The sequence below is a fragment of the Sphingobacterium sp. CZ-UAM genome, from assembly GCF_002000245.1.
Classification (GTDB): Bacteria; Bacteroidota; Bacteroidia; order Sphingobacteriales; family Sphingobacteriaceae; genus Sphingobacterium.
In genome coordinates, this window is the sequence record NZ_MTCM01000007.1 from 57,672 (window position 1) to 115,342 (window position 57,671).

Sequence of the window (57,671 nt, forward strand, 5' to 3'; positions counted from 1 at the left end):
ACATCCAGGATGATTAGGTCCGGGTTGACCTGTTTGGCAACCTGTATTGCCTCTTCCCCATTTTGCGCTGTAGAGACCTGATAACCTTCACGATTTAAGTTGAATGCAATTAAATCCAAGATATCTTTTTCGTCATCAACAATTAAAATCTTTTGTTTCGAAGAACTCATTTGTCTTATTTTTCTGCTAAAATATGAACAAAATGATAACAATCAGTTAATCTAATGTTACCAAATCATTAAGTAATATTTCAATTAACAATAACACATTGATTACTTAATTGTTTTCTTCAAAAAATCAGCCAGCTCCTCACCACGAAGATTTTTTGCAATGATAATACCATTTGGATCCAGGATATAAGATGTAGGCAAAGCTTTCACACGGTAATCAACTACTATCGGTGAGCTCCAAGCCTTTAAATCAGACACATGTGTCCAAGTCAGCTTATCGTCTGTAATAGCTCGCATCCATGAACCGGGATTATCGTCAAATGAAACGGATAAGATATCGAAACCTTTGGCGTGATAAGCATTATATAGCTTGACAAGATTTGGATTTTCCTGACGACAAGGCATACACCAGGAAGCCCAAAAGTCAACCAGCGTATACTTTCCCTTAAAGCTTGACAACTTCACTTCCTTGTTGGAGGGAGTAAAGGAAATCAACTCCGGCGCCGGCTGCCCAATAGCCATTTTCTTCAACTTTTGAGTTTCCTCTTTAAACTGGGTCACATATCTATTTTCCGTAAATTCATTTTTAATTTTATCAGCATAAGCAATAATCTCAGCCTCTGCCACTTCTGGATCCAGTGTTGAGATCGCATAAAATCCAGCCAAATCATTATGTTTACCGGAAAAATCGACCGCTTTGCGGGTATACTCCCGAAGCTCATTCGCGAATTTAGCTTTATATTCGGCACGGAGTTTTTCTATTTCGTCAGCAGTTGAATTTGCCGTTAATTTAGAAAATACAGTCTGTAGCGAATCTTGCACATAATCACGGTGATTCCTTTCCCTGGCAAATGGTTGTATCGTTTTCGACAATTCAGACCCTTCAACAAGATAATCATTAACATCCTTATGCAAATCCGCTTTGAATGAAATGGTCTCACCCGGAGAAGCGATCAGGTCGTAGCGATTTTTACCGACACGCAGCGACAACAATCTTGATTGGCTTGCCTGACGCACAAACTGAAATTTGTTATTATCGCCAAAGAACATCGAATCAAGTTTGGTATCCCCTTCGTACAAGGAAACAACTTTTATATTACCTGGGTTCTCTATATTTCCTTCAATAGTAAACTGTTCTTTATTCTGGCAACCGAACATCAATCCAACCACGCCAACTATTAAAAAAATTGCCTTTCTCATCTGTATATCGTTTTGTGAGCGCTACAGATCCATCTATAAATAAATGTCATTGCACTCGGTTTCCTTTTAAACAGAAAAAACTATCCTATATATTCCTTTCCCTGTAATGACGCATTCATGATTTGCTCTGCAGCGAATTCTTGAAATCGTTATACCCGGTTTGAATAAATAAGATAGTTTCATATCATAGAATTTTGAGGAGACCCCTGCTCCACTTGAAGCTTATTCAACAAGCACTTAAGTCTCCGGTCTAAAAACTCAAATTTAACCTAAAAATTCCTTCGCACGTTCAATGGCCATTTTCAATCCGGCAGAATTTTTACCACCAGCTGTTGCAAAGAATGGCTGTCCGCCGCCGCCGCCTTGGATATCTTTTGCCAGATCACGAACGATATTGCTTGCGTTTAAACCTTTTTCTTTTGCTAAATCGTCTGAAATCACAACTGTCAGACTTGGCTTGCCATCGAATTCCGCCCCAATAACCAAAAACAGGTTATTAACAGCGCCTTTCAACGCATACGCTAAGGTCTTAACCGCTTCTTCATTCGGAAGATCTACCAATGTTGCCAAGAAGTTAATATCGCCAACCTGTTCGATCTTTGCTTCCAGATCAGATTTCAGAGCCAAAGATTTTTCGGTAATGCTTTTTTCAATTTCTTTTTTTAGGGCACCATTTTCGTCGATGATCTTACCCAAAGCTGACACAAAATCCTTTGGATTATTCATGAGTTCTTTTAAATGCTGTACCAATTCAAAATGCTCACGAATCACTGCAGCAGCGCGCGTACCTGTAATGGCTTCAATACGACGCACACCTGCCGCAACAGCTGATTCAGAAACAATCTTAAAGAATCCAATCTGACCTGTGGCTTTTACATGTGTTCCACCGCATAATTCTTTAGAGAACGAATCTTCAAAAGTGATCACACGCACAAAATCACCATATTTCTCTCCAAACAATGCCGTTACACCTGAATCCAACGCTTGTTGATAAGGCACATTACGTTCTTCTTTCAATGGAATATTTTCACGGATTTTAGCATTTACGATGTCTTCAACCTGCTTGATCTCATCGTCACTCATCTTCGCAAAGTGAGAAATATCAAAACGCAGGATATCAGCATTAACCAATGAACCTTTTTGATTTACATGTGCACCCAATACTTGTTTTAATGCAGCGTGCAATAAGTGCGTTGCAGAGTGATTATTCTCGGTATCCAGTCGTTTGGTAGCGTCTACCTGCGCAACAAAGGTGCCATTCAGATCCAGAGGCAATTTATTGGTAAAATGAACAAAAATTCCATTTTCCTTTTTGGTATCTGTAATATAAATCTTTTCACCTGTTTCTTCTGAGACCAGTTCTCCGGAATCACCGACCTGCCCGCCACCTTCCGCATAAAACGGACTGACGGAAAGTACCAATTGATACTGCTCTTTATTTTTTGCGACAACTTTACGGTATTTTACGATTTCTGTTTTTGCAGTCAAGGTATCATAACCAACAAATTCAAAACCCTCATCATCATTGACAAGAATCCAGTCTCCGGTGTCAATTGCTGTTGCCGCACGCGAGCGATCTTTTTGGATCTGAAGCGCCTGCTTAAAGCCCTCCATGTCAACAGACAGTCCTTTCTCACGCGCCAATAATTCCGTTAAATCGATCGGAAAGCCGTATGTATCATATAATTCAAATGCAAAATCACCATTGATAACAGGATGGTCTTCCACATAATTTTCGAAGCGCTGTACACCTGTGGACAAAGTTCTTAAAAACGAAACTTCTTCTTCTAGGATTACTTTCTGCACAAAATCCTGCTGTTGGATCAATTCATCAAACACGCCACTGAATTGGGCCGCCAAAACTGGAACAAGCTCATTAATAAACGGTGTTTTAAATCCTAAGAACGTATAAGCATAACGCACCGCACGACGCAAAATGCGACGGATGACATAGCCTGCTTTGTTATTCGATGGCAATTGTCCATCTGCAATCGCGAAGCTAACGGCACGAATATGATCCGATACCACCCGCATTGCAATATCTGTCTTCTCATCCAGACCATATTTTATCCCTGACTTTTCCGCAATAAAATCAATGGTCGGTGTAAAAACATCCGTATCATAATTTGAGGTTTTTCCTTGAATACATCTGACAAGACGCTCAAACCCCATACCTGTATCCACATGTTTAGCCGGTAAAGTTTGAAGTGAGCCGTCCTTCAGGCGATTGAATTGCATGAAGACCAAGTTCCAGATTTCAATTACCTGTGGATGGTCTTCATTGACCAAGCTTTGTCCCGAAACCTCTGCACGCTCTTCTGCACTACGCATATCAAAATGGATTTCAGAACAAGGTCCACAAGGGCCAGTCTCCCCCATTTCCCAAAAATTGTCTTTTTTATTACCAAGCAGGATACGATCTTCGGCGATCCACTGTTTCCAGAAATCAAACGCCTCCATATCCCGGTCTAAACCTTCACTTGAGTCGCCCTCAAAAATTGTCACGTATAAACGATCCTTGTCAAGTTTATACACTTCGGTCAATAGTTCCCAGGCCCAGGCAATCGCTTCTTTCTTAAAATAATCCCCAAAACTCCAATTTCCCAACATCTCAAATAAAGTATGGTGGTAGGTATCGATACCAACTTCCTCCAAATCGTTGTGCTTGCCGGAAACACGCAGACAACGCTGTGTATCTGCGACACGTGGAAATTTAATCGGCGCTTCTCCAAGGAATAAATCCTTGAACTGGTTCATCCCCGCATTGGTAAACATCAATGTAGGATCATTTTTTACAACTACTGGTGCTGAAGGTACTATCTGATGCCCTTTACTTTTAAAAAAGTCTAAAAAGGCTTGACGAATTTCTCTACTTGTCATTTAATTATCTAAAAATATGTGCAAACTTACTCAAAATTGGTCTGTTATGCAATGTGGAATACGAGATAATAAGCCCGGCACAGCGTTTTTAGTAATGCCCGATTTCGATATCTGACTGACTTTTCAAACAAAAAAATCAGGACATAAAATTCAGAAGGACAGAATTGTCTAATTTTCGGGATGACAGCGATCACAAATATGCATTAAATACAACATTTTAAAAGCATTAAATGTTAGCCACATTTGTAAGGCTCAGAGGAAAAATAATACGTTAAACAATAAAAACATTTGACTGATCGTCATTCACAATTGCATTTGTTTTATTACATTTGATAGAGATAGGAGATTCTAAACATGAAGACAAGATTGTTTAACTAAAATTCATTCAAATGACTTCCTCATGATCTATTCAAATTAAGTATAGGGATTTCAGAATACAGTCGGAAACAACTTTCACCTGAATCTCGTGCAAAGAAAGAACCCGAATCCGAAATATTTGGATGAACGCTTGGACAGCTGTAAGAAGATAAAATATGTAAAAACTAAATATGACAGCTTCATCATATCGAAACAAACAAACCGAGTGAAACGAGCTCATTTATACCGATGAGAGCAACACTTATAAATAATTTAAACAGATGAAAAAAAACATTCTACTACCGGTAGATTTTTCGGATCATTCTAACAACGCAGTAAAATACGCGGTGGATCTGGCCGCCCAAAAGGGGTATCGTATTCACCTTTATCACAACTACACATCGGCTTCTGCAGTATTTGAAGGAGAAACTGATTCCATTGGAAAGCAAAATCCCCTATTTAAAGCCGATATCCTGATTAAAAACCTTTCAGAGCAGATAAAATCAACGCATGCATCCCTTGAAGTAAGCACCCAGTGCGAACGTGGCATGATCACTGAAACCCTGCCGGACCTAGCTACTCCGGATCGTTTTGATTTTGTCATTATGGGCACAAAAGGTATTACCAATGATGATAGTCAGCTGATAGGCAGCACCACCTATGTGATCAGCAAAAAAGCCAAAATACCGGTTCTGGCCATCCCTACTGAAGCCTCATTTGAACAGATTGATAAAGTTGGCTTATTATCCAATTTCAAAGAGGAAGAAGTGCAAACGGTGCAGGATTTCGTCAATATAATGGGAAAAGAGTTTGAGTTAAAGTTGATGCATGTCCATTATGATCATTCTTCGGAAAATCGCATAGAAGATAAATTGGAAGTATGGAAATATAAAATCAAAAAATATATCGGTGTGACCAATATAGCCATAGAGGTCGATTCCATACAAGGTGACATAGAGGATCTGGACACTGTTCCCGAGGTTATCAACGAAATGATCCACACCGAAAAAATCAAGATATTGCTTGTCACGCGCTCGCGAAAATCCTTTTTTGAACGTGTTTTCACCCGATCGGTAGCAAAAGCATTGTTTAGTCATCCTTTAGTTCCTATATTTTTCACCAAAGCATAAAAGCATAATTAAAGTATATCGCTATGTCTAAATTATTAATCCCTGTAGATTTTTCCGAAAATGCACAAGTCGCCGCAAACTATGCCGCCCAGATTGCTCAGGAAACCCATGATGAAATCACACTCTTCCATTCCTTTACTTCACATAGCAACAAATTCGCAAATGCGAAGCATTTAGTAGACCCCACCGAAGAGAAGGCCCGTCATAAAATGGAGGAACTTGTCGCCGAACTTCTACAAAAATATCCTTCGTTAAAAATTTCGACCTTATTTGACAACGGAATTTTAGCTGAATCATTGGAAAAACAGGAGATAAAAGAGAAGTATCATACTGTGATTATGGGTACAAAAGGAGTCACTGGACTAGAATCCGTACTGATCGGCAGCAACACGTATGACGTCATTAAGGAATCAAAAATACCTGTATTAGCGATTCCAAAAAATGCCGTAAAATTAAAAAAAGATAATATCGCATTATTGACAAATTTTAAACCGGGAGAACTGGAAGTCCTCAAACAAGCAATCCCATTATATGGAAAAGATTTTCATCTACAGCTCATCCATATCAACAAAAACAACCTAGAAATCAGTATTTTAGGACAACAGCTTGAAAAATGGATTGAACAGATCATTGCAGAGACAGGTATTGAAGACATCTCCTATATTGTCAAAGCGCAAAGCTATTTTGCGGGCTCGCGGGAGAACATTGCGAACGGAATACATACGATTATCAGAGATGAAGATATTGATGTGATTTTGATTACGAAAAGTAGGAAAACTTTTTTCCAAAACATTTTTACAGAGAATATTGTTAAGCACATGGCTTTCGAAATTGAGGTGCCAAATTTTTTCGGTCGAGTGGATTGACCAAATAATTTTTGGCAAATTTATTGTAAGAGTAGTCAATGAGTTAATTTAACAAGAATTCTATAGTAGAAAATTTTACAAAAACACATTATGAAAATTAGCCTTAAAAAATCAGGATTACTAGTAGCGGCAGGAATTATCTCAACCGCATCCTTTGCCCAAAGCGCAAAACAGTCATCAATTGAAGGCACTACCCCATTTGGACCAGCAACACAATACAGGACTTGGTCTATTGGTGTAGGAGCAGGTGTAACGAGCTTGCAGAACATTGCGAAATTCAATAATGGAGGTTATGACAAATTGGATTGGAACTTGGGTTACAGCGCCTATATCAAAAAACAAATCTCTCCTTCATTCGGAATTAAGGCAACTTACTTTGGTGGAAAGACCTCCGGTTATGAAAACAGTGATAAACAAACAGGTTTTGAGACAAAGACACCTTGGTCAGTAGCGCTATCCGGGGAATTCATTGCAGCCAATACAAACTGGCGGTTTTTCAATAGTTTCATTAAACCATATGCATCAATTGGTGTGGGGGTAATGAATGCAGAGACAGCGGCAATTGCTGGTGGAAACACAGGGGAATATGGTGATTCGTATTCTAAGATCTATGTACCTGCAGACTTCGGTTTTAAATTTGCCGTGGCGAAAGGCATCAACTTCGAATTGGGTTACCAATTGAACTGGGCAAACCAACGGTTTGATAATAAAGTTGGACCAACTCAACAATACAAAAATGACCTCTTCACCTATGCCCATGCAGGTCTAGAATTCGCGTTGGGTAGTGGCAGCAAACCAGCATTGAACAATTCAAATCCAGTAGCAACCTTAGTGAATGATTACACTGTCAAATACGATGATTTGAAAGCACAGAATGATGCGTTGAACGCTAAAAACCAAGCTTTGCAAAGCCAGTTGGATGGATTGAACAGTGACTTGAAAGACGATGATGGTGATGGTGTAGCTAATAAATACGACAAATGTTCAGGAACACCTTCTGGCGTGCAGGTAGATGGATCAGGTTGTCCAATTACAGTGAAAAACGAAACTAAAGTTGTTGAGAAAGTTGTTGTCACAGAAGCGGACAGAAAAGTAGTTGCTGATGCGATTAAAAACTTAGAGTTCGATTTAGGTAAAGCAACCATCCGCCCGACTTCATATGCAACATTGAATAAAGTTGCGGCATTGTTGATCGAGAAAAACTTTAGCCTAAAATTAGCTGGCCATACAGATAACACGGGTTCACGCGAATTGAATATGCGTTTATCCAAAGAGCGTGCGGAGTCGGTGAAAGCTTACTTGGTATCCCAAGGTGCAAACGCTTCACGTATTGAAGCTACAGGCTACGGTCCTGACCAACCAATTGCATCCAATAAAAATGCTGCCGGTCGTCAACAAAACCGCCGCGTAGAGTTTACACTTTATTAATAGCTAATAAATTACACACAATAAAACGGTATTTTTCAATATAATACCGTTTTATTTAGTCTTTTGTCATATTTTAACTACAAACCGATTGGGAATTTAATTTTTAACCTATTACTTTTGCCTCGGTTTATACAAACAAATTCTATGAAACTAAATTTACAATTAGCACTTGCATTTGCAACTGCAGGCTTATTTGCCAATGCTGCTTTTGCACAAACTTCAAAGGTATCGTCAATCGAAGGTACTACTCCTTTTGGTTCAGCTACACAGTATAGAACATGGTCTATCGGTGTCGGTGCCGGTGTAACGAATCAAACGAATATCGCCGGTTTCAACCGTGCTGGGTACGAAGACCTAGCTTGGAACTTGGGATACAGTGCTTATATCAAAAAGCAGATTTCTCCATCTTTTGGCATCAAAGCCAGCTACTTCGGTGGTAAAACAGGTGGCGCATTTTTAGCAAAAACGGCAGATCAATCCTTCGAAGCAAAAACACCTTGGTCGGCTGCTTTATCCGGAGAATTTCAAGCTGCAAATACCAACTGGAGATTTTTTAATAGTTTCATCAAACCTTACGCTTCAATCGGTGTGGGTGTCATGAACAGCAAAACAACTTTAACGACTGGTTCTACCTCAGTAGAAGCTGATGCTATTTCCAAAATCTATGTACCATTGGATATGGGTTTCAAATTTGCTGTTGCTAAGGGCATCAACTTTGAATTGGGTTACCAATTAAACTGGGTTAACCAAAACTTTGATGGGATCCAAGGCGGTCAATACAAAAATGACCTATTCACTTATATCCATGGTGGTCTAGAATTTGCATTGGGAAGCGGTAGCAAACCAGCCTTGAACAATTCCAATCCAGTAGCCACACTTGTGAATGACTACACTGTAAAATACGATGATTTAAAAGCACAAAATGATGCTCTTAATGCAAAAAATCAAGCTTTACAAAGTCAATTGGATGGTTTAAACAATGATTTAAAAGATGACGACGGTGACGGTGTAGCAAATAAATACGACAAATGTCCAGGCACGCCTTCTGGTGTACAGGTGGATGGTGCAGGTTGTCCAATTGTCGTGAAAAACGAAACTAAAGTTGTCGAGAAAGTTGTTGTTACAGAAGCGGACAGAAAAGTTGTTGCTGATGCGATCAAAAACCTAGAGTTTGACTTGGGCAAAGCAACTATCCGTCCGACTTCATTTGCAACGCTGAACAAAGTTGCGGCATTGTTGATCGAGAAAAACTTTAGCCTGAAACTAGCCGGCCATACCGACAATACAGGTTCACGTGAATTGAATATGCGTTTATCCAAAGAGCGTGCGGAGTCAGTGAAAGCTTATTTAGTATCTCAGGGTGCGAACGCTTCACGTATCGAAGCAACAGGTTACGGTCCTGACCAACCAATTGCATCCAATAAGAATGCTGCTGGTCGTCAACAAAACCGTCGCGTAGAATTTACACTTTATTAATCGATCCTATTCGATCTATACAGGCCAAAAGGCATCACATTTAAGTGATGCCTTTTTTTCTGATAAGTATCTACCTTCTTTTAAAAGAATATGCTGACACCTGGTCGTGCATGTGAATAAATTTATTGTCCCAGCCCCAGAACATATTTCGATTCCATTAAAAATCAATTATTTAAATCCTTGGATTATTCAAATATTATTTCTACCTTTGCAACGCCTTAGGCAATAGTGCCTATTGTATATAATATTTCATGAACCCATTTTTAGAACTGGGAATCCGTGAGGAAGTTGTTAATGCCATCTCAGAATTAGGTTTCGAAAAACCTTCTGAAATTCAGGAAAAAGCCATTCCTGTTTTATTGACTGGTAACGACGATTTTGTCGGATTAGCCCAAACTGGCACAGGAAAGACCGCGGCATTTGGTCTTCCATTATTAGAGCAATTAGACTTTTCTCAAAAACACCCACAGGCATTAATCCTTTGCCCTACTCGGGAATTATGTTTACAAATCTCAAAAGATTTAGAAAAATTTGCTAAATACGTTGACAACGTACATGTTGTTGCTGTATATGGAGGTGCAAATATCTCAGACCAGCTACGTCAGATCAGACGTGGAGTGCAAATTGTAGTAGCGACCCCGGGTCGTATGTTGGATATCATTGGCAGAAATGCGATTGATTTTTCAAATGTAAAATATGTTGTATTAGATGAAGCGGATGAGATGCTCAATATGGGCTTCAAAGAAGACATCAACAGCATTTTGTCAGAAACTCCTGACGAGAAAAAAACTTGGTTATTTTCAGCGACAATGCCTTCTGAAGTGCGTCGTATCGCAAAGAATTATATGACCGATCCTGTTGAGCTTACTGTAGGTACAAAAAATACCGGTAATGCCAACATTGAACACCACTATTATTTGATCAAAGCAAAGGATAAATATGCTGCGTTCAAACGTATCGTGGATTCAAACCCTGATATCTTTGGTATCGTATTTTGTCGTACAAAAATCGAAACACAGGATATCGCTGAAGCGTTGATCAAAGATGGTTACAATGCAGATTCGCTGCACGGTGACTTGTCTCAACAACAACGTGATAAAGTAATGAAACGTTACCGTGACCGTAGTTTACAATTATTGATCGCAACAGACGTAGCCGCTCGTGGTATTGATGTAAGTGATGTAACTCACGTTATTAACTTCTCTTTACCGGATGAAACAGAAAACTATACGCACCGCTCAGGTCGTACTGCCCGTGCAGGTAAAACTGGTATTTCTCTTTCTTTGGTAAACGTAAAAGAACTTAGCAAAATCCGTCATCTTGAAAAGATTATCGGTAAACCTTTTGAGAAAAAACAAGTTCCTCAAGGTGCTGAAGTGTGTGAAAAACAATTGTTCTCTATCGTTAAAAAGATTGAAAACGTTGAGGTAAATGATGAACAAATCAGTCCATTCTTGCCTGCAATTATGGAAAATCTGGAATCTCTTTCAAAAGAAGATATCATCAAAAGATTTGCATCCCTTGAATTCAACCGTTTCTTGGACTATTACAAAAATGCTCCTGATTTAAATATCGAAGCCCGTGAAGGTTCCCGTGAAGATCGTGGTGACAGACGTGATGGTCGTTCCCGCGAAGGCTCAAAAGGTTATACACGTTTGTTTATGAACTTAGGTTCAGTAGATGAATTCTCTCGTGGAGACATGTTAGGCTTTATCTGTAACAATGCAAATATCTCCGGAAAATCCATTGGTAAGATTGACTTAAAAGGTGTGTTTACATTCTTTGAAGTACAAGATGCTGAAGTAGAGAAAGTATTCCAAGGATTCCAGGGTGTAGATTTCAACGGTCGTCAAGTTCGTATCGAAGTATCTGGTGAAGCGAGAGGTGAAGGCCGTGGTGATCGTGGCAGAAGCCGTGGTGGTGACCGTGGCGGAAGACGCGAAGGTGGATACCGTGGTGGTGATCGCAGCGGAAGACGTGAAGGTGGATACGGAGGCGGAAGACGTGAAGGCGGATTCAGCGGCGAAAGACGTGACCGTGGTGGCAATGGCGGAGGTTTCCGCGATTTCTCAGGTAAACGTAAAGAATCCAAAAGCAAATACTAAATTTAGTATTTAAATAAACGTATGAAGACCCTGATCTGGAAAGCCTCTGCTTTGTAGATCAGGGTCTTTTTCATTTATAAGACTTCCCATGGGCATACGCCCCGAATAGCCAAGCCGTCCATGTCAAAACACCTATCTAATTTCATTTTTCACAGGCTATAATCTCCTCAAAAAAGCGTAAATTAGCTTAATTACACGAACTGGATTTCCACCATGCCAACAGCAACGAGATTATTTGATTTAGCCTATTTGCAACAAGAAACTGCACCTGGCTTTCCGATGTTTTCCTACAAAGACGGAACAAACTGGGTAGCGGTAAGCAATACAGAATTTATTGAACGGACCAATCGGGTATCCAAAGGTTTAATTGCTCTCGGCATCCAGCCGGGTGAAAAGATTGCTTTAATCAGTGAAAACCGTATCGAATGGAATATTCTTGATTTTGCGATCCAACAGATTGGTGCTGTTGTCGTCGCGATTTACCCCAATATTTCTGAATCCGATTATAGCTATATATTCAACCATGCCGAGATTAAAAACTGTATCGTAAGTTCCAAAAAATTGTACGGCAAGATTACTTCGATCAAGGGATTATGTCCACTATTGGAACATATTTTCACCCTAGATAAAGAAGACGATTTACCACATTGGCAGCATTTTGTGACCATGGGCGATTCCATAACTGATGAGCAGCTTCAGCAGCTGCAAAATGCGGTCAACGCCGACTCCCTTGCCTCGATCATTTATACATCGGGCACAACCGGCAATCCAAAAGGTGTCATGCTGACTCACCGTAATCTTTTGGCCGATACCATGAGCAGTGAATATTCTTTTCCTGTAGTACGCGGAGACCGTGCGCTCTCCTTTCTACCGGTTTGCCATGCCTATGAACGCGTATTCCAATATGTTTATATGTATAAGGGATTGACCATCTTTTTCGCCCAGTCAATGGATAGTATTGGAGAAGATTTCAGATCAGTCCGCCCGCATATCTTTTCTGCTGTGCCGCGTGTACTTGAAAAAGTGTATGAAAAAATTATTGCGACAGGTGAAAAGCTCACCGGATTAAAGCGTAGGATATTCTTTTGGTCTCTTCGTGTCGGTGAACAATACACATTGGAAAACCGCTCTTGGTGGTATGCTATCAAATTAAGTATCGCACGAAAGTTAGTCTTTTCAAAATGGCGGGAAGCATTGGGTGGCGACATCAAGGGGATTGCATCTGGCAGCGCGGCTCTACAGGAAAGATTAACGCGTCTGTATATGGCAGCCGGAATACCTATTTATGAAGGCTATGGGCTGACCGAAGCGGGTCCCTGTATTGCCGTAAACTGTTTTAAAAGAGGAATGAAAATAGGCACAGTGGGCCTTCCGTTGATCAATATCGAGATCAAACTTGCCGAAGATGGGGAGATCTTAACCAAAGGCGACAACAATATGATCGGCTACTACAAAAATGAGGAGGCTACTGCGGAAGTGCTCAAAGATGGCTGGTTATATACCGGAGATATCGGCCAATGGATTGACGGTAAATTTCTCAAAATAATCGACCGCAAGAAAGAGATGTTCAAGACCTCCGGCGGGAAATATATTGTCCCACAACAGTTGGAATCCAAAATTGTGGAATCTTCCCTTATCGAGCAGGTCATGGTGATTGGCGAGTCCCGAAAATTCCCCGCAGCTTTAATCGTACCAAACTATGCCAATCTTTTGGACTGGAGCAAAAATTCCGCACCCGCATTGGCAAAACTGCCCAAAATAGAATTTTTGAAAAGCCCCGAAGTCAAACAACAGATTGAGTCCGAACTCAATCGCATCAATCAAAATTTTGGCAATTGGGAACAGATCAAAAAATTTGCGATTATTCCGAACGAAATGACGATAGAGACCGGTGAATTAACCCCTACCCTAAAAATGAAACGGAAAATTATTCTCCAGAAGTATGAAAAAGAAGTTGAGGCGATCTACACTGCTTAACGAGATAGAAAAAACAACCTATTTCTCAGGATCAAACAACAAAGCATATAAGATTTCAGTAAGTGGATCGGATACTTATGCCTGCGCATAGAAATAATAATCAATCAGCTGGCTATAAAAACCTCAGCAAGCTCTCGTGTAAATATTAAAATAAAAATCAATGAGATTAAAAAAACATAGCCTTTGTCTCTGACAAAGGCTATGTTATATTACAGATTTTCTATTCTTACGACTTCTTGGGGAGACGTTGACGAATTGCCTCATAAATCACAACAGCAGCTGATACAGACACGTTAAGGGAGCCTATTTCACCATACATTGGTATCTTGGCAAGATTATCCGCGATACGGATCAAATCATTTGATACACCTACATCTTCAGCGCCCATAATGACACATGTAGGTGCTGTATAATCCACGTCATAGATACTCGAAGTTGTTTTTTCTGTACTAACAACCAATTGTACTCCTGAATCTATCAGAAATTTACCCACTTTTGAAAGGCTATCATGACGGCAGACCGGAATCTTGTACAATGCACCAGCTGATGTTTTAATTGCATCCGGATTTACCTCTGCGGATCCTTTTTTAGGGACAATGATTGCATGTACACCTGAACACTCAGCAGTACGCGCAATAGCCCCCAGATTACGCACATCGGTCACCCCGTCTAACATCAAAAGTAAAGGTGTTTCGCCCTTTTCATAGATCTGTGGGAGGAGCTCTTCAATATTCTGATAGGTAATTGGTGAAATAACAGCAATGACCCCTTGATGGTTTTTCCGTGTGATACGGTTTAATTTCTCAATGGGCACCTGCTGAAAAGCAATGTTATGCTCTTTCAGTAAGGATTTCAGTTCTAAAATCAAACTACCGCTTAATCCGCGTTGTACAAATAACGATTCAATCTCTTTACCACTATCGATCGCTTCGATGACGGCCCGGATACCGAATACCATCTGATTTACCTCACGTCTTTCGCCCTGATCGCGATCACGTCGCTGAAAATTTCCTTGCATAATAAAACTAAATATTACCTTCCAAAATAGAAGAGATTGCAAAGGTACAAAAATTAACAGGAATTAGAATGGTCGATTTAGCTTAAACCCAAGTTAAACTCCTTACGCAAAGTATCTAAAAGCGGATTTTTACTGACCATTGCCTGGTACTTTTCCTGCGAAGTATAGGGTTTGCGTGAAACCGTAAATTCCATCATCACCCCTTGTAGATCCAGCGCAAAATTTTGCAGCTTTACCCGAAGGTAATTCAAGACATCCACTTTCGCGCTTTGCAGTACATCCATCTGCACAGCATTCTCCACATCAATCTCGATCAGGGTGCCATTCAACCGCGGTTGAGTAGCAGTCATCATCGTATACAGGTTAATTTTATTTTCGGCCTTCAACTGCTCAGCATAAGCATTCCAAATGGCTATAAATTGATTAAAGCTTACCTCGCGCTGTTCGGTCCCCCTTATTAATTCAGGTTCGTCGCCCTCTTTGGCAACCGAATTGTTGTCATAAATCGTGTTCAGATCCGGTAATGATGGAATAATTGCTGAGGCTGAGGCGCCCCATCCGCCTTTTTTTACTTTTGGAGGTACATTTGAAACAACATCATTTTTCACTTCGGGCTTGACGACCGAAGACTGAGAACTGGAAACTGGCGTTTGTGGGTTGGATGCGGGTGCTGCTGTCAATACCGTTGATGTTGGAACCGCATTTCCGGAAAGGACTGCTGTAGAAGGACTTTCTTTCGGTTGCGGGATTACTGGCTCAGGAAGTTTTTTTTTTACTCCTTCAGCAGCTGAAGGAATCTGTACAGAACCAAGCTGGCTTAACTTAATAGCACTTGCGATATGACACATTTTCAACAAAGCAAGTTCCACTTGTAAACGTTGGTTTTTGCTTGTCTTGTAGTTTATTTCACACTGATTTGAGATATTCAATGCTGACAATAAAAATCCCGAAGAGGCCTTCTGTGATTGCTGTAAATATTTCTGACGTATGCTATCACTAACTTCCAATAATTTTAATGTGGCAGGTTCCCTCGCTACCAACAAATTGCGAAAATGAGCAGACAAACCGGCAATGAAATGACTTCCATCGAAGCCATGGTTTAAAATCTCATTAAATGTCAAAAGCGTTTGCGCAGCATCCTCAGCCAGGATCGCATCCGTTAGCTTAAAATAGTAATCGTAATCCAGAATATTCAGATTATCGATAACCGCCTGATAGGTTACGTTTTTATTTGAGAAACTGACAATTTGATCAAACATGGACAAGGCGTCACGAAGACCACCGTCAGCCTTTTGCGCAATGATATGTAGACCATCCTGATCATAAGCAATCGCTTCACGATCCGCTATTCTGGCTAGATGGCCCGCCATGTCCTCCACTTTTATACGATTAAAATCAAAAATCTGACAACGTGAAAGAATCGTCGGCAGAATCTTATGTTTCTCCGTCGTTGCCAGGATAAAAATCGCATAAGAAGGTGGTTCTTCCAATGTTTTCAGAAAGGCATTGAAAGCAGCCTGCGAGAGCATGTGCACCTCATCGATGATATAGATCTTATACTTTCCGGCTTGTGGGGGTATACGGACCTGATCGATCAGGTTACGGATATCGTCTACCGAGTTGTTAGATGCAGCATCAAGTTCATGAATACTAAATGAATTTCCGTTTTGAAAAGATTTACAGCTGTCACATTCACCACATGGCTCAGTACCGGGCAAGATCTGCTCACAATTTATCGTTTTGGCCAAAATACGGGCACAAGTAGTTTTACCAACACCACGTGGCCCACAGAATAAAAATGCCTGCGCCAACTGATTGTTGTGAATTGCATTTTTTAATGTACCTGTAATGTGTTGCTGACCTACAACCGAATCAAAGGTAATCGGGCGGTATTTACGTGCAGAAACAATAAAATTATCCATTGCACGAAGATACGGATTTTAAAAAAGAAAACAGAGATTCTGAAACCTAAAAATCAAAGTCGGCACGTCCAATTCTCATCGCTCCGCTATTTGGAAGATAAACAAAGGAACGCAAATGCATCACTAATTTGCAGTAGAGTTCCGATTAAAACTGAAGTAGATACACATAAAAGGCGAATGATGTCGAGAAGACTGTAATCGCAAAAACATTTTTCTCAAATCCCTATAAAAAGCGATCATAATTTGTTAAATTTATATTACACTAATGTTATTAAATTGTTAAGAATTGAAGATCAAAGGATGCCATATTGCTTTTTTAACCATTTTATACTGGTTTACTTGCAGTCTACAAATTGCTAGGGCGCAGCACTATGATTTTGATTTTTATGATGGAAGAGTTTCGATTAACGTTCCGCCATCCTTCAATATTCCCTTCAATGACAGTTTAACAGCAGCTCGTGTACAGGAGTTCTATCAGGTTGCTGATCAGACAGAATACCATGATCTGGTAAATAGTTTGCTGGAATACAAAGATAAACAACACCTCAACGACTGGGTATATTATCAGCTTGTACGTCGCACGGCCCAACAGATTGCGCCAAAAGCAGAGAACTATGCACGCTATACACTTTACAAATGGTTTCTAATGTGCAAATCTGGATATGATGCCCGTTTGGCTGTAGGCAATAACCAAATAATCTTTTTCATTCAAAACAATGAAGATATTTCTGATATTCCCTTTTTTGAAGTTGACGGTAAAAAATATACCTGCCTGAATTTCCACGATTATGGAAAACTATTTCAACGTGCAGACACTTATATCCCCGTAAAGATTAAAGTACCGGAAGCCACACATGATTTTAGCTATAAAATCACAAAGCTGCCCGATTTTGTACCGGCCAACTACATCGAAAAACAAATTGCTTTCAAATATGGCCACAAGGCCTATCATTTTAATGTTAAGTTGAATAATGAGATCAGCGACCTTTTTAAAAACTACCCGGGTGTCGATTTCGAGACCTATTTCAATATCCCATTAAGTAAGGAAACTTATCAATCCCTGGTTCCTGCACTCAAAGAAAATCTAAAAGGGAAGAAAGAAAAAGAAGGCGTAGATTATTTAATGCGGTTTACACGCTACGCTTTTCTGTACGAAAATGATGAAGAGAATTTTGGAACGGAAAAACGGCTATCTCCAGAACAGACCTTATTAAACAAATATAGTGATTGCGATGATCGTGCAGCGCTGTTCTTTTATCTCGTCAAAGAGATTTACAATCTCCCGATGATTACGCTGCTTTACCCTACGCATATCACCATGGCCGTTCAATTCGAACAGCCCATTGGTGACGACGCTATTTTATATAATGGAAAGTACTATTCAGTCTGCGAACCTACACCACAGGCTCAAAGTCTGGCGATAGGCCAACTGTCTGATGAACTAAAAAAACAATCTTACCAGATTGTATATCACTATGAGCCAAGGTAAAATGCTGTTCCAAAAGCTACCGACAATTTTAATTTATAGCAAGAGATAAAGATTATACCTACTCTATGTTTTTAAGCTGATCAAACACGACGACTCATTTTCCCATCAATAAAGTGTACCGATAAGTTTCAATAGGTCAGCATACTTCCCATCTGTACGATGAGCGGCAATAGTAATTGTATTTTCTCTGCCTTTGTATTTTAATGTAATCACATAATCCGTTCCATCCACACAGCGCGCGCATTCCTCAATTTTAGCATCCATTAATTTATAGGCATCGATATAGTTGGACAACTGTTCAAATGTGACATCACTTGTTTTATAAACTTTATCTTTTGGGGCTTCCGGAACAATGCTTTTTGGATATCTAATTTCTGTTTTATTTTTGTCAATAATGATATTTACAACGTCGCCCCAACCAGATACCCCTTTTATTTCTACTTGAGGTCCAGCAAGTTCAGGATCAGTTTTGTCATCAGATTTCTTGCACCCTAAAAATAGGAAGATACTTAACACAAATAAATAGATCGCTTTTTTCATAATTTAAAGTTTATATTATTTGACTATATAACGAAATATTCGCATAAAATGCGACAAAAAAAATCCTGCTATAAGCAGGATTTTTCTAAAAGTTCATGGATGTTATATAATTTATTTAACTTGACCCGGAGTTGTATATGCCAAAGTTTGTGGATCATAATGAGCCCAACCTTTTGTCCAATCTTCCGCACCAAAAGCACCTCTAAAAGTTACTTTCTTAAAGAAGCTATCTGAAAGTTTAGCATGCGTAAAATCTGCTCCTGTAGCGGCTACCGAGTTATCAAGAAGTGCAAAATCAGGAGTACCGCTACTGTTCGAAATATCCTTAGCAAAAAGATAAGGAGCTTTATACAAGGCAGCTGCAAATTGTTTACCATCAAACACATTATTAGTTTTTAGAAGAGTTTCAAGCTGTGCGCTCAATGATCCGCCAACAGGGCTGATTTTAAAATCTACAAGGTTGCCGTAAAACAAATTGTTCGCAAAGACCGATTCTTTGGCAATAATATTCTTCGCTGTTGCTTCTGGCGTTTCGACTTTAGTATCATCAACGTGAATACCTGCTAGTCTGAAGCCAGTGATCACAGAGTTTAATACTGAAATAGAGGAGTTTCTACGGATATGAATACCATGTTGATTATTTTCAGCAATAGAGTTTTTCTCTGTCTGTTTTGGACCTAATATAGTGACATTTGAAAAAACACCTGATGTTTTAGGAGTAACATTCTTTCCATCTGCATTGTTATCAGATTCAAAGCCATTTGAGCCAGATACATCAGCAAGAGAAGGAACTCGTTGAGCAACTGCAAATTGAACTTTACCAGAATAGCCAAAATCAGTATCAAAATCATCATCCCAAGTACCAACTGTAACAAGGTGTGATGCATTAACTGTACCACCGAACCATTCAAAGGCATCATCACCGGAACGATAGACCTGTATATAATCTAATGTTGTCCCACTACCTACACCAGCTAATGTTAAACCATTAATTTCATTATCCGGCGAGAACATAACTCCTGGAAACTCTATACGTACATATTTCATTGTCCCAGAATTATCTGCCGCCTCTGTACCTCCATAATAGATATAATCTTTTTCATTTTTACCCGCTGGAGCATTCAAACCGCCCTCAATTTTAGCTTCGCCCGCATTTACTGGAGCTTTCCCTAAAATAATTACTCCGCCCCAATCCCCTTTATCACGGGCACCAGCAGGCAATGCTGATGTAAATACAATAGGTTTCTCAGCAGTTCCCTCAGCTTTGATTTTCGCGCCTCTGGTTATTGTTAAAGTTCCTTTTGAAGCTTTATCACCCTTAATAATAGTTCCGGGTTCAATGGTCAGAGTGGCACCATTGCTTACAAAAACAAACCCTTTTAATAAATAGATTTTATCAGCTGACCAAGTTGTATTTGATGTAATTTCTCCAGAGACAACAACGACATCTTTATCCACGGGGTTCGTTGGAGTTTCAGTATCATTACCATCATCTGTAATTTTAGTTTCTTTACAAGCTCCGGCAAATAATAAAGCTGCTAAGGAGAAAAATAAAAATCTTTTTTTCATTGGGATAATTTTTTTTATCGGCAACAGACCTACCGTCTGTTTATTTCGTGTTGTTGAATAGATGCTGTAGCCGATTTGTTAAGTTTTATTTTGTTAATCAAAGGACTTAATTTGTTTTAACTTCAAGATTAAGACTGTATTAAATATTTGTTACCTATTAAAAAGTATAATTAAATGATAATGAATAGTTTGCACCCATTTTATATTTATAAAGAGTTTCATTTGGTTTATTTTGCGCTTTATTATCAAAATAAACATTCACAGCATTGTTCAAAATATCACCAGCGTTAAATTTGATCTCACCTTTCTTATTTAATACTTTATAACCTATCTGGGCATCCAATACGTTGCGAGGTGCTTCATACGCGCTGGTGAATCGAATACTTCCAGCCTGAGCTATCCGCTTTCCGACACGATTATACAGGATATTGATACTCAATTTATTATCCAAGGCAGTATGTTGTAAACCGGCATTAATAACATAAGGAGATTGGCCTACCATTGGTCTGGTTTTCTCAATATAGTCCTGATCAGTTGGATTTTCTACTTTTGAATGAACTACAGACAAATTCAGGTAAGCGATTGTATTTTTAAAGAAGTCATTATCCACAACAAAGCTTAAGTTTTTACGTGCCTCCAGCTCGACTCCATATAAAGTTGCTTTTGGTGTGTTGAAATATGACACATCAACTGTCGAATTAACATCATAACGCAATGGTTCGATTGCATCCGTAAATTGTTTATAAAAAGCAGAAACTGACAATATTTCTCCAGCAGTAGGATAAACCTCAAATCGTAAATCCGCATTGTTAATAGAACTTCTCTTTAGATTCACGTTACCCGAAACCATTCCTAAATTTTCGTAATCATAAAACTGAAAAGGAGCTAACTCTCTCAGTTCGGGGCGTGCCAAAGTACGATAGTACGAGGCTCTCAAATTCATCTTGGAATCTATGCTATAAGTGAAATTAACGGAAGGCAATAAATCAAATTTCTTATCACTAACAACCTCTCTAATCTTATTTTGATTATCAACATCGTTTGAATTGATTTTCACATCATAATTTTCAACGCGCAATCCATAAACTACCCTAAACTTATCATCAAATTTCTGATCTAGCATTGCGTAACCAAAAGAAGTCAGTGAATTCGCATTGTATAAGTCACCGCTACCAACGATTTCATTGAATTTATAATAATTTTTATTGATCAAATCTATTGAAAACAATTGATCTGGAGGTAAAGCGGTAACTCTTCTGATCTCATCAGGATCTACAGTCAATGCATTGATCTCGGCACCAACAAAACGTGCATCAAAATTACGTTTACGATATTGCGCACCGCCGCCAAATTTCACTGTAGAAGGAGCATCTAAAAAACTCATTGGTCTTGCATAGCCTGCTTCTCCCGAAAATATATTTTCATTCATCTCTGAAAATACCCGCGCATTATTCTTTCCTATACCGGAAACATCCGCTAAGTAAGGGGTAGCTGGGTTCGTCTCATCAATATCGCGTTTGTAGTTGATCTTAGTCTGATTTGGTTGGCTATTACCTATATTACTCCAAGAAGCTGTCCATTTCAACTTATCATTTTTATCGCTTAAAACGTGCTCCCCTTCTATCGTGGATTTAAACAGTGATTTTTGCAAAATGTCATAGGCAAAGAACTTATTGTCAGATAATTTAGATGCATCCGTTCCTCGACGTTCTAGATAGTTATTGTCGTATGTACGATTATATAAGTTCTTCCATGTAATTTTATTTTTTCCGAACGAATAAGCGAAATTCGCTAACGCACCTAAGTTCGTTGAAAACTTATACACATTATCGCTAAAGTCGTATTGATACCATTCACGTTTAAGATCTAATAAGGTATTTTGGGAATTTCTATAATTCACAGAGAACAGAGCACCAAAACGGTTGTTATTTTCATATTGTTTTACCTTTCCTAAGGAAAACTGATAGGTTTGAGAAGGTAAAGCCGACTTATTCTGTACCGCATAGTCGTTAGGCAATGATTTTAAAACCAAACGATTCCATTTCCCTGATAACCCAGCCTGAATCTCCTCCCTCGCAGGGAAATTCTTAGCAAGTTTGTTAGAACCATCATCAAAACCCAGATAATTTTGAGTATTCTTTTTAGTTTGTAAGAAATCCTTGAATGTAGAAGCTGTATTGTAACCATATCCCACACCAAAGGATACGAAATCCTTGTCTGGAATATCTTTTGTTGTGATCTGAACCGCACCACCCGCAAAATCCGCTGGAAGATCTGGTGTCGCAGTTTTTGAAATTGTAATCTTATCAATTAAATTTGACGGAATAATATCAAACGAAAATGCGCGACGGTTAGCTTCTGTACTCGGCAACACTGAACCATCCATCATAGCCACATTATATCGATCACTAAGCCCCCTTACAATCACAAACTTATTGTCCTGAATAGTGGTTCCACTTACACGACGTAGAGCCTCAGAGGTATTTTTGTCCGGTGATCTTCTAATTTGCTCACTTGAGATACCATCAGAAATCAATGCGCTATTTTTTTGCTGTGCATATAATGCACCAATAGATTCCTTCTTAAAAGAACCTGTAATCACAACTTGATCTAACATCTTACCTTCCGGATTATCAAGGACAATATCCAAATTGGTCATGTCATTCGCTTTGATCTCAACTTCAGTAATTTGTTTCGTAGCGTAACCGATATAAGCGTACTCGACAGTATATTTTCCAGCAGGCAAAGCAGGAATACTATACTTACCAGAAACATCTGAGCTTCCGCCTCTAGAAGTTCCAATAACACGAATAGTTACCCCCGTAATCGTTTCTCCTGTTTTGCTATTTGTAATAGTCCCCATTAACTTCCCGCTGCTCTGTGCATAAACTGTTGTTGACGCAGCTACGACGAACGTAATGGCAGCAGCGATTCTTTTAAGTTGTAATTGTGGTTCCAATTTATTTTGTTTTTTGTTTCTGCAAAGCTATTGGCGGAATATTATATTAACATTAACAACGAATTACCATTACGTAAACCACTTGTTAATTTAATGTTACCTAGTAAATTCTAACTTAAAACCCTAGATAAAATCCCGCTTGAAGCAGTATTTTGAGCGATTATTCAATTTTTCGATGAGACGATATTAATGAAGTGTAATAAAATTATTAAGTCGAAAAGTTATTAACATATTAAGGTCAGTTTTAGGTTTTAGTACATTTACTTATGCATATCATTGTAATTCGATAAGAACAGGATATTCGTTCATACTATTGTTTAGAAGCAAGGTCGACCTTATTATTGCAATAATATTGCATATGCAAAGCAATTTCTCTAAGTTTGAATATATTTTCAATATTTGAGCATATGAGCAATCCGATCGTATCTACTGAACAGCTAACATTCCGATATACCCATGCGAAAAGCATCGAATTTCCGGACATCTATATCGAGAAAGGACAACATACCCTATTATTGGGTGATTCAGGCACAGGTAAAACGACTTTGTTGAATATGCTTGGCGGTCTATCCAGACCTGAAACAGGACATGTTAAAATCAATGATCAGGATCTTTCCCTATTATCTAACAGCAAGCTCGACAGATTCAGGTCGCAATACATTGGTTTTATCTTCCAGGAAGCTCATCTTCTCAAAAATTTAACCCTACTGGAAAACATCAAATTGGCTCAATCTCTCGCAGGAAAAAATGTAGCTGTGGATGAGATCCACCAAGTATTGAAACAGCTGCAATTGGATCATAAAACAGCAGCCTATCCAAATGAATTAAGCCGTGGTCAGTTACAACGCGCTGCTATTGCACGGAGCGTCATTAATAAACCGGCCCTGCTCATTGCAGATGAACCCACAGCAGCATTAGATGATAACAATACAAATCGTGTACTGGAACTCCTGTTGGGTATCGCAGATACCGCTGGCTCGACCCTATTGATCACAACACACGACAAACGGATCAAAGATCGGTTTTCGAAAATGTATCTCTTAAAATAATCGCTTACGGCCTCTTATTCATCACCCTCTTAGATTTAAAATTTGTTATGAACACGATACAGTTGGTTTGGAAAAATTTAAGTAGACAATTTGGTTCTGTCTTTCTGAGTATTTTACTGACAGCTTTTGGGATTTCCATTCTGGCAGTGCTTTCCATCACAGGTGAAACATTTGAAAAGCAGCTCGACAATAATAGTAAGAATATTGACCTTGTTGTCGGTGCCAAAGGTAGTCCGCTCCAATTGATCTTATCCAGTGTATACCATATCGACAATCCAACAGGAAATATACCCCTAGATGAGCTCGAACCCTTACGCCAGAATCCGCTTGTCCAATTGGCCGTACCCCTATCTCTGGGCGATAACTTTAAAGGGCATCGGATTGTGGGGACAGATTCTTCCTTTCTGGCGATTTACGATACTAAAATCCATGAGGGCCGTATCTGGCAAAAAGACTTTGAAGTCCTTATCGGTGAGCAGGTTGCTAAAAAACAGCATTTGAAAATTGGTGATCAGATCAACAGCTCACATGGCCTAAGCAAAGATGGCCATAGCCATGACGAGCACCCTTTTACGATTGTGGGCATTTTAAAGCAAAATAATAACGTAACCGACAACCTTATTTTGACCAATCTCGAGAGCGTTTGGGATGTTCATGGTATTGCCCATCATCATGCCGAACAGGAAACAGCAGCGCAAAGAGAACAACGTGAACGAGAAGAAGACCGCGAAGAAACAGTCAAAGCACACCAACATCACCATGGCGAAGACCTCGAGGAAAATTCTTCGGCTAAGGCGTTAGTTGAAGAAAAAGAACAGCACGATCACGCAGATCACGACCACGAGGAGGAAGGTGTATTTGTCAAATCTATTGGAGCAGATATGGTGAAACAAAACGGTCTGGAAATAACGGCTATCTTGATAAAATATCAGTCACCAGCCGCTATCGGCATATTGCCTAAAATGATCGACCAACAAACAGATATGCAAGCCGCCTCTCCGGCGATGGAAAGTACACGTCTGTTTTCACTCTTAGGCGTGGGAATAGATTCTTTAGCTATCCTGGCCTACATCATCATGCTCATTGCCGGGCTGAGTGTATTTATCAATCTCTACAACGCGCTGAAACAACGTAAGTATGATCTGGCCATTATGCGTACACTTGGTGCGTCCAAAAGAAAATTATTCAACATTGTTCTATTGGAAGGTTTGACTATAACGATTGTCGGTGGATTGGTGGGACTGTTATTGGCACATCTGGCATTATACTATATCAGTAACCAAACGAGCCAGAGCGCTGACTTTATCGAAGCTTTTAGGCTACATCCAAAAGAATTGGTATTTTTGCTTATCGCTTGTCTCATTGGCGTCCTCGCAGCGCTGATTCCTGCTGTGAAAGCGTACAGGACAAGTATAGCTGGTACTTTATCAAACAAATAGGACGAATGGTTAATTGGAGTAAAAAAACATAAGAATAGCGTATGCAAGATAAATCCTGGATGTGCATCGGCGAAATCTCAGCACGCAATACGTTATACTCAATACTAAAACAGATGAAACCCTTATGATTTATTCATCACCGGATAAATCTGCTAGCTTCATCACAGCTAAAAAATTAAACAGATGAAAAAAATTATCACCGCACTCCTCTTCACATTCTTCAGCATCATACAAGCACATGCGCAGATCGGTAGCAATGCCGATGTACCCGATCATACCCCCATGATGAACAAAACCTGGGATGCCATCGATAAGATGGCCTATAAAGTAACCTATAACGGCGCAAAAAAAGTCTATACTCCTTTTTATCCAAAAGAACTCAAAGCACTGGAAAACAAAGTAGTCGAGCTGCCAGGTTATATGGTTCCATTGCATAGTGGACGCAATCATAAAAACTTTATGATGTCTGTACTGCCTGTCATGCAATGTCAATTTTGTGGTTCGAATGGAATTCCACCGATGGTCGAAGTAACCTTAAAGGGGGGAGCAATTAAATTTTCCGAAGATCCTATTAAGCTTAAAGGGAAGATGGTTTTTACAAAAGATCCGCTTAAGGGAAATTCTGAAATTCAGATCGTCGATGCTGAACTCATAAAATAAGTAGATCGCCCTGTTACGCTGTGAATCTTGCCTATCCTTAGATGAGATTCACATGGATACGCCCAAAAAACAGGTTGAATTTATCGATTAAGGAGTGAGACCTCAAGACAAGCCGCCAACGCCGCTGTTTCCGTACGTAAGCGGGCATCTCCAAGCGATATGGGCTGAAAGCCTGCAGCTAGGGCCAAATCTATCTCCTCCGCTGAAAAATCACCCTCTGGACCTATCAAAATAATATAATGCTGCCCTGGCTCAATTAGTTGGCTCAAATATTTTTTGTCGGAATCAACACAATGCGCAATAGCTTTTTGGGTACCATCTAACTGTATGTCCTTGAAAAACTGTTTAAACGATACTGCAGGGTTCAGGCGAGGCAAATACGCTTTTAAAGACTGCTTCATCGCTGATACAATGACCTTATTCAAACGATCCAACTTCACCTCCTTACGCTCCGAATGCTCACAGATAATAGGCGTAACCTCCTGAATTCCGATCTCAGTGGCTTTCTCCAAAAACCACTCGATACGATCGATGTTCTTAGTTGGCCCGACAGCGATATGCAAATGATAATTTGGTTGCTGGTATTTCTCCTTGACATCCAAGATGGCAAGTACGGTACGTTTGGGATGTGGATCTATAATCTCTGCTTCGTACAAGCCACCACGGCCATCTATTAAGTATAAATGATCTCCTGTATTCATACGAAGCACACGGACAGCATGCTTGCTTTCCTCCTCACTGAGAATAAAGTTTTGTAGGGAAGGATTTAATTCGGGAGTAAAAAATAACTGCATGTACTGTTCGTTATGATCTTATTCGGTGACATCGTCATCAGCGGATTCCACCAATTCCAGTTTGACAAATTCTATATTCTGTTGGGCTTTACGAATAATGGTGAATACATAACCGTATTCTTCTTTCCGCTCCCCTACTTCAGGAATTTTATCAAAGATTTCGCTGACCAATCCTGCCATTGTATCGTAATCCTGGCTTGCGGGCAACTCTATTGGAAGAAACTCATTCACATCATGAATACTCGCTCCGGCATCCACCATATACTCTGTTTCAGATATACGTTCGACAACAGGTGTTTCCTCATCGTACTCATCCTGGATCTCTCCGACCAACTCCTCCACGATATCCTCTAAGGTCGCCATCCCAGCAGTGCCACCAAATTCGTCGAGGACAATAGCCAGTTGAAGACGACGTTGCTGAAACTCAGCCATCAGATCATTGATCTTTTTCGTTTCAGGAATAAAGTAGGGCTTACGCATGATATTTTTCATGACCACCTCTTTACCTTTTGCCAAAAGAGGAAGAATATCCTTTGTATGGACAATACCCACAATCTGATCGATATTATCCTCATAGATCGGAATACGCGAATAGCCCTCTTCCGTCATCGTTTCAATCAATTCCGAAGCATCTGCTGTGACTTCAACAGCGACAATCTTAGTCCTCGGTACCATAATATTCTTTACGATACGCTCGTTAAAATCGAAGACGTTTTTAATTAACTCATGTTCGGAAATATCCAGTGCTCCGGATTCTTTTCCTTTATCCAAAAGGTATTGCAGTTCTTCAGATGAATGCGCAGACTCACCCTTGGTCACTTCGAACCCTAAAATCTTAAGCAGAAAATTTGCAAAACCGTTCAGTATCCAAATAAAGGGTCTAAAGATAAAATAGAAAAATTGCAGTGGAACCGCAATCTTCATCGTTGTGGCAACAGGTTTTTGAATGGCTATTGACTTAGGAGCCAGTTCACCAAATACAATGTGCAACACGGTAATGATTGTAAATGCCAACACATGACCTGCGTTGGTAGCGATCTTACCTGTCAATTCAACACCAAAGAAACCTAGTGCCCCCTGCACAATCTGGGTCATTACAGCCTCTCCTACCCAACCCAAGGCCAGTGAAGAAAGTGTAATACCCAATTGTGTAGCGGCCAAATAACCATCCAAATGCTCCGTTATACTTTTGGCAATTGTAGCAACTTTGCTACCTGTTTTCGCCTGAACTTCAATTTGGGAGACTCGGACTTTGACAATAGCAAATTCAGCGGCAACGAAAAATCCGTTGGCTAATACTAAAAACAATGTCCAAAAAATATCGAGCGCCATGCTTGGGGTTATTTGTTAACAAATTCTTTCTTGTACAATTCAATAGCGTCAATCAAGATTCTTTGTGCTTCCTCACGTCCTTTGACTCCTTCTACGATAACGTGTTTCTTTTCTAGCGCTTTGTAGCTTTCAAAGAATTGTACAATTTCCTTCATGGTATGTGGTGGCAATTGATCAATGTCTTTAATGTAGTTGAATACCGGATCATTTTTGGCCACAGCAATAATTTTATCGTCTTGCTCGCCACCATCAACCATATTCATTACACCAATAACTTGCGCTTCAACCAATGTTAAAGGTAAAATATCAACCGAACAAATTACCAAAATATCCAACGGATCTTTGTCGTCGCAATAAGTCTGTGGAATAAAACCATAATTGGCTGGATAAACGACAGATGAACTCATTACTCTGTCCAAAAGCAACAAACCTGTTTCTTTGTCTAATTCGTACTTTCCTTTGGATCCGTTTGTAATCTCAATGATAGCGTTTACGGCATTTGGCACATTCTCACCTGGAGAAACCATGTGCCAAGGGTTTTGTTTACTCATTTTTATTTTACTGTATATTTTGTTTGTTTCTTTTGTCTTTTATTCGCTTTTTGAGCAAAGTAATTGCAATAGGCAAAAATGCGATCACGATCATCCCCACGACCACATATTCAACATAGTGGATAATCCATGGGAACTCTATCCCTAGGAAATATCCAGAAAGAGTCAATACCAGGACCCATATTAAAGCTCCACTGACGTTAAATAAAACGAATTTTTTGAAATCTAATTTTACAACGCCCGCAAAGATAGGTGCAAAAGTACGAACTATTGGGACAAATCTACCTATAATTAACGCGGTTCCCCCATATTTATGATAAAATTCTTCTGCCATCACCACATATTTTCGCTTAAAGATGATACTATCTTTTCGCTTAAATAACATGGGACCGGCTCGATAACCAAACCAATACCCCGTAAAATTGCCCAATATGCCAGCCGCCAATAGGCCCAAACAAAGTGTATAAATACTCACGTCTATCTTATTGAGCGCACAAAACAATCCTGCTAGAAATAATAAGTAATCGCCGGGCAGAAAAAAACCAAAAAACAGACCTGTTTCGGCAAATACGATTAAAATAACTAAATAAAACCCGCCCGAACTCAAGAGCTCTTCAGGATTCATTAGTTGTTGAAATGACAACAAAAGTTCATGCATAACTTTCAGTAAAAATCAATGTTGTTTTCTGAATTTTAGAATCAAAGCCTACTTTTATCCGTGTATAATTTTAAAACAACAAAGTACAAATATAGTATTCTTCTAAAAAACGAAGGTAAATCATTGTAATATAATCTTGTTATTGATTCTGTGCAGTTATGCTGATAATGGACTCCCGAATTGTTTCGGCGATGTGATGAAGCTCATCTTCCTCCAGGCTCAACTTAGGTCCAGCAAAATTTAGGTCACTTATTTTATTGATCGGAACAAGATGGATATGTGCATGCGCGACTTCCAGCCCCACAACAGCCACACCAACCTTAACACATGGAATTACCTTTTTTATCCCTTGTGCAACAATTTTCGCAAATACCCAAAGCGCCATGTATTCATCATCTTCGATATCGAAAATGTAATCTGTTTCTCTTTTTGGGATGACCAGTACGTGACCTTTTGCCAAAGGGCTGATATCCAAAAAGGCCAGAAAATCATTACTTTCCGCCACTTTGTAAGCTGGAATCTCTCCAGCAACGATTTTTGAAAAAATTGTTGACATATTATTCTATATTGGAATAAATTCTTTTTGTAATAAAATATTGAGATAGTAGTATTCAGCATGGAGACTTTAGCAGTGCGGCCATCAGCTGGCATATGAAAAGTCTAATGTCTAATATTTACTATCTAAACACATTCGATAAAAAACGATCATAAGTAACATACATATGATGTTCTGAACAAATATAAACAAAAAAGGTCGCGATTGCTAGAATCCGACCTTCTTAATATAAAGTTAATTTGTGGATGTGCGGTTATGGCGTACCGCACATAACCGACATATATTATCTTGAAATTTCTACAATTTCAAATTCAATCTTACCTGCAGGTACTTCGATCTCTGCCGTATCACCTTTAGATTTACCTAATAATCCCTGAGCTATAGGCGATTTAACTGAAATTTTGCCCGACTTAAGGTCCGCTTCTGATTCAGCAACCAATTGATAAGTCATCACAGCTCCATTCTTTTTATTTTTGATCTTGACAATAGACAAAGCGAGAACTTTAGACGTATCCAGTTTAGATTCATCTATCAATCGAGCTGTCGCCAAAGTATTCTCCAGATTAGCTATTTTAGCCTCATGAAGTCCCTGGGCCTCTTTAGCAGCATCATACTCCGCGTTTTCAGACAAATCACCCTTGTCTCTTGCCTCTGCAATAGCATTGGCAATTTTAGATCTTCCTTCCGTCTTCAGATAAGCTAATTCTTCTTTCAGCTTACGCAATCCTTCTTCCGTAAAATAAGTTACTTCTGCCATAATTTTATCTTTTTTCTTATTTTCTACATTTTAAAAAAGAAACAAGACCATATTACCCTCGTCGGGTAACATGGTCTTGCTTTCAATCTATACGAAGATAATAATTGTTTTCAACAAAACAAATTCTTCTCAAGCAAATATCATTAAATCTCCTCTTCGTCTACAAATTTATACCCCAATCCCCGAACTGTTTGCAAATAATGCGGTTTGTCAGGATTAGTCTCGATTTTTTTCCGCAGACGGACAACATGCATATCCAACGTACGTGTATTGACATTTGAACTATACCCCCATACCACTTCCATTAGCTCCTCCCGTGTGATCTCCCGACCCAAATTTTGGAGAAAATGCAATAAAATCCTGTTTTCCAAGATAGTTAATTCGACTTTTTTACCATCCCGTATTAATGAATGGATATTGGGATGATGCTCGGTCTGCCCAAACTTGTAGATCTCGGGACTGTTTTTAGGCAGAAAAAACTTCACCTTATTATCTATCATTGCAATCAGCACATCCATATTGAACGGCTTACTAATATAGTCCGTCACACCAAAGCTATATGCTTCAATCTTGTCCACATCCTGGGATTTTGCTGTCATCATAATAATGATATTCTCAAATCCTGCTTTACGGACATCTTCACAGATCTCGTTACCTTCTTTTCCAGGGAGCATCCAATCTAAAAGGACCACATCAGGCCTTTTTTCCAAGATTAAACTTTCTGCTTCATTCCCATTTCCGCTTTGGATGACTTGATAGCCTTCAGATTCTAATCGATGTTTTACCAAGAAACGTAAGTTCTCATCATCTTCAATAACAGCAACAGTGATGTCTTTATTCATAAGTAAATAATTTGTCTTTTAAATGTCCTATGGAATATCCAGTTTATTTTTACAAGTCTTGCTTTTTCTAAACACGAATATTTCATAGCTGAATTTATTCTTTAAACCGGAAATACCAACGTGAAGGTAGTGCCCTGTCCCAATTGACTTTTTACGGTAATGTCACCACCAATAAACTCGGTGATTTCCTTACAGAACGCCAAACCTAAACCAATACTTCCTTGCTGATTATATTGACTTTTTATTCTATAAAACTTTTTGAAGATATTGTTAAACTCCGCCTTTTCAATCCCAATCCCCTCATCCTTAAAAGTGATAACAAAATTCTTCTTATTTTGTTGTATTGTAATATCCAAGATTTTATGCCCCGCTTTCGAATACTTATAGGCATTGTCTATCATATTCTGAAACACACTGCTCAACAGTACCGGATCGGCAAGCATTGATGTCCTTACATCAATTTTTGTGCTAATTTTAAAATCAGCATATTTTATTCTCGAAGAAGCGACCAGATTTTCGGTAAACTCCTCCAGATCAACCTCCTCTTTATTTAATTTAATGGTTTTATTCTCAATTTGGCTAAAAGACAATAATTTATTCATTAAGTTATTGAGCCGATCAGCCTCCTGATCCAATATATTACCGTACATTTTCCTTTCTTCGTCAGAAAGGACCTGTGCACTCTTAATATTATTTCCCGCAATTTTTATCACGCTAACAGGTGTTTTAAATTCGTGGGTCAGATTATTAATAAAATCATATTGCAATTTAAAAAGTCTGCCGTTAATTTCTAAATTTCTATAAATTAAATATAGAATCGCTATTAAAATAATATAAATTAATGAAATCCCCCCCAATACTGGCCAAAAACTCCGATTTATTTCTTCCGAAAGAAAACTTTTACTGGACCTGAAAAGCAACTTATAATCCGCCAAAGCTCCCGGTAATGGCATTTCTGTCGAAATTTCATCATTCTCCGGTGTAATAGGAGCTCCCACTAGGGGTACAATCTCTACTTTTTCGTAAAGGTTAGCATAACTGTTTTTCACTTCCAGATACATGGGGTCAATCTGAAAGTTGAACATATCCTGTTCATAACCCACAGTATGATCCAGATTCCCCTCCATAATGGATTTATAAACAATCAGATCATTAACCCTTGGTATATTTAAATAGGTAATCTGCCCTGGCCTGATGGTATAAAATACCTTTAATATATCTTTATCTGAAAGCTTCGCATTCGCCTGCAACTTATCGATATAAGTAGCCAGTTTCACCCCTATGTTATTGATTTCCTCGGAATGCAGCGCCATTTGCCCCCGATCAAGAATGGTATTTTTATTCAATCCCGATCGCGATATTGAAAAAAAGGTAATGGTTTTGGGTTGGATCCGCAGGTTATTAACGATAAAACCATAGTTCAAATTATGATCATTGTTGAATTGCAGATCAAAAAAACCAATTTCCCGTACAAATGGATAAGAACTTAAAATACTGTATGCATATTTCCCTGCTTGCACAGAATCCAGAAAACCCTGGTAAAAAGAAACTTCAGGGATTCTATTTTGGAAAAAGTCGTTAAAAGGAATCAGCGTCTGATCAAAAATCTCAGATTTACGGTTCGTAAATTCATTCTTTATGTGAGATTCAGTATAATTTCTGGATAGAAAAAGCGCAAAAATATAAAGACCACTGATGACGATAAAAAACACCAACAATAACCCATAATTTTTTCGGTAGCTGTATTTTTCTGCTTTCATATGCTGTCTCTAGTCTGCTAGATATTTTGCCAAAAACCGCTCCAGTTCATTATAATAGCCAAATACATTCTCATCTTTTTTAAAGGTTCTATCTTCATCCTCCTTCAGAAGATACTGTACAGGAATATTGTTGTTCTTTAACTTCTGAACAAATTGATTTGCATCTGTTACAGAACTAAACCGGTCCTTTCCGCCCTGAACCAATAACACGGGTATCCTTACTTTATCCGAATGGAACACCGGTGAAATATTTTTAAACAATTCCGCTTCCCGGATAGGATTGCCAACAATCTGATACATCTTCTGCACATAAGATTTGAAATAAGGTGGGATGTCCCGAAAGTAGGTGAATAGGTTCGTATATCCCGAATAAGAAACCGCGCATTTATAAAGATCCGAATTGAAACAAGCTGCGTGAAGAGCTGAATATCCCCCAAATCCTTTTCCAACAATGGCAATTCGATTCTTATCCGCTATCCCCTCCTTAATCAACCACTTCACCCCATCGGTAATGTCATCTTGAATTTTTCCGCCCCATTCTTTAAAACCCGCTGTCCAAAACTTCTTTCCGAATCCTGTTGAGCCTCTATAATTCATCTGAAAAACCAAATACCCTCTGTTTGCCAAAAATTGTGCCTCATTATCGAAGCCCCATACTTCACGACCATTAGGGCCATCGTGTGGCAATACCACCATTGGCAGATCTTTTCGATTCGAATGCACTGGGTAGGTCAGGTATCCAGATATTTCTACCCCATCCCGTGCTTTATAAGTAACAAACTCGTTGGGTGACAATTCTTTATCTTTAAGATCGGAATTATTGTCCGTTAACTTGGTTAGCTCTTTCGTAATAAAATCATAAAAATAAATTCCTCCCGGATTAACATCGGTATAAGTTTTAATGATTACTTTTTCCCCGGAAGCATCAGTATTGAGTACCTGGAATTCAAAACCATCTATTTGCTTGGACAATTCATTATATTTTTGCTTTGTTTGCTCATCGAAGAAATGTCTGTTTTGCCTTGAAGTTGTATAATTTACAAACAACAGGCGATTCAGTTCCGAGAAATAACCTCCTGGGCTTACGTCCACGGCTTTATGGCTAAACAATTCTCCCAACTCCCGTTCATCGACCAGATCATAGCTTACTAAGGCTAATTTATCACGATCGATGTTCGATAAGGCATAGATAATACGATTTGAACTATCTTTATAACCCAGCGGAGTAAAACTACTTTCTACGTCACAACGTATGATTTCCTTAAAAGGTTCTTGCTCAGAAGGGCGAAAAAGAACAGACTGCTGTACGGAATCATTGGCGATAGCCAAACGTATCTGCCCATCATTGGAAGCGATCCAGGAACTCATATTGCCTGGGTTTTGCAGGATTCGTTCACGCGGTCTACCATCCAGATAAATGCGGTATAGATCAAAAAAGGAGGAGTCCCGATCATTGATACCCGCCACAAAACTCTCCCCACCCGATGCGATCGAATGAATCCATCTAAACCGTGCACGCACAGGTTTGATTAATGCCCAGATCTTTTCGGTGTTTATATCCACAGCATACAAACGCAAACTATCCTGCGAAGATTGCTCTGTTAAAAAAGAAATTTTGGAATCATTATTCCAGGCAAAGGATTTGACGTTGATATCATTCTGATAGGTTAATTGTTTGGAGCTATCCCGATGTTTCAAATCGATCAAATAGATATTCTTACAATGATTATCCATGCCGATATAGGCAATAAACCGACCGTTGGGAGAAATCTTAAAATTTGATTTTTCAGGTGTAGAAAAGAACTGGTTGATGGGTATAGGATCAACCTTATGTTGTTGACATCCCAACATAGTCAATGCACAAAAAAATAAAACAGTCCAAAATTGCAACCTCATAATCCCAAATGCGTCCTTATCAATTAACCCAAATATTGTAATTAAATAGCAAATTGCAGTCAATGCAACCTTATTTTTACAAGATATAGTAATTAAACGTAATATTCAAAAATAGCTTATAAAACCGTACTTTTGTTTATGTTTTTATACAATGTATCTGTTATAGCAGAAGAAACGGTTCATCGTGATATCGTTTCCTGGATTCAGGATAATATCGTGCAATCCCAAAAGTTCCAAGTGCATTTTCTGGAAATGCTCCAGTCTCCCCATGAAGGGATGACTTATTGTATTCAAGTGGTTTTACCCTCAGAGGAACATATAGCAGACTTCCAGCAGGTACATTTGATCCCCTTACAACAATTCATTTCAGAGCTGTACAAGGATAAAGTTTTCCTTTTCGACAGCACCATGAAGTATTTAAAAAAATAAAGAGCTATATAGCTCTTTATTTTTTTAAATACTTCTATAAATTAAATTATTCTCAATTCTTCTTATTTGCTCTGGCTTCCTGATCCTTTTCACCGATTTCCAACGCTAGTTCGTAGCGTGGATCATAACTTATTTTCGGTGTTAAGAAATGTAGTAAGATCAAGCGGGCATATCTAAAATTAAAGGGTGCAAAAATTAAGATGGTAATTGCCAGGCCTGCCAAATAGAACCAAGGGGACTCACTTCCGGTCAAGATGGCGATAGCAACCGAGACGGATACAATTTCAGCAACAGAAAGGGCATAACTGACATACATCGCCGCATAGAAATAGCCCGGCTCAACCTCGTATTTAACACCACAGTGCGGGCATACCTCATTCATCTGCTGCTTCCTCAGGCTGTAAACCTTTCCTTCAAATACATTTCCAACATGACATTTAGGGCATTTGGAATGAATCATTGCATGAAATTTAGATGTGGGCATCAGATTTTATTTTATCTCGTTAATAAATTTTTTAGTCGGCGGATTCTTTTTACGGTATTTTTTATACCATAGATACCCCAGTCCAGCAGCTGCCAAATAGGGAATCACCAATAGAAACAAGATCCCATCATTCAAACCCCGGCCTTGCATATTGCCTTCCTTGGTAGAATTTTCAGCATTCAATGTACACATTGCGCATTGAGCGCTTGAAATAGATACCGTTGAGCAGCTTAGCGTAAATATTACGAGTAGATATTTAAACCATTTCATAGTACAAAGTTACTGAAAATTTAGTGATTAGCGTGCCAGTGCTTCAAATTTGTCCCAAAAACCATCTTGCGGCAATGAGGCTATCAATTCCATCTGTTCTTTTTTAATGGGATGTGTAAACACTAATGACCGCGAGTGCAAACAGATGCTTCCCATGGAACTTCCTCTTGGATATCCGTATTTATTATCGCCAACAATAGGACAACCCATTGCAGCGAGTTGCGCCCGAATCTGATGTGTACGGCCTGTCAACGGTTCAACCTGTAATAAATAGAATCCGTTTAATTCACCCACGATGGCATAGTCCAATTCCGCGTAGGTACCGCCCTTTACCTCCCGGGGAAAAGCTTTGGTGACTCTCGTCTGTCTATTTCGAATCAACCAGTTGATCAATTTACCCTCAGCCATACGCGGGCGTTGCCGCACAATCGCAAAATAAGTTTTTTTCACAGTTCGGTCCTGGAAGAACTTATTCATACGTTCGAGAGCTTTACTTGTTTTCGCAAAAAGAATCATACCACTCACTGGCCTATCTAAACGATGGATAACCCCCACAAACGCTTCATTAGGCTTGTTATACTTCTTTTTCAGGTAATTCTTTACCATGTCCTCTAAAGAAAGATCCCCGGTTTCGTCCACCTGCACAATATCGCCTGCTCTTTTATTAATCGCTATCAGGTGATTATCTTCAAAAATCACCTCTTTATCTGTAATTTCAGATTTATTCATTTCTTCTAAACTAAAAGCTTACTCAAACATCCGTTATTTAAATATAATCGGATTGAAATACCATATGAATTACTACCTATAAAAACCTGTTTGATTTGTTTAAATTTCAAACAGTCCTTGTCTTTAATGGCATATGCTATCAGAAAAAAAGGCTCTACGCAAGCGTAAAGCCTTTTCATATCTTCTTACTCAAATTTACTGTGCACTATCTGCTTTAAGCTCTTCTGCTTTTTTAGCGTTCTCTTTCATTTTTTTCTTAAAGAAGCCGCGTAACAAGAAGTTATGTTGCAAAGCTTCCATATTTTCATCCAACTTTTCAGTACTTGAATTCAGATTATTGATCGCTGACTTAATTTGGTTTGCTGAGGCAGGATCGTTCAATAAAACCCCTACCGCATTATCCTTGTCATTCAGTCGGCTGGAGGCATTATTCAAGTTATTGATCAATGCATTTGCAGTCTGAGAGACACCTTGCAATTGCGCTGCAGACTGGCGCAAATTCGAAAATATCGCAGTATCCGTAGTCAAATCATGAATCAACCCTTTATTGCTATTCAGCGAATTTGTTAGCGTAACCAAGTTGGCAGACGCTTTATTTGCATTATTCATTGCTGCACTGATCGACAGTAAACTCGCACGTAAGGTATTCACCATTGCCGTATCAGTCAACATTGCACCGACCATACCTTTACCATCAGCCAAACCACGTGATATCTCAACAAAGTCCGTTGTAATTTTCGCCAGGTTCTCATTATTTACCTGCAATGTCTCCATCATGGCCTCCATGTCTGCGGTTTTCGCTGATCTTAAAAAATCACCCGTTTCCACCGTAGGTGCATTCTGAGACCCTCCTGAAATAACCACAATCTTATTACCGATCAGTCCATCAGAACCCAATTTCGTAACAGCATCCTTACGGATATATTCTGCGGATTTCTCCTCAATGGTCAAAACAACTTCGACATCCTGTACGCTTTTAAAATGAATATTTTTAATAATACCCACCTTAACTCCGGAAAACCAGACATTACTCCCTACTTTCAATCCTGCAACATCAGGAAATGACGTCGTGATCTCGATGTTTTTTGTAAATTTCTTCTGTTGACTGCCCAAAATAAAAATCCCGGCCAAAAGAATCAATACGCCTAAAAAAACAAAAATGCCAACTATGATTGCTCTTTTATTTTCTGCCTTACTCATGTATATTATAGAATAAAATTATAATTATAAAACGCTCTTACCCGTGCGTCATCTGTATCAAAAATTTCCTCAAAAGACCCCTGTCTTTCAAATTTACCGTCCAATAACATCACAATACGATCACCCACTTCTTTTGCACAGGCCAAATCGTGTGTAATAATAATCGACGAAGTCTTATACCGCTCCTGAACCTCATTGATCAATCCATTGATATCTAAGCAAGTGATCGGATCCAGTCCAGCTGTAGGTTCATCATACATCATGATCTCCGGCCTAAGGATTAAGGTACGTGCAATACCAATCCGCTTCCGTTGGCCTCCGGACAGCTCAGACGGCATTTGGTTGATAGCCTGCGATAGTCCCACGCCATCCAAAACTTCTTCCACCGCATGATTGATCTCAGCTCGTGTTAGATTCCGTTTATTTCTCACCAATGGAAACTCCAGATTCTCACGAACCGTCATACTATCATAAAGCGCGCTATTTTGGAAAGAAAAACCAATTTTCAATCGTAATTCACGCAACTGACGATCATTTAAAGTGGTAACAGAATCACCCAATACATCAATTGTACCTTCGTCAGGCTTCAATAATCCCGAAATCAGCTTGATCAATACGGATTTACCTGTACCCGAACGTCCCAATACCACAAGGTTTTCCTCTTTATATAAATCCAGGTTAACCTGCCGAAGTACATGGTTATCCCCAAAAGATTTACTCACATTTCTGATTTCAATGACTGATTGAGAATGATCTATATTTAGTTTAGTCTTTTCCATATACCTCTATCCAAAGAACGACAAAATCTGAACAATAATTATCTCCTCAATAAAGACAAGAAACATCGAAGCAACTACGGCGGCATTGGCTGCCTTACCTACGCCTTCAGTACCCTTAGAGGAAAAATACCCACAATAGCAGCTGACAGCCCCAATGGTAAAGCCAAATATCACTGCACGCAATACCATAGCACCTAAATCCTTAAAGGCGATTGTTTCAAATACCTGTGTAAAAAAACTTAAAAAACTCAAATCATCTTTACTCATCATACTCAAATAACCACCCAAAAGGCCAATACCTGCCACATAAAAACATAGCACAGGAATACCGATAGTTGTAGCTAAAATTCTACTTACAATCAAATATTTATAAGGATTAGTTCCTGACACCTCCATTGCATCGATCTGCTCCGTCACATTCATAGAACTTAATTCAGCCCCAATCTGCGACCCCACTTTACCCGATGCTATCAAAGCAGTTACCAAGGGCGCTAAGGCACGAACAATCGCAATTGAAATTAACGATGGCAACATGGAGGTTGCACCAAATTCTTCCAAGGAAGGACGCGATTGTTTCGTAAAAACAAAACCAACAATAAATCCGGTTAAGCTGATCAAAGGCAAAGATTTATAGCCGATTTCATAGCACTGGCGTATAATTTCTTTGAATTCATATGGTGGAGTTACTAATTCGCGCCAAAACCGTAATAAAAAACGATGAATGTTTGCGAATTCTAGAAAAAAAGTCTGAAGTTTTTTAGCCATTTAAAAATATGTCTATGTCAAATTAATGTGTCATAAAACACCTCATATGCTCAACAAACACGTAACAATTCGAGCGGTAAAGGTAAATAAAAAATATGTATCTAAAATTGTCGTTTATGTAAAAAGATCATCAATTTGACTTTTATATAAAAAAAATCAGATTTAGTATGTACTGATTAAACCATTAATACGTTATGCTGTCATAATAACAAAGACAACAGCATAGAGTTTTGTCGTACTTAAAATATTACGAAGATGAAAAATTTAGGAAACATAAAATATTGGGTACTGGGTTTAATCAGTGTTGCTTCCTTTACAAGTTGCACAACTTCGATGGCCCAAAGAGGTGGATATGCCGGTTATAATAACTATAATAATTCTGGCATTTCATTTCAGACCTTCTATGATGAACTTTCACCCTATGGACAATGGGTCAATGATCCGAATTATGGCTATGTATGGATTCCCGATGCTGGCCCTGACTTCCAGCCTTATGCAACTAATGGTTACTGGTCCATGACAGATTACGGTAATACCTGGGTTTCCAATTACGATTGGGGCTGGGCTCCTTTCCATTATGGCCGATGGAATTACAACGATCGTTATGGCTGGGGATGGATTCCAGATTACGAATGGGGACCAGCATGGGTAAATTGGCGCCAGAGCAACGATTATTATGGTTGGGCTCCACTAGGTCCCGGCATGAGTATCAATGTGTCGGTCAATATTCCGATGAACTTCTGGACCTTTGTTTCGGTCAATCATTTCATGAACCGCAACATGGATCGCTATTATGTGAATCGCCGAAATTACCACAACATCTATAACCGAACCACGGTGATCAACAATACCACGATCATTAACAATAATTATTATGTAGGTGGCCCACGTCGATCTGACATCGAACGTCATACAGGAAGAAATGTAACGGTCAATCGTATCACTAGTGCGGACAGACCAGGATCAACACGCAGCAGCAGCAACCGGGGCAGATCCAACGAGATCAGTATGTACCGTCCAAGTGTAGACCGCAATACCCGTTCATCCGCGCGTCCGACAAACGTAGTCGATGCTTCAACACGTACACGCAATAATAATAGTTCGATATCCGATCGTAACAACCGTGTCATCTCCAATCGGGATAACATCAATACGAGATCTGGAAATCGGGAGCTATATATTGACAATAGCGGTAATGCTTCGGTAAGATCGCGTAATGATGCAAATACCAATACCGGATCCACTCGTAGCTCCAGTGAAAATAACGGCCGTACAAGAGACAATAATTCGAATTATCGAAATAATGTAGGGACAACACCTAATTCAAATAATTACGATTTTAGAACACGGTCCAGCAGAGAGTCGAATCCATCAAATAATAACAACCCTACTTCTACCGGTAGAACCAGACAAGGAAATGCTGCTGATATGAATTCATCTCGCGGTGGGCAGCCAACAACAATGCCGCAACGAAATGGAAACTACGATACAGGAAATACAAGGACACGTTCGAGTCAGCCTGTATCGCAGCCTAGTCGACCTGTGCAAAACAGAAGTTATGATACTGGTAGCGGCAGAACGCGCGCTAGCCAACCTGCAGCGCAACCTAGCCAACCAGTGCAAAACAGAAGTTACGAGAACACCCGAACAAGGTCCTCAGCTCCTTCGATAGAAAGATCGAGTTCCTCAAATCAAGGAAGTTCTTCGGTCTCAAGAAGCCGGTCGTCCGAAGGATCTAGTCGTTCAGAACGATCAAGAACACGATAACAGATCGAATTTCATCATAAAAAAACGGGGGCAGTCCACATCACTGCCCCCGTTTTTTTGACCTTATAAATTACAGTTATTCCCGCTATCTTGCATAGGCAGCTCTGGGCTCACCCTCCAGTAAATGACAGATGCTTCCATCCTTGTGGCCCCAAGTGGATTGTGTACTTTTCTTTAGCAATTCAAATAAAACACCCTTACTTCGGGCCTAATGAAACGATGAAAGTTTTATTTGTGATGAACAATCCGCACATTTTCATGTTAATTAGTAAATTTACGGCTTCAAACAAAAATCAGCGCAATAAAGATGGCTTCATTCACCTCTATATTAGATAACGACTTTTACAAATTCACGATGCAGAATGCGGTAGTTAAGCTTTTTCCTAAGGCAAAAGCACGCTACCACTTTATCAATCGGGGGCACCATAAGTTTCCGGAGGGGTTTGACATTCTTTTAAAGGAGGCTGTAAATGAAATGGCAGACCTGCGGCTAACAAAAGCTGAGAAAGCCTTCTTTGCCCGGACTTGCCCCTACATTGATCCTACCTATTTTGATTTTTTGCAAGGCTACCGTTATGATCCCGATGAAATAAAAATCACGCAGGACGGCCCTGATCTCGAGGTTGTTATTGAGGGATACTGGTATCGTACCATTCTTTGGGAGGTGCCGTTAATGTCACTGATATGTGAACTTTTCTATGAATCGCAGGGTCTGATTCGTGCATCGGATGAAGAGGTTATTGCAACAGCCAAAGATAAAATTGAAAAATATAAAAAACTGCATATTACCATTGCCGATTTTGGTACGCGTAGGCGTCACTCTTACGAAGTGCACGACTTGGTCGTCCGTACACTAAAACAATATGGTGAAAAAACTTTTATCGGAACCAGTAATGTCCACCTGGCCATGAAATATGAGACCAAACCAATCGGTACCCATGCCCACGAATGGTTTATGTTTCATGCGGCCAAATATGGCTACAAGATGGCCAACCTTTTGGGGCTGGAGCATTGGTCTGATGTTTATCGGGGTGACCTCGGAATTGCGTTATCGGACACCTATACAACGGAAGTTTTCTTCCAGCAATTCGATAAAAAGCTGACCAAATTATTTGATGGCGTACGCCACGACAGTGGTGACCCACTCGAGTTTACCGATAAGGTTATCGCACACTATAAGAAAAATGGCATAGACCCACTTTCAAAGACAATTATATTTTCCGATGGCCTTGATTATGAAAAAGTGGAAAGAATCGCAAACTATTGTGAAGGCAAAATATTACACTCTTTTGGTGTAGGAACGAACTTTACCAATGATGTGGGACTTAAACCCATGAATATTGTAATCAAAATGACTGATGCACTTCCGGAAGATGATCAATGGACTCCGGTCATCAAGCTATCGGACGAACCCATGAAACATACCGGTGACGAAGATTCCATCTATATCGCCAAAAAAGTATTAATGATTGATAATGACAATGTATAGAGACGTATATGGTGAGGCCCTGGATGATTACTTTATCCATCAGGAAGAAAAATTCCCTTTAATACTACATACAAGCTACGGGGATGAAGATGAAATGCCTGTGGATGTTTTCTTTAGAGATGCTGACGATTTTCCAGAACTGGAATTCATTGGATTATCGCTCTGTGATGGCCGGGTGTTGGATGTAGGGGCCGGTGTGGGCGGTCATAGTCTATATTTACAAGAAAAGGGATTTGAGGTTGATGCTTTGGAGATTTCACAAACGGCTTGTCACATTATGCAACAACGTGGTGTGCAACATATCATCTGCCAGGATTTCTATGAATTCAGTGGACAAAAGTATGATACACTTTTGTTTCTCATGAATGGTATAGGTATAGCTGGTGATATTGAGGGTTTTAAAATGCTTTTACAGCATAGTAAGGAGCTTCTCACGGATAAAGGACAACTCATTTTTGATTCTTCAGATATCAGTTATCTGTATAAAGATTATAACATCAAAAAGCCCAGCCACTATTTTGGAGAGATCCAGTATCAGTACGAGTACAAAGGTCAAAAGGGGAACCCTTTCAAATGGCTTTATTTGGACCAGGATAAACTGATAAAAATAGCCCATGAACTAGGCTGGGTTGTCCAGATTCTATATGAAGACGAGCATGATCAATATTTAGTTCGTATGGAACAGAAAAGATAATGTCAGCTCTCGCATCGAATTGACAGAACAAAAAAAACCTTAAATGCCCCTAGGGTATTTAAGGTTTTTCATTTTAAAAACCAGTTGGTCTATTTCAGGATCCTTCCTATTTTTGGGATCTGATATAGATATCTCCCATAGAAGTCTTCAAGATCACATCCTGGCCACCACCGTTCATTTTTCCCTTGACAGTATTTGACATGATGTAAGAATTTTTAGGTTCTTCGACAGGGTTTTCGAACTGAAATTCATCAGCAGCATAGATATTTCCCATTGAGGTCTTCATATCTACATTAGCGCCAAATTTTACTGGGAAGGCCACGTCCACCGCCCCCATTGCTGCAATGAGTGAAATAGGTCCTTTGACTGGCTGCACAAATTTGGCAATCACATCACCTTGAGCGACTTTTACACTGAGCGGTCCAGTGACATTGGTTACCTTTACATCCCCCATCGTGCTGGAAATCTCCACTTCCGCGCGGATATCCTTTACTTCGATACCACTACCATTAAAGAAACCGCCACGACCTTTTACGCTAACCGGTAGATTGTAAGGAACCCGAACATTTACAACATCCTCCAATGGCATCCCCACCACACTGACTTCCGTAACACCCGAGGTAGTTTGAATATTCATTCCCATACCTGAGTTGTCGGACAAGCCAGAACCATTTACCACGCGCAAGCCTTTCGCCCGATCATTCTCTTCCTTTTCTTCTACTTTAGCGGAAATCACAACCTCTTTTCCGTTATATCCCTCAATAGAGACGTTATCAAATTTCAACAGGAGCTTTTCGCCTAAGTTGGGGATTTTAATTTCTTTCCATACTCGGTTCTCACTGTTTCCACCTGCACCTCGCATTGCTCTTGGCGGTTTAGGGGCCTTTGGCGGAACGACGCCTTCCGCATTTTCCGTTATTTGCGCCTGTACTGCACTGGCAAAGATCAGTGCCGCTCCCATCATTATTAATCTTATCTTTTTCATCATTATCATAGTTATTATTACCTTGCCCATTTTTTCAATGGCATTTATGGGCTCCAAAGCCCGAACTCTTTTTTTGTTTGTTGAAGTGCAGAGGTTTATTCCATTAGCTTCTCACGTCTCTGCAACTTCATTGTATAGTGATATTGTTAGTATTCTTCCTATTGCTGCAGCAGTACTGCATACGCTTGCTCTTTCACAAATTTCAAGGTAAAAGGATCTTCTACAATCGCGTTCAGCTTATCCTTCGTACTATTTTTCATTTCCGGTTCGTCTCTTTGTGCAATCATCTGCATGAGCTCAACCTGTAATGTAGGATCATTCTGCGCGACAAAAAAGTCCTGAACCTTTTGTTGCCGAACTTCCGGCGTCATTCCGTCCAGTAAGGTCTCGATCGCAGCCATACGCACATTACTACTCTCGTCCGAAACAGCGATTTTCTCTAGAGCCCGTGTCTCATCTTTTTTCAGATTTCCCTGTTTTTGGAGCGCGAGTACTGCCGCCAGACGTGTACTTGCCCAAACTGAATCCTGGAGCATTTGCATATAATCTTTTTCATGCTCTTCTTCCCTCTCTACAGCTATCTTTTGCGCAGTTCTGTTAGCTACAAGATGCGTTTTTTGCTTACTCGTCATCGTCTGTATCGACCTTATGGACTCTTTCTGTTCAGCTTCTGCTACAATTTCCTGTTGGGAAGGGCGCAGCATTTCCTCCGGCTCTTTCTGCTGTACAGGGCTGGATTTCCAAACGGCCACTCTGTCCATGCGATCATCCTTTTTCTCCTGATTGAAGATCACAAAAGCTGCAGTTCCGACCAATAATGTAGCCGCCGCAATACTCGCCCATCGCCACAAAGGTTTTATCTTCTTTTCCTCTACCTGGGGAACAACCTGTGGTCTGATTTTATTCCATAAGTCCGCTGACGGTTCTTTACGGTCAAATGCATCCCGATTGGCGTTCACAAAATCCTTCAAATTATCCCGCATAATTATACCTCTCCTTCAATTGTTCGTAAATTTTCTTTTTGGCGCGATGATATTGACTACGCACCGCTACCGCTGTCATTCCCAAAGATTCAGCGACTTCGTCATGGCTCATATCTTCAAAAAGATACAGATTGATAATCATTTTGGGTATCCCTGTCAGCTGATCAATGACCGATTCTAAATCCGTCAGCCGGCATTCCCGCCATTCTTTCTCCAATAGATCATCGTCGCCTTCATCCTGAATTTCCAGATCGTCGATCGGCGTATAATACTGCTTATTCTTCCGTAAAAGAGAAATAGCCTTATTCACCCCCATCCTTCTCAACCAGGCTTCCACACTAAGTACCGCCTGCCATTTATCCGACTTTGAGAAAAACTCTATAAAAGTCTCCTGCAAAACATCCTCACTTTCCTCCTGATTTGATAAGATCCGATAGATCGAATTAAAAATCTTCTTCGCATAGCGATGATAGAGCTGTGCAAAGCCCGACTCATTACCGGATTGGCACATCGCTAATAACTCTTTATCGCTAAGTTGGTTTTGCACGTTTACTATTTAATATCGTTAATTCTTATGTTCTATTGTATAGTCGGATTGTTCTGGAAAATGTTGCAATTTAATTTTATTTTTTTCTAAAATAAATAACCAGCTGTTGCAGATCGCTAAAAATGAACTTTTTAATCCTTTAACCTAAAAAAAACACCCATGAAAAATTCCATGGGTGCCTGCATTAACAAATATATAGCATGAAGTTTTATGAACTCCTTAATAAGACTGCCTTTATTTTATTTTCACGTACGTTTCAATAATGGTATGTTTCACTCCTAATTCAGGCAAGTTCTCTTCCCCGCGTTGGATAAGGGTATCTCCTTTAAACTCCAGTTCAAAATCAAACTTTTTACTTTCCCAGTCGCGCAGGCTACAGTATTGCAGTCGCTCCTGATATTTTTTACCATCAAACGAATATGTTCCACCGCCTGCAATAAAATGAGGCTCCTTTCCTTTTCCCTTTTCCTTATCATGATTGAAAAACGAAAAATGATCATCGTTGAACATTTTAAACATTTCAGTTTTTGCTGTATCGGTGAAAGCTGTCACCGTATCCTTCTCTTTGATGGTCTTCGCTTCTAAGAGTCTGTATGTTCCGCTCAGCTTGTTGTTTTTTGTAGTCTCATTTTCCGTCTTTTTCTCACCTGCATTATTGCAGGAAAAGACGATGCAGGGCAAGGCTGCGATCAGTAAAATTTGATGTTTTAGGTTCATATTATTTTATAAAAGGTTTAAAGAGGCCAAACTACGAAAGTTCAGCCTCAAAAAAAACAAACCATTGTGATTATTTATCCCACCAGACCCGGCCTGCAAGATTATCACCGCCAGGTACTGCTGCAGCAGCAGCTTTGAAATTTTCACCGTTAATAGCCTCTTCGGTAGAAGGGTATGGAAAACGACGTGGAATAGTTCCACCAGTAGCGTTTCCAGGGTAGTTTACAGGCACCAGTTCTGGAAATCCCGTGCGTCTCCAGTTGGCCCAAGTTTCATAAAAGTCAAGCATCGTAATCGTATGCGCCCAATACTGTGTATTAATCTGCTCCAACCCCTTACTTGCGTCATAAGGATTTGCAGTAGCAAAAGACTCTGCGACCGCATCCGGAACCGCTAATTCTGCATCATATTGATTCAAATATGTAATAGAAGCTTTCAATCCATTTTTGTAATGCTCAGCAGCCGATCCGCCAATGCCCCACCGTTGTGCCGCTTCAGCTTTCAACAACTCTGTCTCAGCATAGGTTAGTATAAATGTGATACCATTCCGCTTTATCATCTTTGGATTTGGCGATGAATAGTCGGGAAACGTCGTAAAACTCGGATCACTGCCAATTCTATATTTAGGATCCGAACTCAGGTCCTTTCCATTTGGCATTCCTTTTTGAACGGCGGCATTACTTACATAATCTGGATTCTGGGCTTTAACATCGTCTTTTAAATATAATTTAGTCACTGCTACTAAACCTAAACGAGGATCATTATTTTTCTTTAGAAAATCAATAAATGTATTCGACCACTTCACATAATAGCATTCCTGTCCCCCATCACCCAACAAGACTTGTGAATTTCTATTCTGAGTCACGCGCGAACCACTTTCATCGTGTGTGATGTATGCATTTTCGGTATTATTAGTCAATGTATTCGCTACAGCTTTCGTAGCATATTGTTTTGCTTTAGCTTCATCCACTTTTACTAGGCGCATCGCTAGACGCAACAAAAAGGAATTTCCAAAACGTTTCCATTTATCAATATTCCCTTTATAGATTACATCCCCAAAAACACGATCGCCATCTGTCTTTAAAGCGGCGACTGCTTCGTCCACTTCTTTTAGTAGATCTGTATAGATATCCTGTTGTTTATCAAACTTGGGTTTATAGATCTTTTCATAAAATCCAACACCTGCTTCTGAATAAGGTACATCGCCATAGAGATCGGTTAGCCTGGCAAAGATAACGGCACGCCAGATACGGGCTACCTGATATAAGTTATTCAGCTCCGGTTTACCTTTGGTATTGACAATAACGTCCTGAATATTCCTTACTTGCTCAATATACGCTCCTACTGTTCCGTTTCCCCAGTAAGCGGCAGTATACCCTTCATTTAGCAAATATTTATCACCTGCCCAATAACTGATTACTGTAGATAATCCCTGCATCATCGTCGCCGAATAAATCAAATTTCCGCGCCAGGTATCATAAGCAAAGTCAAAACTGCCCGTATAGAATAATTGAGATGAGGACAAAGTATAATTGGGATCCCAGGTTTCCTTACCATAAGAAATTGGATCAGTATTTATTTTTTCAAAATCTTTTGTACAGCTGCCCATCACACATAATAGACCAAGGGCAAGCGTAGATATAATCGGTTTAATCATTGCTTTCATTTCAGTTTAGGTTTAAAATTTAACACTTAAGTTCGCTCCAAACGTACGGATGGCCGGTACACCCCCCAATTCAAGACCTGGGAATGTTGCATTATAACTTGATTCCGGATCAATATTATCGGTTTTACGCATTAATGTAAAGAGGTTCCGTCCCACAACACTTACATTTAAAGATTTAATTTTATTATTAAACATTGCTGTTGGGAAGCTGTAACCAATAATTAATTGTCTAAATTTTATAAAGTCGGCACTGTTGACAAAGTTCTTAGAAACGTTGTTGGCTGTGTTTTCGTAGTATTTAGCAGCCGCTCTTCCGATCTCCTCACGTCTTTCCACTGTATGCTGATGCAATCCCCAGATATATCCATAATAGTCTGTTGCCGAGAACAATTTCCCGCCCCATTTACCATCAATTAGGAAAGACAGATTGAAATTTTTATAGTTAAATTCATTATTCCATCCGGCAAACCATTTATTCATTGCAGATCCATAAGCTTTTAGTTCGCCACGGTCAGGTGAACCATCAGCTAACTTTACGATGTTACCATCCTTGTCATATTTGTTATCATAAGCCATGACCTGAAATGCGGACAGTCCCACTTTATTCATGATAAATCCAACATTGGAACGCGAGGTTGCAACGAGCTGATCCTTCAAGCCATCTGCCAATGAGATGATCTTATTGTCATTATAAGATCCATTTAGCGAAGAAATCCATTTAAAGTGTTCAGCTTTAACGATGGTCGCTGAAATCAATGCTTCAAAACCCTTGTTTTGCATTTCTCCCGAATTCAGCACAGCTGCTGCATAGCCAGTTGCCGGTGTTGTCGTATTGAAGATAATTTCATTCTTGGATTTCTTGTTGTACCAGGTCAAATCTAGATTCAAACGATCGTTCAGTAAGCGTAGTTCAGCACCGATTTCCAACTCATTTGCAATCGAAGCCTTTAATGAAGTGTTTGGTATATTCCTATTATTAATCGAGCCCAATGGTGCTCCATTTAAATTTTCACCTCTAAAATTATAGCTCAATAAGGTCTGATATGGATCAGTAGCCTGCCCCACCTGAGCAAAACCTGCTCTTAATTTACCGTATGACAACCAAGACGGTTTGAAATACTCCGAAAATATGAATGATCCTGAAACGGAAGGATAGACTGAATTCAATTTATTGTTGTAACCCGGCGTTGCCAAAGTAGAATACCAATCCGAGCGCAAGCTACCGGTCAGATAAAACACATCCTTATAGGCAAACTCGGCTGTACCATATACAGACTGAGTTTCCGACTCGCTTTCCAGGTAATTGACAGATTTATTTTTGGCATTTAATATATTATAAACGAAAGGGATAATAAAATCGGTTCCTGAGTTCGTTAACTGCGACATCTTTGTATTGCGATAGCTAGCACCGATATTTGGTGTTATTGTATAATCACCAAAACTAAAAGCTTTGCCCACTAAGACATCCGCATTGATATCTGCAAATTTTGTATCCTGTTCATTTATTTTTCCATACTCATAATAGGCTGTTCCGGTAGGTAGAACATTTCGGTAATGATCTGTATAGGCATCACGACCAGCACGCCCCTGGATAAATAGTCCATTTTCAAGCGTATATTTCGCCGTTAATGAAGCAATTGAGCGATCTCTTTTTGTATTATTCTGGAACTCGTAAGCTGCAAACCAAGGGTTGGTCGCGTAGGTATTACCTGTTGTAAAAGGAAGCTCGTACCCGTTTTCTTTCTTCCAAGGTTTTAAATCGTTCACATTGACACTGGTTGGCAGGAACATCGCGTTAAAATTAGCATTACCTGACATATCGGATACCATGGGTCTGTTTTTTACTTGTTCCAGGATCATGTTGTAACGCGCATCGATGGTCAATCTTTTCAATGGTTCAAATAGACCGACCAAATTAAATGATTGTCGGTTTAAGCCCGAATTGGGAACAACAGAATTGTTTTTAACGTCTGTACCCGAGAAACGGATTGAACCGCCCTCAAATGTTTTATTCAAAGCCAAGGTATTTGTCCAAGTTGAACCTGTCCGATAAAAACGTCCCAGATTACCCGATTGGTAGGAATATGGTCGCGATACCCCGTCAAACTGAGGCACCTGGCTACCGTCCAATTTCGCGCCCCAGCTAGATCCCCCAACCTGTGCAGCAGCCTTGCCATCAGCAGGTTTTTCACCGTTTGCCCCCTGACCATAGATTTGTTGCCAATTCGTTTGGTCGATAATTCTTTCCGCGACATAATTGCTATTAAAATCGATGGAATTACCTTTTCCGGATTTGGTCGTAATTAAAATAACCCCCGCTTTAGCCCGCGAACCGTATAATGCGGAAGCCGCCGCTCCTTTCAATACCGAAATACTTTCGATATCATCAGGATTGATATTACTGATTGCATCGCCCAGATCCGGTGCATTGTCCCATTGACTCCCCGAGTTTCCCCTAGAATTCGCATTGCCAACACCCACGGGCTTGCTCTCCATTGGAATACCATTGATCACATATAAAGGCTGATTGGACTGCGAGATACTGGAAACTCCACGTATGGTAACATTCGACGCAGCCCCTGCTCCACCTGAAGTAGCACTAATATCCAAACCGGCTACTTTTCCGACAAGCGAATTCATCACATTATTTTCACGTGCTGTGGTCAACGACTCGCCAGCGACTTGTGTTACGGAATAACCCAAAGAGCGTTTTTCCTTTTTCATGCCCAATGCTGTCACCACCACCTCATTTAACATTCTGTTGTCTTCGATCAAGATGATTTTCATATCACCATCCTTCGTTACGGGCACTTCCTGTGATCCATAGCCTGCAAAAGAAACAATTAAGGTATTACCGGTAGCCGCATCGATGGAAAACCGACCATTCGTATCCGTCGCACGCCCTACAGCAGTACCTTTAACACGTACGCTCGCTCCTGCTAAGGGATTTCCCTTATCGTCTGTTACGATACCTGAAACAACGACTTGCTGTTGTTGACTAATCACTACAAGCCCCTCTTTGGAAACCGAGTAAACCAGCCCACTTTTATTGAAAAGCTTCGCCAAAACATCCAATACCTTCGTATTATTGACATTGACAGAAACCTCTTTATTTAAATTCTCATTTGTCGAATTATAGACAAAATAATAATCACTTTGCTCTTCGATCAGTTTAAGTACCTTGCTTAGTTTGGTTTTTTGAACATCCAAGGACACTTTTTTTTGGGAAAATACAGATGCTGAAACATTGATTACAGCACACGTAGTCATAATTAAGGCTAGTTTCATCCGGATAATGAATCTAAAATGCACAATATATCCATTGCGCATTTGCAATAAGCAATTTTTAATCATATTTTAGTGTTGGTTAAAATTAATATTAAGCAGCACGCCCCAATGTTGCTGCTTTTGGTTAATCATTTTTTCAATGAAGGATGGTGTTGGTCCACCATCCTTTTATTTTTCTGAGATAGTTATTTTTTTCCCATACAATTCAAATTTAAATGGTTCGACTTTCTGTAAAGCACTCAATACCTGAGTAATATTCTCCTTGCTAAAGGTTGCCGTGAAGCGATAGGTTTTTAATTGCTCACTTTGAAGCTGAATATCCACATCATACCAGCGTTCCAATGTCCTTCGTAAAGATTCGAAATCTTGGTCCACGATTTCTAATCTATTTTCCTTCCATGCGATATCGGGTATTTCGGTAGTATTTGACTCCACAACGGGAATATTTTCGATGGCTATTTCCTTAATGGGCAGCTTACTTGGGCTTGGCTTATTACCTTTGCTTGCATTTATCGCAAGCTCAGCTTGGTTTTTAAATATGGTAATCTTTTGATTTGGCTTGATGACAACAGAATTCTCTCGCTGTCCTTTGCTTTTCATCTCAATAGAACCCTCCACCAGTACAGCTTCGGCCGTTGGTTCTTCGGGATAACTTTTCACATTGAAGGTCGTACCCAAAACTTTGATATCAAAATCAGAAGCCTGCACCATAAATGGTTTTTCCTTATTCTTTGCGACCTGAAAATACCCTTCGCCAACTAATCGCACCTGACGCAAATCCGCATTAAAATCCGAGGACAGCTCCAGTTTACTCGCCGAATTGAGGGTAACGGTGCTCCCATCAACAAGCTCAAAGGTCTTTTTTTCACCCTTTTTTGTCTGATAAACCTGGCCAATATGTGTCATTGGCTGTGGAACAATATCATCCGCAGGGGCTGAATAGTACCATAACCCCGCGGTCACTATAGCAACAAACACCGCAGCAATAGTTGCCCACTTTTGCCAGCTCATCTGGCGGATGGATACAGATTCTATTGGCACATGTTGGAGATCTGTCTTCAATCTTTCCAGCTGTTCATGGATAGATTTACGGTTTCCAACTAAAATTTGATAAAGGCGTTTTGCTTTTAGGATCGTTTCGGCCTGCTCCGGATGATTTAAGCAGTATTGTTGCCAGTAAAGGACACAGTTTTTATCTTCTCCTGAACAATACTTTTGAAAAGTATCGTCTATCAAAAAATCTTCTAACTGTTTATAATCTTTTTGGCTCATTCTAATGGGTATTTATCCTATAGTGCCCAAGAGCTAATCTTTTTCCTAAGAAAAAAACAAGATATTTTACAAATACCTAATATACAGTTATTTATTTTTTTAATTAACGTAAAAAGCTATAGGGTACCGCCGCAGTTTACCAGACCATTCCTCGCAAAGATATTAGGCTTAACGTTCAGCCCTTAAATATCCTTCAGCTCTTCCCGCAATATCTTTAAGGCATCGTAAAGCGTATTGTACGCTGTTTTTACCGACATCTGCGTGATTTCTGAGATCTTTTCGTACGTATAACCTTCAAAAAATTTAAGGTTGACTAATTGTTTTTGACGAAACGAAAGTTTCTCCAATGCTTCTTTTAAACGGATCTGAATAATCTCATTGGTTTGCACCTTGATCACAAACTCTTCATAAGGCATTTCAATCCATTCATCCTCCGCTTTTACATTCTGGAGTGCCGTATTGATTTTATGTTGCTTTTCGATTAAGCGTAGCATACGCCTTTTTAGGAAGGTAATGAGGTAGGACTGTACATTTTCAACGCGTTCAAGCTGCGTTCTTTTTTCCCAGATCTTGACAAAAACCTGATCCGTCGCTTCGCTTGCTAGATCCGTATCACCACAGGTACGAATTCCAAAATTAACAAGCTCCTGATAAAGTGCTCCGTACAGATCAAAAAATGCGGCCTCGTCTCCAGTACGAATACGCTCCCACAACAAGCGGTACCCCATTTTATTTCTCATAACAAAAGCATATCATCCGTATTAAAGCTAATATAAGTCCCTATTTCCAAAAGTATAAACTTAATCCGTAAAAGGAAAAAGTTTTTATCTTTAGGTATACTTATCTTGTATAGGCTCCTAAATTGTCATTGCCAAAACCATATCAATCATTTGGGTCAATAATCGTAAATTAGTCGCTTCAAAACCTTATACGGTAAAATTGATAAGTAAACATCAGCAAATTAACAATTAAACAATCAGGCTTCTTATAGCTATTTAAAATATATTCAATGAAAACCATTTTCGCGATCATCGGTAGCGCGAGCGCACATTCATCCAATCATCAGCTCGTACGTCATCTCCAACATAAAGTAAACCCCGAGGCCAATCTAGTCCTCTTTGACCGCTTGAAGGAACTGCCACATTTCGATCCTGAAGAAAGCACCTCACAACCACCCATCGAGATCGTTGCCTTGCGTCAGGTCATTCAGGACGCAGATTTGATATTGTTCAGCAGTCCGGAATATATTTTCAGTGTACCCAGCGGATTGAAAAATCTACTCGAATGGTGTGCCGCAACAACAGTTTTTACAGAAAAGCCCGTCAGCATTATTACAGCTTCGGCACAAGGGGAAACGGGACATGCCGAACTACAACGCATTATGCAGGGACTTGGAGCCCAACTTGATCCCGAAAGAAACCTCCTTATTCAGGGCGTCAAAGGAAAACTGGATGCAGAGGGAAATATCTGGGATGACAAACTTGAGCAACAACTTGATCAGCTGGCAAAACAGCTTACAAAATGCTAGCTAAAATACCAATGCATGATCCCAAATAGCATAACATTGTAGTAAAAAGCAATTTAAAATAGACAAAGATTGCTAACTTTACAGCATGCAAGAACAAGTCAACAATCCATTACATGGAAAACGGTTGGATACAATCATCGAATATTTAGTGGAATATTATGGATGGGAAGAATTGGGGCAAAGGATATCTATCCGATGCTTCAATGAAAATCCGAGCGTAAAATCTTCACTAACTTTCTTAAGGAAAACTCCTTGGGCCCGTGAGAAGGTTGAACAACTGTATCTAAAAACCCTAGGTAAAAAATAATCTTATTTTCAGGATAATGCAAATAATCTGATTATTAAGCATATCTTTGCCGCCATGAAAAAAATTGCCGACTACCGTAAGTTGTTAAATGTGGATAAATCAGTGGATCTCAAAACCCTAAAATCCACCTATCGGACCATTATGAAGGAATGTCATCCGGATAAATTTGTCAATGATGAAGAAGGACGTTTGGCAGCGGAACAAAAAAGTGTGGAAATGATTGAAGCTTATCATTTCTTGGTAAGCATCTGTCCAGAGACAATTGAACAACAATTACCTATCTATACTGAGACAATCACAAATTCAGGTATTCAGGATATCGATTGGAAAGCTCAAGTTTTAACGATCACTTTTCACGATGGTAGCCAATATGAGTATTTTGGTGTCCAACGAAATGACTATATAAAATTTGTCAATGCAGATTCATTGGGACGGTTTGCACGTAGACATGTTTTCCATTCCTATCCTTATCGGAATGTGTTGAAAACTGCCACAATTGTTGCGTAGTTAACGCGTAATTCCAAATGATCATTATACATACGAGTCTATAGCCTCTGTATCGGTTAAAGCATTAGCGCCCTTTGTTGTTTCAACAAAGGGCGCTAACGTAAAATGTTAAATGTTTAAAAGCTACTTATATAACAACGGCACATACCAAATAGTTTTAATTTTATAATTTTAACATTAACCCCGCTGTTCCACCACCATAAAACGTGTTTCTCGCACGGTCTCTTCCCCAGGGCTTCCAACGGGTACCACCACCTGATATAACATCTTCATCCCGCTCAGCATAATTGAAACTGGGCGCCACAAATATAGACAAGGCATCCGTCAACTTATACGTAGGAATGACACGAAAAGAAGATCGGTGATTGTCCAACAATTTAAAATTGTCCGTTAAATGATTACGTGACGCAATTTCCGTACGGAGTGCAAATTTGGACCTATTCAATAGCACAGCCCCCAGACCTGCTTCAAAGAAATATTTCGAAGGTCCATCATCCGATAGAGCCGCACCTACCGATAGGACACTATAGAGCACACGGCCTCCGGAACGAAACTGTAGCGAAAGATAACGATCCGCGTCTATGGCCAATGCAAGGCTTTTTTCTCCGTTTTTTATTAAATTTAATAGCCCGATCGGGTAATCACTACTATCGGCAATGTTAACTATTCCTGCAAGCTGAAATCCCTTTACTTTTTTTGCCCTGTTGGCGATACCTGCTATTTGGATGCCCACATCGCCACTGCTGTTGTTTATCACCCCCGCTATTTGGGTTGTTTTTCCGGCTTCCCGCACTGTATTGGCAACTCCGGCAAGCTGAACGCCCCGTACCGTATCGGCCTTATTCAATACGCCACCAATCTGGACTCCCTTAACGGTTCCAAAAACCCGATTGCCTACCCCAGCTAACTGTACACCACCTACATTGCCACCTACGGTATTAAACACGCCGGCCACCTGAACCCCCTGCATATTATATTGGTTGATATTGAATACCCCGCCAAGTTCAACGCCTTTCACCCCCGCGGTTGCACCGCCGATGATATTTAATGAAAACTTATTGACAATCTGTGACCGTATAAATCCATGTGAGCTTAGCCCCGGTGTCATGGATATCTGATAAGGACTATACAAGAACATTCCGCCGAGATTCATGTTCTGTATCTGTTGGGCAGGTGACAGGAATATCCGACCAAAAAAAGATTTATAAAGGCCATGATCTTCTTCATAGCCTTCAAAGTAACCATATTCACGTTTCTTTTTGTCACCCGTCTGCGCTTCAATAGGAAAAATAACCATCACACTGGTATCCCGAAACATCTCTTTACTCACATTCACCGCAATCAGATTACTTCTTTTCTTGACATCCAGTTCAAAATAACCATTTTTGTCCGTCAATGTAGATAATAAAGCGCTACGGTCGAAAATACTGGCATTGGAAATTGGGTTATTCGTTCGGACATTTTTGATATATCCGGTAATGACAACCTTATCTTTCCTCGGAGTCTGTACCTCAAAATCAACCGACATTCTTTGCGGTGTATATTGAACGATAATATGTTTGCCTAATTCCTTAAAGCTATACTCCTTGCCCAAAATCCCATCGAGATAATCATATAAATTCCCCTTATAAGCCCGGGGATAAATAACGCTATCCATCTGTAAAATATTTCCATTGAAAGAAAACAATACATCCTGCCGTTCCTTTAATAGCTGAAAGACTTCACCGACCGTTATTTTTGAGAAAGCGGGCATCTGAACTTCCGCCGCGAGCTTTTGCTGTGCTAGCCCCCAATGAAAGGAGCATAGCAGGGAGAATAGGAGATAAAACCTGATTCGCTTTATAAGAAATAGTGTCATGATGCTATCTGTACAATTTTGCTTCGA

At 39.7% G+C, this 57,671-nt stretch carries 49 protein-coding genes (1 of these 49 only partly in view); 17 read left to right on the top strand and 32 right to left on the bottom strand.

Features of this window, described 5'->3' with window-relative positions; translation table 11 throughout:
- The 3 genes from BWD42_RS20930 to alaS form a co-directional block, all read right to left on the bottom strand.
- Positions 1-170, bottom strand: the 5' portion of a protein-coding gene (locus BWD42_RS20930) for a response regulator transcription factor (protein ID WP_077438355.1). 526 nt of this gene lie to the left of the window's left edge; the window shows 170 of its 696 coding nt (coding positions 1-170); it begins with the start codon at positions 168-170; its stop codon lies off the left edge, out of view.
- 102 nt (positions 171-272) lie between these two features.
- The gene (locus BWD42_RS20935) at positions 273-1,370 is read right to left on the bottom strand and encodes a TlpA disulfide reductase family protein (RefSeq protein ID WP_077438356.1); all 1,098 of its coding nucleotides are present in this window, start codon (positions 1,368-1,370) and stop codon (positions 273-275) included.
- A gap of 264 nt (positions 1,371-1,634) precedes the next feature.
- On the bottom strand, positions 1,635-4,250 hold the full coding sequence (alaS, locus tag BWD42_RS20940) for an alanine--tRNA ligase (RefSeq protein WP_077438357.1): 2,616 nt from the start codon (positions 4,248-4,250) through the stop codon (positions 1,635-1,637).
- Between the two features lie 638 nt (positions 4,251-4,888).
- Between alaS and BWD42_RS20945 the strand changes: the two genes are divergently transcribed.
- The 6 genes from BWD42_RS20945 to BWD42_RS20970 all read left to right on the top strand — a co-directional run bounded on the left by BWD42_RS20945 (position 4,889) and on the right by BWD42_RS20970 (position 13,589).
- Entirely contained in the window at positions 4,889-5,737 is an 849-nt protein-coding gene (locus BWD42_RS20945; RefSeq protein WP_077438358.1) for a universal stress protein, read from the top strand.
- Positions 5,738-5,760: 23 nt separating this feature from the next.
- Positions 5,761-6,603, top strand: a complete 843-nt coding sequence (locus tag BWD42_RS20950; protein ID WP_077438359.1) for a universal stress protein — start codon at positions 5,761-5,763, stop codon at positions 6,601-6,603.
- Positions 6,604-6,693: 90 nt separating this feature from the next.
- Positions 6,694-8,031: an OmpA family protein gene (locus BWD42_RS20955; RefSeq protein ID WP_077438360.1), complete on the top strand. Its 1,338-nt coding sequence runs from the start codon at positions 6,694-6,696 to the stop codon at positions 8,029-8,031.
- Between the two features lie 144 nt (positions 8,032-8,175).
- On the top strand, positions 8,176-9,507 hold the full coding sequence (locus BWD42_RS20960; RefSeq protein WP_077438361.1) for an OmpA family protein: 1,332 nt from the start codon (positions 8,176-8,178) through the stop codon (positions 9,505-9,507).
- Between the two features lie 251 nt (positions 9,508-9,758).
- On the top strand, positions 9,759-11,612 hold the full coding sequence (locus BWD42_RS20965) for a DEAD/DEAH box helicase (RefSeq protein ID WP_077438362.1): 1,854 nt from the start codon (positions 9,759-9,761) through the stop codon (positions 11,610-11,612).
- Positions 11,613-11,825: 213 nt separating this feature from the next.
- A complete protein-coding gene (locus BWD42_RS20970; protein WP_077438363.1) occupies positions 11,826-13,589 on the top strand; it encodes an AMP-dependent synthetase/ligase in 1,764 nt (587 codons plus the stop codon).
- Positions 13,590-13,815: 226 nt separating this feature from the next.
- Here BWD42_RS20970 and rlmB read toward each other — a convergent pair whose 3' ends face one another.
- Together rlmB and BWD42_RS20980 are read right to left on the bottom strand one after the other, a co-directional pair.
- On the bottom strand, positions 13,816-14,607 hold the full coding sequence (gene rlmB, locus BWD42_RS20975; RefSeq protein WP_077438364.1) for a 23S rRNA (guanosine(2251)-2'-O)-methyltransferase RlmB: 792 nt from the start codon (positions 14,605-14,607) through the stop codon (positions 13,816-13,818).
- Positions 14,608-14,684: 77 nt separating this feature from the next.
- Positions 14,685-16,529 (bottom strand): DNA polymerase III subunit gamma/tau, encoded by a 1,845-nt coding sequence (locus tag BWD42_RS20980; protein WP_077438365.1) that lies wholly within the window; start codon positions 16,527-16,529, stop codon positions 14,685-14,687.
- A gap of 286 nt (positions 16,530-16,815) precedes the next feature.
- On the opposite strand from BWD42_RS20980, the gene BWD42_RS20985 reads away from it, so the two are divergent.
- Positions 16,816-18,018, top strand: coding sequence for a hypothetical protein (locus tag BWD42_RS20985; protein WP_254846293.1), 1,203 nt, complete (start codon positions 16,816-16,818; stop codon positions 18,016-18,018).
- Positions 18,019-18,123: 105 nt separating this feature from the next.
- On the opposite strand, the gene BWD42_RS20990 is transcribed toward BWD42_RS20985, so the two are convergent.
- The 3 genes from BWD42_RS20990 to BWD42_RS21000 all read right to left on the bottom strand — a co-directional run bounded on the left by BWD42_RS20990 (position 18,124) and on the right by BWD42_RS21000 (position 23,086).
- Complete coding sequence (locus BWD42_RS20990) at positions 18,124-18,558, bottom strand: hypothetical protein (protein ID WP_077438366.1); 435 nt, start codon at positions 18,556-18,558, stop codon at positions 18,124-18,126.
- Between the two features lie 111 nt (positions 18,559-18,669).
- A complete protein-coding gene (locus tag BWD42_RS20995; protein WP_077438367.1) occupies positions 18,670-20,127 on the bottom strand; it encodes a hypothetical protein in 1,458 nt (485 codons plus the stop codon).
- A 157-nt stretch (positions 20,128-20,284) separates the two neighbouring features.
- On the bottom strand, positions 20,285-23,086 hold the full coding sequence (locus tag BWD42_RS21000; RefSeq protein WP_254846294.1) for a TonB-dependent receptor: 2,802 nt from the start codon (positions 23,084-23,086) through the stop codon (positions 20,285-20,287).
- 407 nt (positions 23,087-23,493) lie between these two features.
- On the opposite strand from BWD42_RS21000, the gene BWD42_RS21005 reads away from it, so the two are divergent.
- From BWD42_RS21005 to BWD42_RS21015, 3 genes are all read left to right on the top strand, one after another.
- Positions 23,494-24,135 carry an ABC transporter ATP-binding protein gene (locus BWD42_RS21005; protein WP_077438369.1) on the top strand — a complete coding sequence of 214 codons (642 nt, stop codon included), beginning with the start codon at positions 23,494-23,496 and terminating at the stop codon, positions 24,133-24,135.
- A gap of 47 nt (positions 24,136-24,182) precedes the next feature.
- Positions 24,183-25,574: an ABC transporter permease gene (locus BWD42_RS21010; protein WP_077438370.1), complete on the top strand. Its 1,392-nt coding sequence runs from the start codon at positions 24,183-24,185 to the stop codon at positions 25,572-25,574.
- 183 nt (positions 25,575-25,757) lie between these two features.
- Complete coding sequence (locus tag BWD42_RS21015) at positions 25,758-26,234, top strand: hypothetical protein (protein WP_077438371.1); 477 nt, start codon at positions 25,758-25,760, stop codon at positions 26,232-26,234.
- Positions 26,235-26,314: 80 nt separating this feature from the next.
- On the opposite strand, the gene BWD42_RS21020 is transcribed toward BWD42_RS21015, so the two are convergent.
- From BWD42_RS21020 to BWD42_RS21060, 9 genes are all read right to left on the bottom strand, one after another.
- Positions 26,315-27,028: a 16S rRNA (uracil(1498)-N(3))-methyltransferase gene (locus BWD42_RS21020; protein WP_077438372.1), complete on the bottom strand. Its 714-nt coding sequence runs from the start codon at positions 27,026-27,028 to the stop codon at positions 26,315-26,317.
- A gap of 18 nt (positions 27,029-27,046) precedes the next feature.
- Complete coding sequence (locus BWD42_RS21025; protein WP_077438373.1) at positions 27,047-28,360, bottom strand: hemolysin family protein; 1,314 nt, start codon at positions 28,358-28,360, stop codon at positions 27,047-27,049.
- Positions 28,361-28,368: 8 nt separating this feature from the next.
- Positions 28,369-28,911, bottom strand: a complete 543-nt coding sequence (locus BWD42_RS21030; protein WP_077438374.1) for an inorganic diphosphatase — start codon at positions 28,909-28,911, stop codon at positions 28,369-28,371.
- Positions 28,912-28,918: 7 nt separating this feature from the next.
- Entirely contained in the window at positions 28,919-29,569 is a 651-nt protein-coding gene (locus BWD42_RS21035) for a DedA family protein (RefSeq protein WP_077438375.1), read from the bottom strand.
- Positions 29,570-29,708: 139 nt separating this feature from the next.
- The gene (locus tag BWD42_RS21040; RefSeq protein WP_077438376.1) at positions 29,709-30,125 is read right to left on the bottom strand and encodes an HIT family protein; all 417 of its coding nucleotides are present in this window, start codon (positions 30,123-30,125) and stop codon (positions 29,709-29,711) included.
- 283 nt (positions 30,126-30,408) lie between these two features.
- The gene (gene greA, locus BWD42_RS21045; protein ID WP_077438377.1) at positions 30,409-30,882 is read right to left on the bottom strand and encodes a transcription elongation factor GreA; all 474 of its coding nucleotides are present in this window, start codon (positions 30,880-30,882) and stop codon (positions 30,409-30,411) included.
- A gap of 143 nt (positions 30,883-31,025) precedes the next feature.
- Positions 31,026-31,724: a response regulator transcription factor gene (locus tag BWD42_RS21050; protein WP_077438378.1), complete on the bottom strand. Its 699-nt coding sequence runs from the start codon at positions 31,722-31,724 to the stop codon at positions 31,026-31,028.
- 101 nt (positions 31,725-31,825) lie between these two features.
- Positions 31,826-33,484, bottom strand: a complete 1,659-nt coding sequence (locus tag BWD42_RS21055) for a sensor histidine kinase (RefSeq protein WP_077438379.1) — start codon at positions 33,482-33,484, stop codon at positions 31,826-31,828.
- A gap of 9 nt (positions 33,485-33,493) precedes the next feature.
- Positions 33,494-35,380 (bottom strand): alpha/beta hydrolase family protein, encoded by a 1,887-nt coding sequence (locus BWD42_RS21060; protein ID WP_077438380.1) that lies wholly within the window; start codon positions 35,378-35,380, stop codon positions 33,494-33,496.
- 138 nt (positions 35,381-35,518) lie between these two features.
- On the opposite strand from BWD42_RS21060, the gene BWD42_RS21065 reads away from it, so the two are divergent.
- Positions 35,519-35,809, top strand: coding sequence for a DUF4286 family protein (locus BWD42_RS21065; RefSeq protein WP_077438381.1), 291 nt, complete (start codon positions 35,519-35,521; stop codon positions 35,807-35,809).
- Between the two features lie 52 nt (positions 35,810-35,861).
- Here BWD42_RS21065 and BWD42_RS21070 read toward each other — a convergent pair whose 3' ends face one another.
- From BWD42_RS21070 to BWD42_RS21095, 6 genes are all read right to left on the bottom strand, one after another.
- Entirely contained in the window at positions 35,862-36,293 is a 432-nt protein-coding gene (locus BWD42_RS21070) for a DUF983 domain-containing protein (protein WP_077438382.1), read from the bottom strand.
- Between the two features lie 6 nt (positions 36,294-36,299).
- A complete protein-coding gene (locus BWD42_RS21075; protein ID WP_077438383.1) occupies positions 36,300-36,563 on the bottom strand; it encodes a hypothetical protein in 264 nt (87 codons plus the stop codon).
- Positions 36,564-36,590: 27 nt separating this feature from the next.
- Complete coding sequence (locus BWD42_RS21080; protein ID WP_077438384.1) at positions 36,591-37,292, bottom strand: RluA family pseudouridine synthase; 702 nt, start codon at positions 37,290-37,292, stop codon at positions 36,591-36,593.
- A gap of 195 nt (positions 37,293-37,487) precedes the next feature.
- The gene (locus BWD42_RS21085; protein ID WP_077438385.1) at positions 37,488-38,492 is read right to left on the bottom strand and encodes an MlaD family protein; all 1,005 of its coding nucleotides are present in this window, start codon (positions 38,490-38,492) and stop codon (positions 37,488-37,490) included.
- 5 nt (positions 38,493-38,497) lie between these two features.
- Positions 38,498-39,271 (bottom strand): ABC transporter ATP-binding protein, encoded by a 774-nt coding sequence (locus tag BWD42_RS21090; protein ID WP_077438386.1) that lies wholly within the window; start codon positions 39,269-39,271, stop codon positions 38,498-38,500.
- A 6-nt stretch (positions 39,272-39,277) separates the two neighbouring features.
- Positions 39,278-40,036 (bottom strand): MlaE family ABC transporter permease, encoded by a 759-nt coding sequence (locus BWD42_RS21095; protein WP_077438387.1) that lies wholly within the window; start codon positions 40,034-40,036, stop codon positions 39,278-39,280.
- Between the two features lie 255 nt (positions 40,037-40,291).
- Here BWD42_RS21095 and BWD42_RS21100 point away from each other — a divergent pair, with 255 nt between their 5' ends.
- From BWD42_RS21100 to BWD42_RS21110, 3 genes are all read left to right on the top strand, one after another.
- On the top strand, positions 40,292-41,803 hold the full coding sequence (locus BWD42_RS21100; protein WP_077438388.1) for a DUF6600 domain-containing protein: 1,512 nt from the start codon (positions 40,292-40,294) through the stop codon (positions 41,801-41,803).
- A gap of 307 nt (positions 41,804-42,110) precedes the next feature.
- A complete protein-coding gene (gene pncB / locus BWD42_RS21105; protein WP_077438389.1) occupies positions 42,111-43,292 on the top strand; it encodes a nicotinate phosphoribosyltransferase in 1,182 nt (393 codons plus the stop codon).
- Positions 43,285-43,986 carry a class I SAM-dependent methyltransferase gene (locus BWD42_RS21110; protein WP_077438390.1) on the top strand — a complete coding sequence of 234 codons (702 nt, stop codon included), beginning with the start codon at positions 43,285-43,287 and terminating at the stop codon, positions 43,984-43,986. Before pncB ends, BWD42_RS21110 begins: the two co-directional genes overlap by 8 nt.
- A 106-nt stretch (positions 43,987-44,092) precedes the next feature.
- On the opposite strand, the gene BWD42_RS21115 is transcribed toward BWD42_RS21110, so the two are convergent.
- The 8 genes from BWD42_RS21115 to BWD42_RS21150 form a co-directional block, all read right to left on the bottom strand.
- Entirely contained in the window at positions 44,093-44,974 is an 882-nt protein-coding gene (locus BWD42_RS21115) for a DUF4097 family beta strand repeat-containing protein (protein ID WP_175992113.1), read from the bottom strand.
- A 155-nt stretch (positions 44,975-45,129) separates the two neighbouring features.
- Positions 45,130-45,954 carry a hypothetical protein gene (locus BWD42_RS21120; protein ID WP_077438392.1) on the bottom strand — a complete coding sequence of 275 codons (825 nt, stop codon included), beginning with the start codon at positions 45,952-45,954 and terminating at the stop codon, positions 45,130-45,132.
- On the bottom strand, positions 45,944-46,501 hold the full coding sequence (locus BWD42_RS21125) for an RNA polymerase sigma factor (protein ID WP_139351235.1): 558 nt from the start codon (positions 46,499-46,501) through the stop codon (positions 45,944-45,946). Before BWD42_RS21125 ends, BWD42_RS21120 begins: the two co-directional genes overlap by 11 nt.
- Positions 46,502-46,735: 234 nt before the next feature.
- Entirely contained in the window at positions 46,736-47,218 is a 483-nt protein-coding gene (locus BWD42_RS21130; protein ID WP_077438394.1) for a DUF5004 domain-containing protein, read from the bottom strand.
- A gap of 70 nt (positions 47,219-47,288) precedes the next feature.
- Positions 47,289-48,884, bottom strand: coding sequence for a SusD/RagB family nutrient-binding outer membrane lipoprotein (locus tag BWD42_RS21135; RefSeq protein WP_077438395.1), 1,596 nt, complete (start codon positions 48,882-48,884; stop codon positions 47,289-47,291).
- Positions 48,885-48,896: 12 nt separating this feature from the next.
- A complete protein-coding gene (locus tag BWD42_RS21140; RefSeq protein ID WP_254846295.1) occupies positions 48,897-52,154 on the bottom strand; it encodes a SusC/RagA family TonB-linked outer membrane protein in 3,258 nt (1,085 codons plus the stop codon).
- Between the two features lie 186 nt (positions 52,155-52,340).
- On the bottom strand, positions 52,341-53,444 hold the full coding sequence (locus BWD42_RS21145) for a FecR family protein (protein WP_077438396.1): 1,104 nt from the start codon (positions 53,442-53,444) through the stop codon (positions 52,341-52,343).
- Between the two features lie 182 nt (positions 53,445-53,626).
- A complete protein-coding gene (locus BWD42_RS21150) occupies positions 53,627-54,184 on the bottom strand; it encodes an RNA polymerase sigma factor (RefSeq protein WP_077438397.1) in 558 nt (185 codons plus the stop codon).
- Between the two features lie 269 nt (positions 54,185-54,453).
- Here BWD42_RS21150 and BWD42_RS21155 point away from each other — a divergent pair, with 269 nt between their 5' ends.
- From BWD42_RS21155 to BWD42_RS21165, 3 genes are all read left to right on the top strand, one after another.
- The gene (locus tag BWD42_RS21155; protein ID WP_077438398.1) at positions 54,454-54,972 is read left to right on the top strand and encodes an NADPH-dependent FMN reductase; all 519 of its coding nucleotides are present in this window, start codon (positions 54,454-54,456) and stop codon (positions 54,970-54,972) included.
- Between the two features lie 85 nt (positions 54,973-55,057).
- A complete protein-coding gene (locus tag BWD42_RS21160; RefSeq protein ID WP_077438399.1) occupies positions 55,058-55,279 on the top strand; it encodes a VF530 family DNA-binding protein in 222 nt (73 codons plus the stop codon).
- 54 nt (positions 55,280-55,333) lie between these two features.
- Entirely contained in the window at positions 55,334-55,786 is a 453-nt protein-coding gene (locus tag BWD42_RS21165) for a KTSC domain-containing protein (protein ID WP_077438400.1), read from the top strand.
- A 163-nt stretch (positions 55,787-55,949) separates the two neighbouring features.
- On the opposite strand, the gene BWD42_RS21170 is transcribed toward BWD42_RS21165, so the two are convergent.
- Positions 55,950-57,644: a hypothetical protein gene (locus BWD42_RS21170; protein WP_077438401.1), complete on the bottom strand. Its 1,695-nt coding sequence runs from the start codon at positions 57,642-57,644 to the stop codon at positions 55,950-55,952.
- Positions 57,645-57,671: the final 27 nt, after the last annotated feature.

Coding starts and splice junctions, on each gene's coding strand:
- BWD42_RS20945 (WP_077438358.1), top strand. CDS start 4,889: ATGAAAAAAAACATTCTACTACCGGTAGATTTTTCGGATCATTCTAAC.
- rlmB (WP_077438364.1), bottom strand. CDS start 14,607: ATGCAAGGAAATTTTCAGCGACGTGATCGCGATCAGGGCGAAAGACGT.
- BWD42_RS21085 (WP_077438385.1), bottom strand. CDS start 38,492: ATGAGTAAGGCAGAAAATAAAAGAGCAATCATAGTTGGCATTTTTGTT.
- BWD42_RS21080 (WP_077438384.1), bottom strand. CDS start 37,292: ATGAATAAATCTGAAATTACAGATAAAGAGGTGATTTTTGAAGATAAT.
- BWD42_RS21145 (WP_077438396.1), bottom strand. CDS start 53,444: ATGAGCCAAAAAGATTATAAACAGTTAGAAGATTTTTTGATAGACGAT.
- BWD42_RS21155 (WP_077438398.1), top strand. CDS start 54,454: ATGAAAACCATTTTCGCGATCATCGGTAGCGCGAGCGCACATTCATCC.
- BWD42_RS20970 (WP_077438363.1), top strand. CDS start 11,826: ATGCCAACAGCAACGAGATTATTTGATTTAGCCTATTTGCAACAAGAA.
- BWD42_RS21100 (WP_077438388.1), top strand. CDS start 40,292: ATGAAAAATTTAGGAAACATAAAATATTGGGTACTGGGTTTAATCAGT.
- BWD42_RS20935 (WP_077438356.1), bottom strand. CDS start 1,370: ATGAGAAAGGCAATTTTTTTAATAGTTGGCGTGGTTGGATTGATGTTC.
- BWD42_RS21170 (WP_077438401.1), bottom strand. CDS start 57,644: ATGACACTATTTCTTATAAAGCGAATCAGGTTTTATCTCCTATTCTCC.
- BWD42_RS20995 (WP_077438367.1), bottom strand. CDS start 20,127: ATGAAAAAAAGATTTTTATTTTTCTCCTTAGCAGCTTTATTATTTGCC.
- BWD42_RS20980 (WP_077438365.1), bottom strand. CDS start 16,529: ATGGATAATTTTATTGTTTCTGCACGTAAATACCGCCCGATTACCTTT.
- BWD42_RS21015 (WP_077438371.1), top strand. CDS start 25,758: ATGAAAAAAATTATCACCGCACTCCTCTTCACATTCTTCAGCATCATA.
- BWD42_RS21140 (WP_254846295.1), bottom strand. CDS start 52,154: ATGACTACGTGTGCTGTAATCAATGTTTCAGCATCTGTATTTTCCCAA.
- BWD42_RS21040 (WP_077438376.1), bottom strand. CDS start 30,125: ATGTCAACAATTTTTTCAAAAATCGTTGCTGGAGAGATTCCAGCTTAC.
- BWD42_RS20955 (WP_077438360.1), top strand. CDS start 6,694: ATGAAAATTAGCCTTAAAAAATCAGGATTACTAGTAGCGGCAGGAATT.
- BWD42_RS20965 (WP_077438362.1), top strand. CDS start 9,759: ATGAACCCATTTTTAGAACTGGGAATCCGTGAGGAAGTTGTTAATGCC.
- BWD42_RS20950 (WP_077438359.1), top strand. CDS start 5,761: ATGTCTAAATTATTAATCCCTGTAGATTTTTCCGAAAATGCACAAGTC.
- BWD42_RS21150 (WP_077438397.1), bottom strand. CDS start 54,184: ATGAGAAATAAAATGGGGTACCGCTTGTTGTGGGAGCGTATTCGTACT.
- BWD42_RS21030 (WP_077438374.1), bottom strand. CDS start 28,911: ATGAGTAAACAAAACCCTTGGCACATGGTTTCTCCAGGTGAGAATGTG.
- BWD42_RS21060 (WP_077438380.1), bottom strand. CDS start 35,380: ATGAGGTTGCAATTTTGGACTGTTTTATTTTTTTGTGCATTGACTATG.
- BWD42_RS21075 (WP_077438383.1), bottom strand. CDS start 36,563: ATGAAATGGTTTAAATATCTACTCGTAATATTTACGCTAAGCTGCTCA.
- BWD42_RS21115 (WP_175992113.1), bottom strand. CDS start 44,974: ATGATGAAAAAGATAAGATTAATAATGATGGGAGCGGCACTGATCTTT.
- BWD42_RS21120 (WP_077438392.1), bottom strand. CDS start 45,954: ATGCGGGATAATTTGAAGGATTTTGTGAACGCCAATCGGGATGCATTT.
- BWD42_RS21020 (WP_077438372.1), bottom strand. CDS start 27,028: ATGCAGTTATTTTTTACTCCCGAATTAAATCCTTCCCTACAAAACTTT.
- BWD42_RS21050 (WP_077438378.1), bottom strand. CDS start 31,724: ATGAATAAAGACATCACTGTTGCTGTTATTGAAGATGATGAGAACTTA.
- BWD42_RS21070 (WP_077438382.1), bottom strand. CDS start 36,293: ATGCCCACATCTAAATTTCATGCAATGATTCATTCCAAATGCCCTAAA.
- BWD42_RS21165 (WP_077438400.1), top strand. CDS start 55,334: ATGAAAAAAATTGCCGACTACCGTAAGTTGTTAAATGTGGATAAATCA.
- BWD42_RS21010 (WP_077438370.1), top strand. CDS start 24,183: ATGAACACGATACAGTTGGTTTGGAAAAATTTAAGTAGACAATTTGGT.
- BWD42_RS21035 (WP_077438375.1), bottom strand. CDS start 29,569: ATGCATGAACTTTTGTTGTCATTTCAACAACTAATGAATCCTGAAGAG.
- BWD42_RS21130 (WP_077438394.1), bottom strand. CDS start 47,218: ATGAACCTAAAACATCAAATTTTACTGATCGCAGCCTTGCCCTGCATC.
- greA (WP_077438377.1), bottom strand. CDS start 30,882: ATGGCAGAAGTAACTTATTTTACGGAAGAAGGATTGCGTAAGCTGAAA.
- BWD42_RS21095 (WP_077438387.1), bottom strand. CDS start 40,036: ATGGCTAAAAAACTTCAGACTTTTTTTCTAGAATTCGCAAACATTCAT.
- BWD42_RS21110 (WP_077438390.1), top strand. CDS start 43,285: ATGTATAGAGACGTATATGGTGAGGCCCTGGATGATTACTTTATCCAT.
- BWD42_RS21005 (WP_077438369.1), top strand. CDS start 23,494: ATGAGCAATCCGATCGTATCTACTGAACAGCTAACATTCCGATATACC.
- BWD42_RS21025 (WP_077438373.1), bottom strand. CDS start 28,360: ATGGCGCTCGATATTTTTTGGACATTGTTTTTAGTATTAGCCAACGGA.
- BWD42_RS21135 (WP_077438395.1), bottom strand. CDS start 48,884: ATGAAAGCAATGATTAAACCGATTATATCTACGCTTGCCCTTGGTCTA.
- BWD42_RS20960 (WP_077438361.1), top strand. CDS start 8,176: ATGAAACTAAATTTACAATTAGCACTTGCATTTGCAACTGCAGGCTTA.
- alaS (WP_077438357.1), bottom strand. CDS start 4,250: ATGACAAGTAGAGAAATTCGTCAAGCCTTTTTAGACTTTTTTAAAAGT.
- BWD42_RS21065 (WP_077438381.1), top strand. CDS start 35,519: ATGTTTTTATACAATGTATCTGTTATAGCAGAAGAAACGGTTCATCGT.
- BWD42_RS21090 (WP_077438386.1), bottom strand. CDS start 39,271: ATGGAAAAGACTAAACTAAATATAGATCATTCTCAATCAGTCATTGAA.
- BWD42_RS21055 (WP_077438379.1), bottom strand. CDS start 33,484: ATGAAAGCAGAAAAATACAGCTACCGAAAAAATTATGGGTTATTGTTG.
- BWD42_RS21160 (WP_077438399.1), top strand. CDS start 55,058: ATGCAAGAACAAGTCAACAATCCATTACATGGAAAACGGTTGGATACA.
- pncB (WP_077438389.1), top strand. CDS start 42,111: ATGGCTTCATTCACCTCTATATTAGATAACGACTTTTACAAATTCACG.
- BWD42_RS20990 (WP_077438366.1), bottom strand. CDS start 18,558: ATGAAAAAAGCGATCTATTTATTTGTGTTAAGTATCTTCCTATTTTTA.